The 57,671-nt window shown below is 47.5% G+C and carries 51 protein-coding genes (2 of these 51 only partly in view); 37 read left to right on the top strand and 14 right to left on the bottom strand.

The features are described from left to right. From MKY44_RS02745 to MKY44_RS02760, 4 genes are all read left to right on the top strand, one after another. Positions 1-583, top strand: the 3' end of a protein-coding gene (locus MKY44_RS02745) for a tetratricopeptide repeat protein (RefSeq protein WP_341005951.1). Its footprint begins 884 nt before the window's first position; only the last 583 of its 1,467 coding nucleotides appear in the window; its start codon lies beyond the left edge, outside the window; the stop codon is at positions 581-583. Then, positions 565-2,322, top strand: coding sequence for an alpha/beta hydrolase family protein (locus MKY44_RS02750; protein WP_341005952.1), 1,758 nt, complete (start codon positions 565-567; stop codon positions 2,320-2,322). Before MKY44_RS02745 ends, MKY44_RS02750 begins: the two co-directional genes overlap by 19 nt. A gap of 263 nt (positions 2,323-2,585) precedes the next feature. After that, on the top strand, positions 2,586-3,218 hold the full coding sequence (locus tag MKY44_RS02755; protein WP_149846246.1) for an NAD(P)-dependent oxidoreductase: 633 nt from the start codon (positions 2,586-2,588) through the stop codon (positions 3,216-3,218). A 203-nt stretch (positions 3,219-3,421) separates the two neighbouring features. After that, positions 3,422-5,101: an NAD(P)H-hydrate dehydratase gene (locus tag MKY44_RS02760; protein WP_341005953.1), complete on the top strand. Its 1,680-nt coding sequence runs from the start codon at positions 3,422-3,424 to the stop codon at positions 5,099-5,101. Positions 5,102-6,205: 1,104 nt separating this feature from the next. On the opposite strand, the gene MKY44_RS02765 is transcribed toward MKY44_RS02760, so the two are convergent. The 4 genes from MKY44_RS02765 to MKY44_RS02780 form a co-directional block, all read right to left on the bottom strand. Then, on the bottom strand, positions 6,206-7,858 hold the full coding sequence (locus MKY44_RS02765; protein ID WP_341005954.1) for a methyl-accepting chemotaxis protein: 1,653 nt from the start codon (positions 7,856-7,858) through the stop codon (positions 6,206-6,208). A 26-nt stretch (positions 7,859-7,884) separates the two neighbouring features. After that, the gene (locus tag MKY44_RS02770; protein WP_341005955.1) at positions 7,885-8,892 is read right to left on the bottom strand and encodes a BMP family lipoprotein; all 1,008 of its coding nucleotides are present in this window, start codon (positions 8,890-8,892) and stop codon (positions 7,885-7,887) included. 368 nt (positions 8,893-9,260) lie between these two features. Continuing rightward, entirely contained in the window at positions 9,261-10,871 is a 1,611-nt protein-coding gene (locus MKY44_RS02775; protein ID WP_341009769.1) for a gamma-glutamyltransferase family protein, read from the bottom strand. A gap of 124 nt (positions 10,872-10,995) precedes the next feature. After that, positions 10,996-11,895: a glucose 1-dehydrogenase gene (locus tag MKY44_RS02780; RefSeq protein ID WP_036607429.1), complete on the bottom strand. Its 900-nt coding sequence runs from the start codon at positions 11,893-11,895 to the stop codon at positions 10,996-10,998. Positions 11,896-12,050: 155 nt separating this feature from the next. Here MKY44_RS02780 and fosB point away from each other — a divergent pair, with 155 nt between their 5' ends. Both fosB and MKY44_RS02790 read left to right on the top strand, forming a co-directional pair. After that, positions 12,051-12,470 (top strand): metallothiol transferase FosB, encoded by a 420-nt coding sequence (gene fosB / locus MKY44_RS02785; RefSeq protein WP_341005956.1) that lies wholly within the window; start codon positions 12,051-12,053, stop codon positions 12,468-12,470. 137 nt (positions 12,471-12,607) lie between these two features. Then, positions 12,608-12,802, top strand: coding sequence for a hypothetical protein (locus tag MKY44_RS02790; RefSeq protein WP_143760385.1), 195 nt, complete (start codon positions 12,608-12,610; stop codon positions 12,800-12,802). A gap of 26 nt (positions 12,803-12,828) precedes the next feature. Here the strand turns inward: MKY44_RS02790 and MKY44_RS02795 are convergent, their stop codons facing one another. Then, positions 12,829-14,079, bottom strand: coding sequence for a helix-turn-helix domain-containing protein (locus MKY44_RS02795; protein ID WP_340019070.1), 1,251 nt, complete (start codon positions 14,077-14,079; stop codon positions 12,829-12,831). Positions 14,080-14,267: 188 nt separating this feature from the next. On the opposite strand from MKY44_RS02795, the gene MKY44_RS02800 reads away from it, so the two are divergent. From MKY44_RS02800 to MKY44_RS02880, 17 genes are all read left to right on the top strand, one after another. Continuing rightward, the gene (locus MKY44_RS02800; RefSeq protein ID WP_047840312.1) at positions 14,268-14,489 is read left to right on the top strand and encodes a hypothetical protein; all 222 of its coding nucleotides are present in this window, start codon (positions 14,268-14,270) and stop codon (positions 14,487-14,489) included. Positions 14,490-14,605: 116 nt separating this feature from the next. Continuing rightward, positions 14,606-15,613 (top strand): 3-oxoacyl-[acyl-carrier-protein] synthase III C-terminal domain-containing protein, encoded by a 1,008-nt coding sequence (locus MKY44_RS02805; protein WP_341005957.1) that lies wholly within the window; start codon positions 14,606-14,608, stop codon positions 15,611-15,613. Further along, positions 15,549-16,943: an ATP-grasp domain-containing protein gene (locus MKY44_RS02810; RefSeq protein ID WP_341005958.1), complete on the top strand. Its 1,395-nt coding sequence runs from the start codon at positions 15,549-15,551 to the stop codon at positions 16,941-16,943. Before MKY44_RS02805 ends, MKY44_RS02810 begins: the two co-directional genes overlap by 65 nt. Then, on the top strand, positions 16,944-18,233 hold the full coding sequence (lysA, locus tag MKY44_RS02815) for a diaminopimelate decarboxylase (protein ID WP_341005959.1): 1,290 nt from the start codon (positions 16,944-16,946) through the stop codon (positions 18,231-18,233). 15 nt (positions 18,234-18,248) lie between these two features. Next, entirely contained in the window at positions 18,249-18,509 is a 261-nt protein-coding gene (locus MKY44_RS02820; protein ID WP_253505386.1) for an acyl carrier protein, read from the top strand. Between the two features lie 116 nt (positions 18,510-18,625). Continuing rightward, on the top strand, positions 18,626-19,381 hold the full coding sequence (locus MKY44_RS02825; RefSeq protein ID WP_341005960.1) for a hypothetical protein: 756 nt from the start codon (positions 18,626-18,628) through the stop codon (positions 19,379-19,381). Between the two features lie 19 nt (positions 19,382-19,400). Continuing rightward, positions 19,401-20,348, top strand: a complete 948-nt coding sequence (locus MKY44_RS02830; protein WP_341005961.1) for a ketoacyl-ACP synthase III family protein — start codon at positions 19,401-19,403, stop codon at positions 20,346-20,348. A 24-nt stretch (positions 20,349-20,372) separates the two neighbouring features. Beyond that, entirely contained in the window at positions 20,373-21,107 is a 735-nt protein-coding gene (locus MKY44_RS02835; protein ID WP_341005962.1) for a hypothetical protein, read from the top strand. Next, positions 21,107-22,264, top strand: a complete 1,158-nt coding sequence (locus MKY44_RS02840) for an acyl-CoA dehydrogenase family protein (protein WP_341005963.1) — start codon at positions 21,107-21,109, stop codon at positions 22,262-22,264. Before MKY44_RS02835 ends, MKY44_RS02840 begins: the two co-directional genes overlap by 1 nt. Beyond that, a complete protein-coding gene (locus tag MKY44_RS02845; RefSeq protein WP_341005964.1) occupies positions 22,257-23,210 on the top strand; it encodes a hypothetical protein in 954 nt (317 codons plus the stop codon). Before MKY44_RS02840 ends, MKY44_RS02845 begins: the two co-directional genes overlap by 8 nt. Before the next feature lie 13 nt (positions 23,211-23,223). Further along, positions 23,224-24,609: an MATE family efflux transporter gene (locus MKY44_RS02850; RefSeq protein ID WP_341005965.1), complete on the top strand. Its 1,386-nt coding sequence runs from the start codon at positions 23,224-23,226 to the stop codon at positions 24,607-24,609. A 33-nt stretch (positions 24,610-24,642) separates the two neighbouring features. Next, the gene (locus MKY44_RS02855; RefSeq protein ID WP_341005966.1) at positions 24,643-25,776 is read left to right on the top strand and encodes an arginase family protein; all 1,134 of its coding nucleotides are present in this window, start codon (positions 24,643-24,645) and stop codon (positions 25,774-25,776) included. Next, complete coding sequence (locus MKY44_RS02860) at positions 25,773-26,750, top strand: LpxL/LpxP family acyltransferase (protein ID WP_341005967.1); 978 nt, start codon at positions 25,773-25,775, stop codon at positions 26,748-26,750. Before MKY44_RS02855 ends, MKY44_RS02860 begins: the two co-directional genes overlap by 4 nt. Positions 26,751-26,775: 25 nt before the next feature. Beyond that, on the top strand, positions 26,776-28,134 hold the full coding sequence (locus tag MKY44_RS02865) for an insulinase family protein (protein WP_341005968.1): 1,359 nt from the start codon (positions 26,776-26,778) through the stop codon (positions 28,132-28,134). Between the two features lie 15 nt (positions 28,135-28,149). After that, positions 28,150-29,367, top strand: coding sequence for a M16 family metallopeptidase (locus MKY44_RS02870; protein ID WP_341005969.1), 1,218 nt, complete (start codon positions 28,150-28,152; stop codon positions 29,365-29,367). Between the two features lie 30 nt (positions 29,368-29,397). After that, positions 29,398-30,153, top strand: a complete 756-nt coding sequence (locus tag MKY44_RS02875) for a 4'-phosphopantetheinyl transferase family protein (protein ID WP_341005970.1) — start codon at positions 29,398-29,400, stop codon at positions 30,151-30,153. Between the two features lie 124 nt (positions 30,154-30,277). Next, positions 30,278-32,089, top strand: a complete 1,812-nt coding sequence (locus MKY44_RS02880) for a S9 family peptidase (protein ID WP_341005971.1) — start codon at positions 30,278-30,280, stop codon at positions 32,087-32,089. A 128-nt stretch (positions 32,090-32,217) separates the two neighbouring features. Here MKY44_RS02880 and MKY44_RS02885 read toward each other — a convergent pair whose 3' ends face one another. Beyond that, complete coding sequence (locus MKY44_RS02885) at positions 32,218-33,252, bottom strand: phosphotransferase family protein (protein WP_341005972.1); 1,035 nt, start codon at positions 33,250-33,252, stop codon at positions 32,218-32,220. 21 nt (positions 33,253-33,273) lie between these two features. After that, the gene (locus tag MKY44_RS02890; RefSeq protein ID WP_341005973.1) at positions 33,274-34,248 is read right to left on the bottom strand and encodes an SMI1/KNR4 family protein; all 975 of its coding nucleotides are present in this window, start codon (positions 34,246-34,248) and stop codon (positions 33,274-33,276) included. Positions 34,249-34,460: 212 nt separating this feature from the next. Between MKY44_RS02890 and MKY44_RS02895 the strand changes: the two genes are divergently transcribed. Both MKY44_RS02895 and MKY44_RS02900 read left to right on the top strand, forming a co-directional pair. Beyond that, positions 34,461-35,168, top strand: coding sequence for a hypothetical protein (locus tag MKY44_RS02895; RefSeq protein ID WP_341005974.1), 708 nt, complete (start codon positions 34,461-34,463; stop codon positions 35,166-35,168). Next, positions 35,143-35,523, top strand: coding sequence for a toxin-antitoxin system TumE family protein (locus tag MKY44_RS02900; protein ID WP_341005975.1), 381 nt, complete (start codon positions 35,143-35,145; stop codon positions 35,521-35,523). The genes MKY44_RS02895 and MKY44_RS02900 overlap by 26 nt, the downstream gene beginning before the upstream one ends. A gap of 341 nt (positions 35,524-35,864) precedes the next feature. Here the strand turns inward: MKY44_RS02900 and MKY44_RS02905 are convergent, their stop codons facing one another. Together MKY44_RS02905 and MKY44_RS02910 are read right to left on the bottom strand one after the other, a co-directional pair. After that, entirely contained in the window at positions 35,865-36,896 is a 1,032-nt protein-coding gene (locus MKY44_RS02905) for a ribonucleotide-diphosphate reductase subunit beta (RefSeq protein WP_036607380.1), read from the bottom strand. A 209-nt stretch (positions 36,897-37,105) separates the two neighbouring features. Next, positions 37,106-39,424 carry a ribonucleoside-diphosphate reductase subunit alpha gene (locus tag MKY44_RS02910; RefSeq protein WP_341005976.1) on the bottom strand — a complete coding sequence of 773 codons (2,319 nt, stop codon included), beginning with the start codon at positions 39,422-39,424 and terminating at the stop codon, positions 37,106-37,108. Between the two features lie 773 nt (positions 39,425-40,197). Here MKY44_RS02910 and MKY44_RS02915 point away from each other — a divergent pair. After that, positions 40,198-40,524: an MTH1187 family thiamine-binding protein gene (locus tag MKY44_RS02915; protein WP_339786675.1), complete on the top strand. Its 327-nt coding sequence runs from the start codon at positions 40,198-40,200 to the stop codon at positions 40,522-40,524. A gap of 182 nt (positions 40,525-40,706) precedes the next feature. On the opposite strand, the gene MKY44_RS02920 is transcribed toward MKY44_RS02915, so the two are convergent. Continuing rightward, positions 40,707-41,831, bottom strand: a complete 1,125-nt coding sequence (locus MKY44_RS02920; protein ID WP_341005977.1) for a PsbP-related protein — start codon at positions 41,829-41,831, stop codon at positions 40,707-40,709. Positions 41,832-42,278: 447 nt separating this feature from the next. Between MKY44_RS02920 and MKY44_RS02925 the strand changes: the two genes are divergently transcribed. The 6 genes from MKY44_RS02925 (at position 42,279) to MKY44_RS02950 (ending at position 47,527) form a co-directional block, all read left to right on the top strand. Then, positions 42,279-42,383, top strand: a complete 105-nt coding sequence (locus MKY44_RS02925; RefSeq protein WP_017690880.1) for a hypothetical protein — start codon at positions 42,279-42,281, stop codon at positions 42,381-42,383. Between the two features lie 43 nt (positions 42,384-42,426). Beyond that, positions 42,427-42,534, top strand: a complete 108-nt coding sequence (locus MKY44_RS02930) for a hypothetical protein (protein ID WP_017690879.1) — start codon at positions 42,427-42,429, stop codon at positions 42,532-42,534. A 262-nt stretch (positions 42,535-42,796) separates the two neighbouring features. Continuing rightward, complete coding sequence (locus MKY44_RS02935) at positions 42,797-43,108, top strand: hypothetical protein (protein WP_017690878.1); 312 nt, start codon at positions 42,797-42,799, stop codon at positions 43,106-43,108. Positions 43,109-44,247: 1,139 nt separating this feature from the next. Continuing rightward, positions 44,248-44,844 (top strand): RNA polymerase sigma factor, encoded by a 597-nt coding sequence (locus MKY44_RS02940; protein WP_341005978.1) that lies wholly within the window; start codon positions 44,248-44,250, stop codon positions 44,842-44,844. After that, positions 44,841-45,824, top strand: a complete 984-nt coding sequence (locus tag MKY44_RS02945; RefSeq protein ID WP_341005979.1) for an anti-sigma factor — start codon at positions 44,841-44,843, stop codon at positions 45,822-45,824. Before MKY44_RS02940 ends, MKY44_RS02945 begins: the two co-directional genes overlap by 4 nt. Before the next feature lie 191 nt (positions 45,825-46,015). Beyond that, entirely contained in the window at positions 46,016-47,527 is a 1,512-nt protein-coding gene (locus MKY44_RS02950; RefSeq protein ID WP_341005980.1) for an HD domain-containing phosphohydrolase, read from the top strand. Positions 47,528-47,531: 4 nt separating this feature from the next. Here MKY44_RS02950 and MKY44_RS02955 read toward each other — a convergent pair whose 3' ends face one another. After that, positions 47,532-48,185 (bottom strand): phosphatase PAP2 family protein, encoded by a 654-nt coding sequence (locus MKY44_RS02955; protein ID WP_036607365.1) that lies wholly within the window; start codon positions 48,183-48,185, stop codon positions 47,532-47,534. A 240-nt stretch (positions 48,186-48,425) separates the two neighbouring features. Between MKY44_RS02955 and MKY44_RS02960 the strand changes: the two genes are divergently transcribed. The 4 genes from MKY44_RS02960 (at position 48,426) to MKY44_RS02975 (ending at position 52,548) form a co-directional block, all read left to right on the top strand. After that, entirely contained in the window at positions 48,426-49,841 is a 1,416-nt protein-coding gene (locus MKY44_RS02960; protein WP_341005981.1) for a sensor histidine kinase, read from the top strand. 208 nt (positions 49,842-50,049) lie between these two features. Beyond that, positions 50,050-51,207, top strand: a complete 1,158-nt coding sequence (locus tag MKY44_RS02965; RefSeq protein ID WP_341005982.1) for an MFS transporter — start codon at positions 50,050-50,052, stop codon at positions 51,205-51,207. Positions 51,208-51,368: 161 nt separating this feature from the next. Continuing rightward, the gene (locus tag MKY44_RS02970) at positions 51,369-52,025 is read left to right on the top strand and encodes an oxidoreductase (protein ID WP_445670670.1); all 657 of its coding nucleotides are present in this window, start codon (positions 51,369-51,371) and stop codon (positions 52,023-52,025) included. A gap of 148 nt (positions 52,026-52,173) precedes the next feature. Then, positions 52,174-52,548 carry a RidA family protein gene (locus MKY44_RS02975; RefSeq protein WP_017690870.1) on the top strand — a complete coding sequence of 125 codons (375 nt, stop codon included), beginning with the start codon at positions 52,174-52,176 and terminating at the stop codon, positions 52,546-52,548. A 112-nt stretch (positions 52,549-52,660) separates the two neighbouring features. Here the strand turns inward: MKY44_RS02975 and MKY44_RS02980 are convergent, their stop codons facing one another. Continuing rightward, entirely contained in the window at positions 52,661-53,419 is a 759-nt protein-coding gene (locus MKY44_RS02980; protein WP_341005984.1) for a tryptophan-rich sensory protein, read from the bottom strand. 227 nt (positions 53,420-53,646) lie between these two features. On the opposite strand from MKY44_RS02980, the gene MKY44_RS02985 reads away from it, so the two are divergent. Further along, positions 53,647-54,612 carry an arsenic resistance protein gene (locus MKY44_RS02985; protein ID WP_341005985.1) on the top strand — a complete coding sequence of 322 codons (966 nt, stop codon included), beginning with the start codon at positions 53,647-53,649 and terminating at the stop codon, positions 54,610-54,612. A 359-nt stretch (positions 54,613-54,971) separates the two neighbouring features. Here the strand turns inward: MKY44_RS02985 and MKY44_RS02990 are convergent, their stop codons facing one another. Then, positions 54,972-56,600, bottom strand: coding sequence for a response regulator (locus MKY44_RS02990; protein ID WP_341005986.1), 1,629 nt, complete (start codon positions 56,598-56,600; stop codon positions 54,972-54,974). Positions 56,601-56,605: 5 nt separating this feature from the next. Further along, positions 56,606-57,671: the 3' portion of a cache domain-containing sensor histidine kinase gene (locus MKY44_RS02995; RefSeq protein WP_341005987.1), read on the bottom strand. Its footprint extends 764 nt past the window's final position; 1,066 of the gene's 1,830 nt are visible here — the last part of the coding sequence; its start codon lies beyond the right edge, outside the window — the gene reads right to left on this strand; it ends in the stop codon at positions 56,606-56,608.

Raw genomic sequence — 57,671 nt, forward strand, 5'->3', positions numbered from 1 at the left:
TACGTTGGAGCAACAGGCGGGCCAGCGTATACGCCAGCTTCCTGATGGACCCGATCAGCAGGTTTTTCAGATTCAGACACTACTAAACATTGCGGGCTTGCAGCTCCGAGCGGGTCACTATGCAGAGGCAGGTAAGACGTTGCTGGCTGCGGAGAAGTTATGTGTTGATGCGTATTTAGATTGGCTGGGGCATGTACTGCAATTAAAAATGGTACTGCATCAACAGCTTGGTGAGCAGGAGCAGGAATACGAACTATTGATTCAATTGTTACGCATGAAGACAAACACTATCCATTCGAAACTGCTTGGTCGTGCCGTGGAAATCGCTGGCGCGCTGATTACTCAAGGATTAGAGGAACGGGCATCCCGGGTGTACCGTCTATTGATGATGGGGTTGCCGGTTGCCAGTCTGCCACAGATCAGATTGATTCGGGAAACATTAGGCAGACTGGGGACCCTTACGCCCCTAGATGCATATACGCAGGACCAGTATATTGATAAACTGGAATCGCAATTGGAGGGATGGGAGCAGTTAAAGAGCTGGAATGAGAGGAGGAAATCCGGTTGGGCTATCCATTCCTGACACGAATGAGTGTGAATAAGGAACGAACGAGTATGCTCTTGGGCTATGATGACAATACATGCGAATGGTGCAGTCTTGATGATACAGGCCGCATGGATAGCCGGCAGAGCCTTTCTGAACATGAGACAGGGTCAGATCAGCACACGCAGCATATTCAGTTTATGGGCAGGAACCGTGTTCTGGTGATTACACAGGACAAGTCGGGGAAATGGCTTCATATATACGAGAATGAGAAGCAAGCAATTCTGGTTCAGAGTCTATTTGTGAAGTTTCCATTTCCTGTGATGCAGGCTGCTTGGCAAGAGGAGCAATTAATTCTGCTATTTTCCATTAGACATCGTTCAGGAGCTGTCCGTATAGGTCTCTACGATCCCGAGAAGGATGAGGCGCGATGGGTTACTCCTGATCTGGACAACCCGCAATTTGTATTCTGGTCTGCATCAACACGAGAGGTTGGTGTAAACGTTGGTGGATTCGGAAGAGTGTATTCATATTCCGAAGATACCCTTCCATCATCCGAAATACCCTACACGGAGTATGCCTACCCTGTGATGGATAAGCAGGGGGATCTGATAGCCGTTTCTATTCCTGTGGAAGATGGCTTCCAGCCTGGATGGATCAGGCAGGGAGAGGATTGGGTGCATGAATGTTCAAGCAATAGCCAACCCTTCTCTGAACTGATTAGAATGCAGCTCGATCCACATCAACAGCTAGTTCTCTGCGAAGGGATAACCTGCGGCAGGTGGCAATATGTTCTATATACATTGGACAGAGAGAAGAGGTATGAGCTGTATGATTATCCAGGAATCTTGACACAGGCTGTGCTCAGCAGGGACAGGCAGGGATTGATCGGAAAATATGAATCTATCATACGTCCTCCGGTGCCGGGGATATACCGGTTTTCGGAACAAACGCGTACGATTACCCATTTCCCGGTTGAGCGAGATGAGAGGATTGGCAACCATCCTGACAAGGAACCCGATGTAATCTATGGATGGGTTCGTTATGGACATGACATGATTCCGTACATGGACATACACCCGGAGGGCGCAGAACATGTGATCATCTATCTTCATGGCGGGCCTCATAATTGCCTGTTTGACAGCTTTAGTCCGGTCATCAGCGGATTATACCAGGCAGGAGTGCGGGTCATCGGGCTGAACTATCCCGGTAGTTCAGGGTTCGGCACGGATTACAGGATGTGCATTCAGAATGATTGGGGCGGCGTGGATGCAGATGTCATCCAGTTCATGCGGGAGCAGATGTTATCTTCCTATTCAAACGTATCTCTCTATGGGGTGAGCTATGGGGCTTATCTGGCATTGCTGGTAGCAGGTAAAAGTCCGGCGCTATGGAGTACTGTGGTTGCCTGTGCACCGTTTACGGATCTGGAAGGACTGTACGCAGGCGGAGGAGCGAAGCTGAGATCATTCTTGGAAACTGAAATCGGTGAGCTTTTGCTTGATCAATCTGCCCTGCGGGATAGAAGCCCAATAGCTTATGTATCTGGGCTCAGTGAAGTGGATATCCAACTCATTCACGGTCAGGCTGATCAACTGTGTCCCGTAGAACAGACGGAGAGGTTATATCTGGACATCATGGAAAACAAGCAAATGTCTGGAGCTGTAGGCAGGATTGAACTTCATATTGTACAGGATATGGCGCATGAGGTTTATTCGGAGCGAATCTGGGCGCAGAAGGCTGTTGATTTTCTAACCTGCAGTAGAGTATCCACGTAAGATAAATACGTGATGTTTAAGCCGCAAATGCGGCTTTTTTGGTGATATTTAAGGTAAGGATATGGAAAGGAAAAGCGGTGGGGGAAGTGTTGTTCGTGGTCTGGTGCGTAGCTTGAGAGGTTAAGAGAATGAACATTAACGTTTACAAGATGTCACATCCGGTTTAAGATGGCGTGAGCCGTTTAAGGTATATAACAATAGGATTAAGTATTAAAATAACGGTAAGTTGACAAGATGATATCTACAGAAAAGAGGGAATTCATATGAAAGTAGCCATTTTTGGAGCAACCGGAGCGATTGGCAAGATGATACTGTGGGAGCTGATGGATCGTGGGCATGAAGTGACAGCGGTGGTGCGTGACCCTTCGAAGGTTGAGATGGTTCATGAGCGTTTGCGTGTAGAACAGGGAGATCTGCTTAACCCAGATCAGGTGGCTGATTTTGCAGCGGGTCAAGAAGTGGTTGTGAGTGCATATGGACCGAAGTTCGGTGGAGAAGAAGAGATGCTGGAAGTGACACGTTCGTTAATCGAGGGTGTGCGCCGGGCAAAAGCAGGACGTCTGGTTGTAGTTGGTGGAGCGGGAAGTTTGCTAACCGATTCCGGTGATATGCTGATGGATACGCCGGGATTCCCGGAAGAAGTCAAACCACTGGCGAAAGCACATGCAGATGCATATGAACTGATTGAAGCATCGGGTATTCACTGGACCTACATGAGCCCTGCTGCAACAATCACAACAGGACGTCGGACAGGTCAGTTCCGAGTGGGGATGAACCGTGTGATTACGGATGATATCGGGGAAAGCTCGATTTCGGTTGGCGATTTTGCAGCGGCTTTGGTGGATGAACTGGACGATCCGCAATTTATCCAAGCGCGGTTTACGGTAGGTTATTAAGCGTAGACAGGCTTTGGAATGGATGATTTAATCTGAAGGTCTCGTACACGGGATCGATAGAGTTTTCGATGATGTACCGAGTGGATCGTGGTAACTGGATGAGGTAAGAGGAAAGATAGCGATACACATATAAGATGCAGCATTTAGGTGCAAAGTTGCTACTTTTAAGTGTGAAATGAGCTTGTCACGGGGAGGGATGAACGTTGTTTATCGTAACCGCTGAACAGATGAGAGCTGTGGACGAGTATACCATTCATCAGCTCGGTATTCCTGCTGCCAGTCTAATGGAGAATGCAGGCCGAGCCATTGCTGAGGAAGTCATCAAGCTGTGCCGGGAAGGGCAGGCAGAAGGCCGTCTTGTGGATTCAGGGCAGCTTGGCTATAGCAGCAAGAACGATGCGAGGTGGGCACACACCGGGCCGGGTGATCGGCAAGGTTATGGTGGCGACATCATCGCCGATCCGGCGCTGGTGATGGAGCGCCCGGGAGATCAGCAATGGTACATGCTGATCGGCAAGGGCAATAATGGCGGCGATGGGCTGGTGGCCGCGCGCCATTTGGTTGAAGCAGGGCTTGGCGTGACATTGGTCTACGCCGCTGCCCCTGATGCACTGAGGGGCGAAGCCGCAGTGCAACGGGATGCCGCCGCGAAGCTTGGCATCCCTGCTCTTGTCCACGGGCGCGAAGCCGTGGACTTCAGCCGGTGCACAGGCATCGTGGATGCGCTGCTGGGCACCGGCTCGCGGGGAGCGCCGCGCGGAGCTTACGCGGCGCTGATTGAGGCGGCGAACGACAGCGGCAAGCCGGTCGTGTCCGCCGATGTGCCGAGCGGGCTGGACGCCGATACCGGAGAGGTGTACGAGCCCTGCATTCAAGCCCGGGTGACTGTATGTCTCGCGCTGCTCAAGCGCGGGCTGGTGCAGTACCCGGGCGCTTCCGCCGCGGGGCGCATTGTGGTGCGCGCCATCGGCATTCCCGCGCGGCTTGCGCCAGAGCATGGCCCCTCGGTCCGTCTGCTGACGGACGAGGTGCTGTGCGGTGCGCTGCGCGTGGACACAGGCCGTCTCCGGGCACCGGACGGCCACAAGGGCACCTACGGCCACGTGTTGCTGGCCGCAGGAAGTCTGCCGATGAGCGGCGCGGGCCTGCTCTCGACCAAGGCCGCGCTGCGCGCAGGCTGCGGGCTCGCCACATGGGCGCTGCCCGCGGCACTGCTGCCGCATGTCATCGGCACCGTGCCCGAGATCATGCTCGCTGCCGCCGCCGATGGCGACAGCGGCGAATGGAACGCGGCTTCCGTCGACGCCGTGTTGCGTCTCGCGGAGAGCCGCGACGTGCTCGCGACCGGCCCCGGCCTTGGCCGCTTCAAGGGCGACACAGACTGGCTGCGCCGTCTGTGGCAACATACGGATCGTCCGCTCGTCATCGACGCGGACGCCCTCAACATGCTGGCAGACGCTGGCCCACATGGGCCTCGCGACTGGGGCCAGCGAAGTGCGGCGACAATCCTGACGCCGCACCCTGGCGAGATGGGCCGACTGCTGGGCACGTCGACCCAAGAGGTGCAGCGTGACCGCATTGGACACGCTGCAAAATACGCCCGCGAGCAGGGCGTGACCCTTGTGCTCAAGGGAGCACGAACGGTCATCGCAACGCCAACCGGCGAGGCGTACATCAACACCACCGGGCACGCCGGCATGGCGACTGGCGGTGCCGGAGACGTATTGACCGGCATCATCGCCGGTCTGCTTGCCCAAGGTCTCAGCGCGGAGCAAGCCGCCGCGTTCGGCGTATATCTCCACGGACAGGCCGCCGAACGTGCAGCGCTGCTGCGCGGTGACCCGTCGTCCCTGCTGGCCGGAGACATCATCGACGCATTGTGAGGATGGGGCAGGTCTGGGACAGCTCGCGGTTTTGGGCTACTGTCTATGACTAATCATTTCTAAACTGCAAGTGACCCATCGTCCCTACTGGCCGGAGACATCATCGATGCACTGTGAGGATGGGGCAGGTCTGGGACAGCTCGCGGTTTTGGGCTGCTGCCTATGCCGATTCATTTTCAAACTGCAAGTGATCCAACGAACCAGCGCACCAGCACATCAAAAGTATATAAGTGCCCGATGCCCATTGCTAAATGCCCGATGCCCATTGTTCTTTGCTCAGTACTCAGTACTCAGTGCTCAATGAACAATGATCAGTACTGAGTACTCACTACCCAATGCCCAGTGCCCTAACGAACCTGATACACCTTATACCACGGTTTACATCGAGGAGCAAAAGCTAACGAATCTCACCCACGTTATTTCTGTGTATTTCAGAGAAAACACCTGAAAAACCAGGCTAAATTAGGAAATAGAGTGCCTGAGATTCGTTAGATTTTATAATCTGCAATTAATGGTCCAATAAGGTTTGCACGGTTCGTTAAACTTTTGGATATGAAACGCTGCTGCCTTGTTATCTATATAAGTTGAACTAAAGAATATTTACACTGGACACTCCGGTGACAGAACAACCTTCCGATCGCTGTTATCCCCAGTTTTTTTATAAAAATAGGAAATCCGGGATAGCGTATGCTTCCGAAGCAGCTTTCTTTCAAAAAGCTTTTAGGCGAAGCGTATGCTTCCGAAGCGGCTTTCTTTCAAAAAGCTTTTAGGCGAAGCATATGCTTCCGAGGCAGCTTCTTTCATACAACTTTTAGCTCCGCTTTTTCAGGTTCTTTCTGTCTTCTCCGTTTCGTGTAAATGTTTAGTTCAATTTATATACTTTCATATCTTTGAAACGAATTAATGGCTGGATGAAACAATGATTAGTTACTGAAAAGGGGAGCCCTGTCATGATTCATGACGGAGGCTCCCCTTTGTTTGTATGTTCACGGTACCTGATCCTGGCTCGCCCATAACCTGACCATAACTTGCCTATAATCTGCATCTAACCTGCATCTCAACGACATCCGAACTACGGCCAGTCCGAATTTTCCGACATCCTGCTTACAGCCGGAATCGCAGCAATTCCTGATGCATCTCTGCACTGATATCACGCAATGACTTCACCTTGATACTTGCATCAGCGAAGGAACGTTGTTGTTCCGACGTGGAGGCGGTAATCTCTTCACTGCTGGCAGCCGACTGCTCGGTGATGGCACTGATATTTTCGATGGCCTGTTGCACCTGTGTACTGAGTTCATTGGAGTGTTGCATGTCCTCAGCAAGCTGATGGATGCCCGTACTAATGCGCTCCACACTTTCACGAATAGCAGAGAAGGATTCACGAGTCTGTCCAGTGGCTTGTTCCTGTTCGCCGAATAATTGCATGCTCTGTGCTACAGAGTTCTTCACCTTGTCCATGGAGGTTGTGATCTCGCCCACAGCCGCATAGATATGTTTGACCGATTGCGCAGATTGTTCGGCGAGTTTATTCACCTCGCCCGCAACAACAGCGAAGCCACGTCCGGCTTCTCCAGCGCGAGCAGCCTCTATGGAGGCATTTAACGAGAGCATGGTTGTTTGTTTGGCAATCTCCGATACATATGCCGTCATCGTAGTGATTCGAACCGCGCTTTCTTCCAGTTCCCGCACCGTTTGTTCCACCTCGGCCATCGCCATGCGATTCACTTCGGCCAAGCGGAGTTGCTCCGCTACAGCCTTATTACCTTCCTCAACGGTAGTTAATACTTCACGACCATCGATCACCGATTGGGAAGTGGACTCCAGATTGCTATTGAAGGTAGACTGCATTTTATCCACAACCATCACCGTCTCACTCAGATCCTCGGCAATCTTTTGACTGCCAATCGAGAGTTCCTCCGTGGTACGGGATACTTGCTGCACAATCGCTTGAGCTGTATCATTGCCACGGTCAATGTCTTGGGCCATCAGATCGACACGGTGACCCGCTGCACCAATGGATTGAATAATGCCGCGAATATTATGAGTCATGATACCGAAGGAGCGACTCAGGTCATCGAGTTCATCTTTGCCTCGTGCTTCTGGCAATTGTCCGGTAAGGTCACCGTCTGCAATTTGTCCTGCCGCGACTTTGAGCGTACGAATACGCCGAGCGATTTGGCGTGAAGTATACATATTAAACAGCATCACGGAGACGAGCAATACGATGGCTCCACCGAGAGCGACTTGCCACGTTTGCTGGATATCACGCTCCAAATCAACAGTATATTGATCATATCGATCCCGAGTCATTTCATCCAACGAATAGATATCATTCTGTATACCCCGAACCCGAGTGCTGTAACGTTTCGCTTCCGCACTGTTCATCGCACTCATTGCTTCGGTGGCTCCCTGGTTGAGAGCTTGTAATTTTGTCTCGATGGACTGAATAAGTTGTAACTGCTGATCTGTTTCGAGCAAGCCGTCCGTAAGTTCCTGAATCATCGTTTGACCTTCATCCAGCAAGCGAAGTACGGCGTCCTGGTTTCCTGCTGTCATGGAGAACGAGTAGACATCCAGCGCCTGCTGGGTCTGAATCTGATTGGCGTTCAGTTCACTCACCTTGAGCATGGCTGGTACCAGATTTTGATTTTTGGCATTCATGTTGAGCAATTGCATGATGATATAAGCGACTAGCACAAGGCATAGAAGTAGTGAAATTAGAGCATTAAGTATCAGTTTTCCCTGTAGTTTCATGTGCGTACCTCCTCGTATCCGATGGGTTATTGATCAAGCGTAATTTTGATTTGACCGGAAGAGATCTTTGCCTTCAGATCTTCGAAGGTTTGCTGTTGTTCATCACTGAGCGTGATATTATGTAGAGCAGTCAGACCCACGGCTTTCTCCGCCAGTCCCTCTACGATTTCCTTTTGAGGGAAGGTATGATTGTTTTTAACAAACGTGTTAACGGCATTGTAGATAGAGACATCCACATTTTTCAGCATGGACGTAAGAATGGCTTTTTCCGCCAAAAAGAATTGATCGGTATCTACACCGATGGCGTATTTCCCTAATTTCTGAATCTCCGTCAGTGCGCCTACGCCTGTGAGACCGGCAGCAACGTAGATCACGTCAGCGCCCTTTTCCTGAATCATCTGTGCAGCCAATTGTTCACCCAGATCGGCATTACCGAAGTCCCCTGCGTAGACGACATCAACGGTTGCATTCGGCTTGACAGCCAGAACACCTTGCTTAAAACCCTGCTCAAAATTACGAAGGACCGGTATCTCTATTCCACCAAGGAAGCCAACATGATCTTCCGTTGAAGCCATAGCGGCAATAACACCTGCCAGATAACTTCCTTCTTCCGCCCGGAATGAAATGGAGGCAATGTTAGGCAGTTCGGACTGACTGTCAATCATGAGGAACTGCTGGTCAGGATATTTGGCTGCAACTTTCTCCATATCCGCTTGGACAGCATCACTCAGGCCGATAATTAGATCGAATTTGGCTTCCGCAAACTCTTCAAATGCAGCTTCGGCATTGTCGCCCGGTTCACGATAGTCAAAGACAATGCTTTTCTCATTTCTGGCCTGAACCAGTCCATCAAAAGCAGCATCATTAAAAGAACGGTCACCCAGACCCACTTCCGTAAGCACGATCCCAACCTTTGTTCTTGTGTCTGTTGCCGTTGTTGTATTGTTGGCTGAACATGCCCCCAGGATCAGTACCGTCAGGATCATCATTATGGTGAGACCTAGACCTGCGCGTCTGTTCTTGTTTGTTTTCATGTGTTGGTACCCTCATTTCTGTAGTCGCATTTTTCTGTTTTGCATGGTTCCTTAGCTCCAGGGAATGGCGTGTACATGATGACACATATGGTGAGGATTTCCCTCTATCTATATCGGTTAGAAAGGCACTGTGATTTATGGTATGTAGTGAAAATTTACGAAAAAATAAGTATTTTTCATGAATTACACATTATTTTTACATTTCTCTGGTTAAAAGGGTACATAAATATCTACAGTATGTTGTTTACTGATGTTAGAAGTCGAAAAAAGGCACAAGAGAGATGACATGAATCATCTCTCTTGTGCCATAGAATAGCACCCTATACGGATGATAAGGTGATCATCCTATTATAAAAATGACGTGAGTTTTACCAAGCCGCAATCGAGCCATCCGCTCGGGTTTCCGTACCCCCGCATAATACGCCATTGTCCGGGTTGCGCCAGATGATCTGACCGCGTCCAAACTGGGATGGATCGAGTGCCACTTGAATATCATGTCCTTTGCGGGCGAGTGCCTGTGCAATGTGCTGCGGGAAACCCGGTTCCACGAGAATTGTTTTGCCCTTCGTCCACTGCCAGCGTGGAGAATCCAAGGCGGCCTGTGGGTTCAGGTGATAATCGATCGTATTCATGACCACCTGCACATGACCCTGCGGCTGCATGAAACCGCCCATGACACCGAATGGTCCAACCGCTTCACTGCCACGGGTGAGGAACCCCGGAATGATCGTGTGATAGGTTCGTTTACCCGGCTCCAGGGCGTTCGCATGATTAGGGTCCAGTGAGAAATTATGTCCCCGATTCTGCAAAGCAATGCCTGTCCCCGGAACAACCAATCCAGAGCCGAAGCCCATATAGTTACTCTGGATAAAGGAAACCATGTTGCCTTCACCATCAGCCGTAGCCAGATACACCGTTCCACTTGCTCGTGGATCGCCTGCCTCAGGTGCCCGTGCGGTATCACCAATGAGTTTGCGTCGTTCTTCCGCGTATGCCTCGGACAGCAGTTCCTCCACCGTCACACCCATTTTGCGTTCTTCAGTAATATATTTCTCCCCATCGGCAAATGCCAGCTTCATGGCTTCAAGTTGTTGATGATACGCCAGAACGGATTCTTTCTCGTCGAACTCGTAACCTTTCAACAGATTAAGCGCCGCGAGAGCAATCAATCCTTGTCCATTTGGGGGAATCTCCCATACATCGTAACCACGATAGGAGACGGAGACGGGATCAACCCACTCAGGCTGGAAAGCCTTCAGATCTTCGCGAGTCAGATAACCACCGTGCTCTGCCATAAAGGAATGAATGCGCTCTGCCAGTTCTCCTTCGTAAAAGTCTCGCGCTTCGCTCTCGCCAATCTGGCGCAAAGTCGCCGCATGATCCGGCGAGCGCCACATCTCTCCAGCTGCGGGAACACGCCCGCCTGGAGCAAATGTCTCAAACCACGCACGCCCTGCCTCCGCATCACCCTGGCGTGCATAGATCTCGGCTGCCCTTGCCCAGTGGCGGGCCAGCCCAGGCGCAAGCGGGTAACCTTCCTCCGCATAGCGTATGGCCGGTTCCAGCGCTTCCGCCAGCGTGAGCCGCCCGAAACGGCGGCTCAGCTCAGCCCAACCCGCCGGTGCGCCAGGCACCGTCACCGGAACAACCCCAAGCTTCGGCATCTCCGTATGGCCTGCCGCTTGAAGCGCCTCAATGGATATGCCCTGAGGCGCAGGGCCGCTGGCATTGAGGCCATGCAGTTTGCCCTCGGTCCAGACGAGGGCAAAAGCATCGCCGCCAATGCCATTGGACGTTGGCTCCAGCACCGTGAGTGCTGCCGCAGTTGCAATGGCGGCATCGATGGCATTGCCGCCTTTTTTCAATACATCGAGACCGGCTTGTGCAGCCAGTGGCTGAGACGTGGCGACCATGCCTTGTTTCGCATACACAGGCACGCGGTAAGAGGGGTACGGTTGGTAGAGTGGATCGAAGTTCATCAGGTTGTTCAGCTCCTTGTCGCTAGATGTCAGGCTCCGGCATAACCGGATCATACTCCTAACCCTCTTCGCAACTGGACAACCGATATCCTGCCACACCTGCCAAATCCAACCTGACATCAGCCTATGTCGTTACCATATCGCCGCCATTGACATGAATGCATTCACCTGTGACGTAGGATGAATCGCGGGAAGCGAGATAAACGTAGGCTGCCGCCAGTTCGTAAGGCTGACCAGCTCGACCCATGGGTGTATCTGTTCCAAATACCTGTACATCCTCCGCGGAGAAACTGGCAGGGATGAGCGGTGTCCAGATGGGTCCCGGGGCGACGGAATTCACACGGATTCCCTGTGCAGCGAGCGATTGGGCGAGTACACGAGTCAGTGATACGACGGCTCCTTTGGTAGAAGAGTAGTCGATCAGTTGGGTGTTGCCTTTATATGCTGTAATGGAAGCCGTATTGATAATGGAGGCACCTCTGCACAGATGGGGGAGAGCGGCCTGAATCAGAAAGAAATAAGCGAACACATTGGTCTGAAAGGTGTGATACAGCTGTTCTTCTGTAATATCAACGATGCTTGGCTGCACATACTGTACGCCATGATTGTTGACCAGAATATCGATCTTCCCGTAGGTTTCCATGGTTGTGCGGATGACGGCTTCACAGTTTTTCTTTAAGCGGAGATCAATCTCGATTAAGAGACAGCGCTGTCCCAGTTCTTCGATCCGTTCACGAGTCCTTTCGGCATCTGTCCGTTCATATAGATAAGCAATGACGATATCCGCACCTTCCTTGGCAAAAGCGATGGCGGCCGCCCGGCCGATTCCACTGTCACCACCCGTAATAATGGCAACTTTACCTTGGAGTTTGCAGCTGCCGATATAGGCAGGATCTTCACTGATCGGTTCAGGCACCATCAGGGTTTCCAGACCGGGTTGCTGGTCCTGATGCTGGGGTGGAAATGCCAGCTTTTGCTCCTTGCATACCGTTTTCTCACCATAAAAAGGATAGACAGGATTCATTCGCTTTACATCCTCCTCGAACGTTCATTGATACGGATAACCTATGCATTCGCCCAGAAGAAGGTGCGGGAGGAAACAGCAGAGCGGTTGTTTTTTGCGCAGAATATACCATAATAAGGATAGATCCTTAAATCGATGGAGGTGTCAGGAGCCACATGAATATTCAAGGAATTAATCATTTGTGCTTTTCCGTATCCAATCTGGAGCGGGCCATTACCTTTTATGAGGAGGCTCTCGGTGCCCAGATTCAGGTGAAAGGACGCAAACTGGCGTATTTTGAGCTTGCCGGTCTGTGGATCGCCCTGAATCAGGAGGATGTTATTCGCAACTATACGGAACGAACCTATACCCATATTGCATTTACCGTTACAGAAGAGGAGTTCGATGCGTCTGTGCAGCAGCTGCGAGCAGCGGGGGCTGACATTCTTCCCGGAAGGCCAAGAGATCCGCGGGATGCATTATCCGTTTATTTTACTGATCCGGATGGTCATTTGTTTGAACTGCATACAGGTACGATGAAGCAAAGGCTGGATTATTATCGCGAAGACAAAGATCATATGACCTTTTATCCGTGAGTTTCATGTGCAAGTAGAGGTAAATGGTAATTAACGTATTTAAAGTCATTGCAATTATCCGTACAATACATCTTAGGTTCGCTGAAGTGTACACGGTATGTTCGGCTGCCAAACCATATGCACAAGGAGAGATGGACGTGGATAATAAAAGATTCAAGCTTCGGATTGTTGCGAGCGGGTTGTCTATGGCCATTGTCATGTTGTTTTCATTGTACAATGGACATCTTCAAAATTCAGGGGAAGCTCTTCAGTCCCGTGTATCATTGGGCTATTCGTCAGATAAACAAATAACGGTGCACCCGCTTGATCTGAATGATCCTGTTCCTGAATAGTTGTTAGGAGAAGATGGGGGCCGTATTTATTTGATATAGGATTTATAGTCATCATAGTTCATTTTCTGTTCTTGTCCGCTTAGAATTAAAAGTTTGTGGCTAATATCAGCCTCACGATCTGCATGGATGCGTTTAAGCAGATCGTAACTCATTCGAAGGAAATAATAGCCTTCATTGGTGTTGTCTTTCTCATGAAATACAATGCCGAGAAGACGATATAGTTTTGCACGGAGCATGCCTTCATCTCGTTGATCCAGCAGTTGAAGAGCTTCCTTGATGGCTGTTTCGGCCAGTAAAGGTTGCCGTTCTTCGAGATAGATTTTACTGATTTCCTCTAATATAGAAGCCTTCTTGTGAGGCAGATTGCGTTTGTCGTAGATATCGGCGCATTCTGACAGCAAGGGAAGGGCTTCTTTTTTTTGTCCCATATGAAGTTGAATGACAGCCAGATTGTGAAGAGCAAGTACATAGGATTTACTATTTGCCTGTTTATATGAATCTACCGATTTTTTGGTCCAGTCATAACTTAAGAGCAAGTGTCCGTCCTGTTCGGACATATAATAGGCCTTGCCCAAACCCAGCGTAATTTCGCCATATAACTCCGGTTGCCCGCTCATTTGGGCTTCTTTTTCGGCTTTGAGATAATAATCCAGCCCCTTATCCACGTTACCGAGCCGCAAATGGGTTGTTCCGAGAAAGGTTAACGAACGGATATGTTTATCTTGCAGATGTTTGAGTTTGCTGCTGTACGTATAGGACTGTTCGTAGTATTTACGGGCAGCGTGAAACAGTTCTGCATGAAATGCAGCTCTTCCCATTTCCAGGTAATAGTCGACAATGCGCTCCCGGTCACCTGTTCGGGTGACTGTAAAAGCGGCAGTTTCCCCATCATCCAGAGCTTGGCGGTAATCGCCAAGCCTATTGTGGCTTCGCATGATGAGCAGATAGGCCTCCGTTTGATCCAGTGTATCTTCCGTCAGAGTCAGAACTTTGTGAGCCATACGGATACAGGCAGGATCATTCTGCTCAGCATAGTAGGCTTTGGCTTTGTCCAGGACAGCTTCACCAATATCGGTGTCCGTTGTTGCACTTCCTCCCAAGAAGTACTCCATTGGTGTATTGAGTCTGCGAGCAATGATTTTCAACATACGCTGAGAGGGAACGGCTCTGCCTTTTTCGATGAGGCTGATGTATGAGCGTGTCATATCCTCACCTGCCAGTTGTTTCTGAGACAGTCCAAGTTGCTCCCGGATTTCCCGAATTTTGGGTCCGATCATGATCATTCACCGTCCCTTGAATTAGTTTGTGATTATCTTGTGAAATGTGAGTTGTATATTGAATGCTTGGAATTGGTATTAACAAGGGGTAAGGCGTGCGAGAAATCCATTTACCTCCTTTTACAGTTTAAATCCAAATTGGGAGATTATAGAATGATAGTATCCAAGACGAAAGGAGGAATAAATCAATGATCATTAAAGCGACTCCCATTACATTGGAACAATTGAAGAACAAAGAGTTGGAAGCAGTACAATCGGAAGTGAACGTGCTGGGCGAAACACGTGAAGTTAGTGCTCGTGCAGTCTCTGCTCGTGCAGTATCTGCCCGTGCAGTAGCAGCTCGCGCTGTATCGGCTCGCGCAGTAGCAGCTCGTGCGGTATCTGCTCGTGCAGTAGCGGCTCGTGCATAATCCCTTGTATCTACTATGGCATTATGGTTAGTCCAATAGATGAGAGCTTCGGATGAAGCTCTCTCCCTATATTGAGAGTGCTCCGTACGATGGGTATAACGAGGTGTCCTAAACCGATGCATATCAAGCAAATATGGTCATACATTCCCAAGTTCTTCGTTCCTGTCCGGGAGTTGAACGAACACCTGGGACTCAAACAAGCTCAGACCAAAGTGTTGGAGAAAATTCACGGTCTGAAACAGGTTCCGCAAGACAAAGACGGTGATCTGACTAAGCTGTTAGGACGTGTCCTCGCCCAGGTGGTAAACAGTCCGACAGTTGTTCCATCTTCTATCAAGTATATCATTTATTGCCACACAATTCAGGAAAATTTCCCCTTTCCAATGAAGGTATTGCAAGGTCTGAAGCAGGCTTACGGCATGCATCATGCCATTGCATTTTCACTGACACAGCAGAACTGTGCCTCAGGTTTGATTGCGCTGGATGTTGCTGCAACATTGCTGCCCTCTTTGGAAGAGGATGATCATATTTTAATCGTAACAGGTGAAAAAACATTCAGTCCCATTGTACAGCTCATCCCCAATACAACCGTTATGGGCGAAGCTGCGGCCGCCATACTGGTTGGTAAATCCGGCCCGGGAAGCAGGATGGTGGGGCTTACAAACGTAACCCTTGGACAATTCTGCAACGTGCTGACAGGTGATCCCGAGACGCTCAAGGAATTTCAGGAAATCTATACACCCCAGCTCTGTGATGTCATTCACGAGGCAATAGATGGATCGGGCCTGACGTTGGAGGATATCCGTTATATTGTCCCGCACAATGTGAATCTGTCTTCATGGAAAAAGGTTGCTGCACAATTGTCCTATCCATTGGAGCGGGTGTACACATCCAATGTGGGAGAAATCGGGCACTGCTTCTGTTCCGATCCCTATATTAATCTGAAAGAGATTTCAGATCAGGGGCTTTTGCAGAAGGACGACTACTATTTGCTTGTCACGGTTGGGCTGGGAGCAACATTCAGCGTGGCGGTGATGCAGTTCGCAGAAGAACGAGGTGATGAGATTGACCACACTGTTGACCGGATTTTCGAGAAAGCTGAAGCAGGCGCTTACAGGTCATGATGAAGCTGTTTTTGTTTATATAAACAATTTTGAAGTCGAAGAATACTGGAATGAGCAGGGGGTACTGAAGTTGCCTTCCCTGAGTGTTGGTTCGGCTGCTGACGTTGTAAACCGGATGGAAGAGCTGGGGATTTTCCTGGCAGGTGAACAAGATATCGTATTGCTCAAGGAACTGCCGGATTCCGGATTTATAGCAGATGCGCAGGCCATCGGCTTTGGTCGATCACGTTTAATTGCTACTGAATATAATGAACCAGGATTGAACATTACAGCTAACATCCTGCATTGTCAGCGTACGCTGGACAAGCTGCGGGAACTGACAGATAGACAGGATATACAGGCTTATCTGGTTCCCTTCGGAGCCTCGGATCAGGAAGAAGAACTATCCCAACGCACAGGTATTCCCCTTGCCGTACCACCGGCTGACATTTTCCGCAAAGTCAATGATAAGGGCTACTCCCGAAGGCTTAATGCCGAACTGGGTATCCGTCAGATACCTGGCTGTGAGTGTTACTCCCTGGAGGAACTTACGTCCGGATTTGAAGATATGAAATCCGTGTTGGAACAGGGCGGGCGTATTGTCATGAAGGATTCGATGGGCGTCTCGGGCAAGGGAATCACCGTTATTGCAGATGAAGCCCGTTTCCACAAATGCATGAAATTACTGGAGAAACAGGCAAGCAAGAATGGGACAAGAGCTGTGAATTATGTGCTGGAGCAGTGGATAAACAAAACATGTGATCTGAATTACCAGATTTTAATTCATCGGAGTGGTGAGGTTGAATTTCTTGGTGTGAAGGAATCATTGGTCGAACAGGGTGTTCATCAGGGGCATCTCATGCCACCACGTCTCAGCGTTGCGCAGATTGAGGTGATTCGGGATGCGGCATTGCAGATTGGGGCTGCGCTCCATCGGGACGGATATTACGGTGTAGCCGGTATCGATGCCATTCTGGATGAGGACGGAAGTGTGTGGCCTAATCTGGAGATCAATGCAAGGTTTAACATGTCGACGTATCAGACTGAGATCCAGAACCAGTGGATTCCTGAGGGGATGTTAGCTTTGGCCAAAAAATATACACTTCGTTTGAATCACCGCCTGGATTATGGAAAGTTAAGGTCAACACTTGGTCCTCTGTTATTTGATCCGCTGAAGGGCGAGGGGATACTTATCAACAATTTTGCAACGGTCAATGCGGCCTTCAAAGGTAAAGATCGTGTGTTCTCTGGTCGTCTCTATGGTGTCATTATTGCTCATTCGGCTGAGCAGCTACGGGCGACCGATGCTGCGGTTGAAGCCAAGTTATCATTCATAAACGAGGTGAAGTAGATGTCTGGAGATTATCAGATTCAAGGGCTTGCGATTTCGGCCATCGCTGCACAATTCGGTACACCATTATACGTCTATGACGCTGAGGTATTAGAGCGAGTATATGAAGAACTTCGCAGCCTGCTGACTCCAAAGGTGGAATTGTTCTACTCATTAAAGGCTAATCCCAATATTTCAATTGTTCACCTGCTTCAGGGGCTTGGAGCCCAGGCAGAGGTCTGTTCCATGGCCGAATTACATACCGCACTACAGGCGGGTACAAATCCGGAGCGTATAATCTTCCTCGGACCAGGCAAGACCGACGCGGAGATAACCGCTTGCATTCGTCATGGCATCTACGCAATCGTCTGTGAATCGTTTCAGGAGCTTAACCGCATTGAAGCCATTGCAGCTGAAGAGGGACGGATTGTCCCCGTGGCACTGAGAATCAATCCTTCTTTTACCGTGAAGGGATCACGGCTCACGATGGGTGGCAAACCACGCCAGTTTGGCATGGATGAGGATACTGTGATGCAGGGACGACAGCAATTGGAACGATGCTCACATGTGGATATTATCGGTCTGCATGTATACATGGGAACCCGTATGCTTGACGTGGAACCTATTGTGGAGAACACACGCCACATTCTGGAGCTTGCCGAACGGTTGGAGGAGCAACTGGGCATTCGGCTGCAGATGGTAGATGTGGGCGGTGGTCTCGGAGTTCCGTATTACGAGGGAGAACAGCCGCTGTCTGTGACTGCCCTGTCTGCACAATTGAACCCTTTGTTCGAACAATTCAAGGAAAAACATCCTGACATCAGACTGTTCATGGAACTGGGAAGGTATCTGGTGGGAACCAGTGGGATGCTGGTTAGCCGAGCCTTATATGTCAAGGAGTCGTATGGAGAGATGTTTGTTGTAACCGATGGTGGTACCAATTGTCATATGGCAGCGGTCGGAATCGGCTCTTATGTGAAGCGCAATTTCCCGATTGCATCTTTGTCACGTTACGGTGAATCCCCGGTTGCAGAGTTTAATATTACCGGCCCTTTGTGTACACCGAATGATGTTATTGGCAAAAAAGTAAACCTGCCTCCCGTTGAACAAGGGGATTTAATTGGTGTATTTCATTCCGGTGCCTACGGCCCTACTGCTTCACCGACCCATTTTCTCAGTCATGGAAGTCCGGCTGAAGTGATGATTAGTGGTGGAGAAGCCCATCTGATTCGGGAAAGGGATACTCCCGAAGATCTACTGGGCAAACAGCGTTTGATCCCTGTTTCACATTCCGCAGTAACCAACAGATAAGGAGAGATGATGATCATGACAACCGCAGTATTGCTTGAAGAAATCAAAGGTGCCCTTGCCGAAGTGCTGAATATGGAAGAGAACCACGCTGTTACATGGGATACATCTTTATTTGATGAACTTCATCTGGATTCAACGTCTGTTCTGGAACTATTGATGACGTTGGAAGACCGTATTGAGGGGCTGGAGATCGACCCGGATGAACTGGAGCCAGATGTATTTAACACAGTGGGTTCGCTAGCCGTATATATCGAAAAGCAACTCGTTGCTGCCTGATGGCGGCGCCTGTTACCATCCGGGACATGAAGGTCAGGCTGTTTACGGACAAGCAGCCTCCGTTCGAACATCCGGAGTTGTTAAGATTTCACAGTGATTTGTTGGCGGGGTCCCCCGTGGTACCCCGGTTTCATCTGCTGGAGGGTCGTTATAACAATGCCTATCATGATATGAGTGTACTACTGCTCGAAGAGTCGGGGCTGGATCAGATCATGGGAGACGTGGATGTTCTCCTGCTGGCCTATCATTTTCCCAATATTCGTCCAGATATCTCCATTGTCAACTACCTGATGGACCGTTATCAGGCACGGTTCCTGAGTTTTGCCGTGAACGATATGGGTTTCGGTGCACCGTTCGCTGCACTTCATATGCTCCAGCATTATCTGAACAGCGGCAATTACGATCGGGGAATGCTGCTTGTGCTTGATCAGACGTCTCTTCCCTACGAGACGGAAGGAGTGGGCGAGGTTGTAGAACCCGACACGGGAGCTGTTCTGGTTCTGGATCGGTTGGCAGAAGGCGGTTCGTCCCTTGTTGGTGTGGAAATACAATATGCCGAGAGTTCGATTGCCGAGACAGCAGAATTGCTGCTGGACAGGCTTTGCGTTCAGGTATCCGTTAATCTGGCTCAGATCAGGCTTCTTGTCCATCCGCTGTTGGAGCAGGAAGTGTCCGGTACCGAATGGTTTCATGCTACAGGCTGGCAAGGGAGTTACGATCCTGCCCACTGGAGCGCTGCACCATTCTTTGGTCTGAAGCAACTTCTTGAAGATCGGTGCACAGATGAATACATATGTCTGATGCACCTGGAGCCAGATGACAAGTTTATCTATGCACTTCTCATTCATGCAGGTGGATACGAAGAGCTGTAATCAGGAGGAGGGAATCGTGATGGGACTGGGTATAGTGGATATCGGTGTGTATTTGCCTGATCAGATCGAAGAGCCCGAGGTTATCCTCGAATCCTTGGGACTGGGTAAAGGAGAGCTTCAATTACTGCGCAAATATCATCGTCTGAACGGTGTTCCCGTTACCCCTCCGGGTCAGCATCTGGATAATTCTATCGTTCGCGCGATTGGACAGCTTGTTGACAGACAACCTTTGCCTGCCATTGACCTTGTGCTCTATGCCCATTCTGCACATGTACAAGCACCAGGGGATTATAGGCCCTTGCAGCGGGCTCTGAGTGAATATGGGCTCGAGCATATCCCCTTTTATAGTATTTCACAGATGAACTGTGCGTCCTCGATAGCCGCTCTTCAATGGCTTGAACGAATCTCCCGTACACAGCCTGATATTCGTAATGTTTTATTGGTATGTGCCGATCAGTTTAACTTCATGCCACCCGACTGGAGATATATTCGAAAGTCTACGATTCTGGGTGACTCGGCTGTTGCCATGCTTCTATCCAGAAACCATGGTCAGCACGTATTACAGGCTGCTCATGTTCTTCGGGATACGAGGTTCCATACCGGATATTATGCGGAAGTGGAAGAGATGACGTCATTTAACAAGCTGTACGTGGATCATATCATTCGAGGCATGGAAGAGCTGCTGTCAGCAGAGGGCCTGACACTTCATGATGTAGATCATATCTTTCCCCACAACGTCAATTGGACTACATGGAAGGAGTTTTCAAAGCGTACAGGCGTGGATCAAAAACAAATTTACCTGGATAATATCCCGCGGATTGGACATACCTTCTCCACGGATGCGTTCATCAATCTAAGCTCCGGGCTGGAGAATGAATGGGTGCATAAGGGGGAGAGGTCCGTACTGGTCAGCATTGGGCTGGGCAGTTTTTTTGGTTTTGCGTTAATTGAGCATGGAGATTGTTGATCATGAGTAATAGGAGGAGTGCATATGTCAGTCTTGAATTCTGATGAGGTAGGTACTGTGCCGGTTGGTACAGAGGCCGCAGGTCGTCCGGTACCCACTGTAACAGATCTGCTGGAAGCAACAATGTTGCGTTTGGATACACGTCCCGTGTTGTTATGCCAAGGGGGGATAATAGTGGCGACACCTGAACTCGTGAAAAGTGGGCCATGGATATGTCATGCAGAGACAGGCCATATCTACGAATGGAAGCAGGTACGTGCGGATCGGGTGGAAGATCGGATGTTGGAGCCTTCAGGTCTTTTACTCTACCGAATATCGGAACTTCGGAATGAAGGTGTGGCATTTTTTGAAAGACAAGATGATGTCACAGGTGATATAGCTGATCTTCGAAAACGTATGCTTTATTTCCGTACTGAACTGTGCAGCGCTGGATTGGAGCAAGTGCGTAATCATCTATCCAGTCGCAACTCAGGGGGGCAATCCACACTTCAGCATCAACTGGTCAAGGGCATGATTGCTGATGTTTTGACTGTACTATATATGGCTGAGACTATTCAGTCGGATGAATTCGTATTAGAGCAATCAGACATTACGGAGGCTCGTACAAGTACATGGGTTCATCAAGAACTGGATGAGGCCTTCCGTCAATTGCAGCGTCTTGGAGGAGGATTTGGCTATTTGCGACATGCGATCTCGGCTTACGTGTATGCAGGTCAAATGGTCAAAAATATGCTGCTCATTCCGAAGGAGGCCTTCTGATGATTACACGATCTACCATTGCTGTTTTTGAGCAGGAAATGAAACAATATGCCACGGAATTACGTGATATTGGCCTGGTCATTGACCGTGAACCTGAGCGTATAGCTGAGTTCACACATCTGGCATCTCTGCGAACCATCAATCGCATGATGATCCCGCCGGAATATGGCGGTGAACCGATCGTCACTTTAGGTCAGGAACGATATTATGGTCTTTCCTGTCTGGAAAGAGTTATCGCGATTGAGGAACTGTCAGCAGGTGATGCCGGTGTATTTCTCGGGAGCCCGGGTCCATCAATGTCCAGTGTAATCATATCAGCTCTGGCTGACTCACAACAGAAGGAGCGGTACTATTCTCATTTTCTCAAGGGACCCACGTGGTCATTCTTCGCTCTTACTGAACCGGAAAAGGGCTCGGATGCTACGGGTATTGGCACACGAATTTCGCGGAACAAGGAAGGCAGACTGAACCTTGACGGACAGAAGTTCTATATCGGTAATGGTAGTCGTGCTAGCATCGGACTGGTATTTGCTCAGACCAATCGTACGCCTCTCGGCATCCAGATCGCGCTGGTAGACACGTCTGTGCAGGGATTCAGCGCCACACCTCTGGATACGATGGGGGTTAGAGGTGTGCAATTGAGTCACCTCACGTTGGATGGTTTTCCGCTGGCTGAGGAAGATATCATCGGGCGTCATCTCAGTCCAACCAAGCGTGGATTATGGGGCGCGCTTCAGACCTTTCATCGTATGCGCCCTGGTGTCGCTGCACTTGCGCTTGGAGTCGCACGGGCAGCATATGATTATGTGAAGGAGCAGAGGTCTGTTTTCTCGGAGAGGGAGAAGGTGGAGTTAGAGCGACTGGAGATGCGCCTGCATTCACTCCGTAGCATGATTCGTAGCGCAGCGGCGGAGATTGATGCGGATGTGCAGAAAGGGTATCTGGCTTCCCTGAGCAAAATTCGTGCTGGAGCACTGGCTGAGGAGGCCACGGAACTGGCGCTTGACCTGATGGGACCTGGTTCCATGATTGACCATCCTTTATTGAATAAATGGTATCGGGATGCGCGTGCCTTCGAATTCATGGAAGGAACTACCTCCATTCAGAAGATCAACGTTTTCCAAGCCTATGCCAACGGAAAAATGAAGCATGCCTGATACGCTGAATAACCCTCGTGCGATGTCTGTCTATGTTAATCATATCTGTTGGGTTACGGCCGAAGATCACTTGTATACCACGGACACGCTCGATGTGGAAGATTACTATTACTTATCCCCACACATATATATGGAAGAGAACTATTATGACAGGTCTACTGTGCGAACCCGTTCTTTGCGATCCGATGATCAACGGGTAACTGCCGGTGATCTTGCGCTAGTTGTCATGGAATCTTTGGCTTCTGGTACAAGTGAGCGCTGGGATCTGCTGATTTTGGCCCAGACCTATCCTGAACGTTACGCCATGAATCCACCTTTGGCCCGAATCCTGGAGTCTACCTCCTGGAAGGTGGACTATCCACTGGCACTTTCCCATATGGGACCACTCGCTGCTACGGAAGGAATGCAGGCTGCAGCATGGACACTAGGGAGAGAGGAACGGGGGATGTTTGTTCTGGCGGAACAACGTGTGATTGAAGAGCACGATTCTCCCGGAGATCTGTCTGATATGGCTGTTGCCTTGGAGTTAAACAGACAGTCCGGTGCTCTTGCCGTGAATTATATAGGAAAGAGAACGGTTGACGATATCGAAGGGAGTGTTATGGCTTCAGAGATTATATCCATTATAGATGAGTTCATGGATGCTGGTCAGACGGAGAATATTCTTCTTCAATCCCGTTTACGTAGACACATAATCCCTTATTCGAAGCCAGACATGTCCCTGATCAAGTCAGTCTACCACGTACCTGAAACCATCGATTACCAAAGTGGGGACGTGTGGATACAGCTCGCTGAACAATTACAGAGCGGAAACATAAAGGTAGATGATCGTGTTCTGTTGATATCCTGGGATGGCGAACGGCTGTTATCAGCCTGCTGTGTACATGTAGTACATATGCCTGTCCTGAGTCGTCTCACACTACATCAGGAAGTGAAGACATCATGAATGGAGGAGGGGATTGAATTTGAAAGGTCTGGATTACACTTCGGGATCGGTGAACCGGCTGTTAATCCGCACTGCAATACCGATGCTGCTCGCTTCTTTGGTTAACGTAACAACGCAGCTGGTCAATGTTTTTTTTATGGGTCATACCAGTCAGACCGTGTTATATGTGCTATCACTGTATATTCCCATTTCCTTTATCATGATTGCGCTTGTGGAAGCCATGCAATTATCGGTTCAGGTTGCTGTCTCACGGAGCAGAGCGGAGGGTTCGCGGGCTTTTACATCGCTACTTGGGCATATGCTTGGCAGCGCAGCTATTTTTTCAATTGTTGCTGGTGGTGTGGTTATGCTGGTGTCGCCACTTCTCTCCTGGTTTTATGCCGTCCCTATGGATGTAAGGCCTATGTTTACCATTTATGTGGCAGGCATGATGGCAGCAGGTGTGCCCGCTGTGCTCGCAGCGGTGGGTGGTGCCGCATTGCGTGGGTTGGGCCGGGCTCAAGCGGCAGCGTGGAATTCCGTAGGCACGGCATCGCTCAACATTATGCTGGTGTACTGGTTCGTTTCGGTGGCTGGAATGGAATTGAAAGGAATTGTATACGCCAATCTTATTTCTTCAACACTCTCTTTGCTCATAAGCCTTCTGATTCTGATATTGAGGAAGGAATTTGTGTATGAACGGATAACATTTGTGTGGAAACATCTCATTGCACTTCAGCAGGTAGGCATTCCCGTATTTATTTCGTACTGTCTTATCTTTTTGAGTACTTTCTTTTTCAACAAAATCGTCAGTCGATTTGGGGAAGGGGTAGTTGCTGGATTCGGAGTTGGATACCGAATTCAGACGATGGCTATACTGCCCGGAATCGTTATTGGATCGGCTATCGGGATTATGATTAATCATAATCTCAAAGAGGCTCATCGACCACGTGCATACGAGAGCTATCGCAGAGGCCTGGTACAGTCATTCATTCTTTATGCCGTAATTGCCGTATCCATCTGGGTATGGCGGGAACCGTTGACAGCTTTTCTGATTGCGGACCCCGTATCCCGTGCAGAAGCGGCCCGATATCTGGCAGTGGTTTCCCTTTCCTATCTCACCATGGGTCCTATGATGACAACGCTGCTTACCATGGAACAGAGCGGACGCGGCTATCAGGCCCTGCTTATGAATGCTGTATATTTTCTGCTTATTATTGTTGCAGGGTGGGGGCTGACACGAATCTTTGATCATGTGGGATATTTCTATGGCGTCATTGCTTTTGTTAATACAGCGAGTTTATTATGCATTTTACCCGTGATCAGGCTGTTCAAAAAGGACTATGCAGATTCATCCGGGCATAAGCCAACTGACGTGGATGAGCAGGAGGGTCTAGCTGCTCAGAGTTATTCGACCTAGATATAACCAATATCCAATAGAGGAGGTCTCTTTATGAAAGCTCCGGAACCTGCATACCTGGTACGCCGCATCGGCGATACGTTGATTGCAGCCGATGAGACGTTCAGCCAGTTCTATCAGATTGAACCCGCTGAAGAATTGGAGACACGTCCTATCCCCCAGCTAGAGGGCATTGATCCTCCAGATGAGCCTTATTTTTCACTGAACCCTCTCGTAGGTCAAGATTCACCGCATCTCTATATGCTGGGTATTCCCTATTCGGGAGGTTCAGGTATGGAGGGATCAAAAGTCGCGGGATTTGAGCAATCTCTTCGGGCCGAATCATGGAAAAAGGTAATGTATCCAGCTCTGACGCAATCCCGTATATCAGGACTATATGACATTGGCAGTGGCCAGAGATTGCTTGAATCAGTAATGATGCAGGATTTGGGTACTTGCCAAACAGATGATACGGATTCTTCCTACTCGAAGGGTCTGAACTCAGCTCTGGTATATACGGAAAGGGAAGAGGCGCTACTGTGCTGCATTGGTGGGGATCATTCCATTACGTATTCCATCCTGAAATCCATACTGAGTCGATCTAATGCAAGAATCATACTCGTCCAGTTTGATGCCCACCATGATTGCGGGGTGGATGCTATTCATCAGAATGAGATGCATCATGCCAATTTTGTGAGGCATCTACTGACGGAGGACGGTATCGTCGCAGTCGTGCAGATTGGTCTGCGCGGCCTTCGTTCTGTAGATCAGATGTACAAACATCCCAAATTGGTTCAGATTCCTGCAGAACAGATGACCCCGGAACGAGTGCGGACAACCCTGCTTGATATACAGCACAAGTTTCAGGCGGAAGCGGCCTATTTATCGTTTGACTTAGATTGTCTTGATCCTGGAAGTTTTCCTTATGTTGATTTCCCTATCAGTGGAGGCCCGTCATGGTTTAACACCCGAAACTGTGTGGTCGCAGCGCTGGAATCCTCCTTGCCTTATGTGGGCTTTGATATGGTGGAAGGGCAGGAAGCAGAATCGGATGAACGCATTCCGGGGCAATATGAGATGGCCCTCAGAATGCTTACGTATATGATGGATGGCATGCATCGAAATTACCTGCGACATGGAAAGGATGCTCTTAGAGTTTCTCAAGCCTTGGAGGGGACACGTAGATGATGAACTTTAGATCTTTATATGATATGTACCGTGAACAGGTCAGAGATGAACTTCATAAGGAGCGACAGGATGGCATTCATTTGGGGTCCTTTTATGCACTGATGAACATTATCAAGGAGATGGCTCCGCTTAAGCCGAAGCAGTCTGCTGAGTCCATCTGGATGGACTATCTCGCATTTCTTCGTACAATTAATGAGCACAAGAAAAGCCCCTATTCGTTTATGGAGTGGGATGAGGTAGAGGGGCGGGAACATCTGCAGGCAACGTTGCGTGAAGGTGGTGCATTATTAACCTGGCATTATGGTTTTGTGAGGCACAATATGATTACGATTGGACAGGAAATACGTGCAGGCCATATGTCTGCCAAGCTTCCATTCTATCTGATCGCCGAGCAGGAAACAGTGGAACAGGAGAAGAAGCTATCCGGTTGGGAGGCCATCCGTAAGTATGCAGGTGCGGAATTGCTCAATGCGGAGGATGAGATGATTGGCATCAGACTGTATTCCCATTTGCGGAAAGGTGGATCATTCAGTCTTTTTGTAGATGGACAGACCGGATTCAATACGGATAACCATGCTGTTGAACTACCTTTTCTAAGTTCGAAAATTAGCACTCGAAGTGGTATTTTTCGTATTTTGGCCAAAACACAAAAGCCAGTATGTGTATACTTTATGACTCTTACAGAGGACTTTCGTTCCAAGATCGTTTTTCTGCCACCGGTTGTATTGGATCAGGATATTCAGGCTTCTGCTGATAGGATATACGAGCCATTTCGCGAGCAACTGTTAAGCCAGCCAGCATTGTGGCGTTTCTGGGACAGGCATCACCAGCAGGTCATTCACTGGCGAGATGATGAAACGTCAATTACTGATGAAACAGTCAGCCGTGTGGACTGGATTTCCAAGCCACTTGATGGTTTTGGACAGCTCGGTCTGAACACGGACAGTGGAGCAATCTATAATATCAGTTCGTAGATGGAAGTGAGAGGAGGGGCGAAAGATGCGGTCCTTTACTACTGAGAGGCGTAACAATCTGTCGGTGCATGTGCTGCCAACACAACAATATGCCAATTATTACGTACAGATTAATCTGATCAATGCACAGCAAAACATACCCTCAGCTATATTTGTCATGATAGTCCGTTTGTTAATGAACAGCTGTCGTCGCTTTCCATCGAACAGGCTACTCCAGCAACAGTTATGGTCCCTGTATGGTGCAGACCTGACCTGTCGTTTTGATTACAAAGGCGATACTCAGATTGCCTCAATCACGATGCGCATACCTCGTATAACAGAAGATAAGTTAATAACTGGAACGCAGATGGAAGCCATACATAGCGCTGTGCAATTACTCGCAGGCTTGTTATATGACCCAGCGGTTGATGATCATGGCATGTTCGATGAGATGCAAGTACAGGATGAAATGGCTTGGACTGAACATCATATCGCGCATGATGGAACGGATTGGGACAAGGTGGTGCAGAGCCGTTGTCTGGAATGGATGGGATATGAAGGGCAGAACCGTCAATTGGCTCTGGATGAACTACGGCATTGTGTCATATCTCATGAGTTGTGTCGGCACTATCAGGCATTGATCCAAATTCCGATCCATGTTCATGTTCTTGGCGATATCCATCCTGGGCGAATTATGGATATGATCTGGGAACAATTTGAATGTGGGAACAGGGAAGTGTTCAAACGCTGTTGTTCGGAGAGGGAATCAGAACTACACCCAATCAACACACAATATCCAGGAGAGGAAGAAGTAGAGGGGCGACAAGGTAATCCTGCCGAGCAGCGGGAGGCTGAAGCCATGATGATGGAACTGTTGGACATTCAACAGTGCAAGATCAATGTTACTTATAGTACAGGTATTCGATATGGCTCTGCTTTATATCCGGCTTTGTTTGTATTCCATACCTTATTTGGAGCGACACCCGCGTCCCGGTTGCAGGTTGAATTACGTGAACGTTCCCAGTTGGTATATCAAGTTACCAGCACATTGGATGATTTTCGGGAAAAGCTTCACATTACAACGGGCACCAGCAGTGCTAACGTGACGGATGTTCTCGAAGGAATCGATATGGAATGGAAGAGAATCTGTGATGGAGATGTATCCGAGAGGGAGTTATATACCGCTGTGCAGAATGTGATGCATTATGTTCAGGTCGGATTCGATCTGCCACATCAGGTCATTACAAATCATATGGATCAGGTGTTGAGCGAAAGTCAGATGACGACTGTACAATTCCTTGAAGAAATAGCAGAAGTAACTCCTGAAAAGGTGGCTTCCGTTGCTACCGAGTTGAGGAAAGAAGTCACATGGATTCTGTACCCTGAGAGTGAATATTCCGCATAGTACAGGAGGGAAATCATGAGTAGTACCACATTAAATTCATGTGTCTGCAAGCGTTTATCCAACGGCCTGAACGTGAGTATACTGCCACAACCCAAATATAGTCATACATTTGTATCCTGTTCTGTACCCTATGGGTCCATTCACGATATTACGCTTGCGGGTACGGCACATTTCCTCGAACACATGATGTTTTATAATCCCGATGGTCAGTCCGTCAAATCACTTCTTCATGCCGAAGGGGCCTCAACGTCAGCGTTGACGCGTTATGATGTAACGACGTACCAACTTGCTTGTACAGGCAATCTAAGGAACAGCATTCAACTTTTTATGAATATGATTGCAACCCCCTACTTCACGAAAAGAAACATTGAGCGTGAGCGGGCGGCGATTCATCAGGAACTGGAAATGTACAAGGATCAACCCTCCTGGCTGGCTCTTCAGCAATTGTTGCAGATGATGTATGGTAACGACCATCCAATCACACAGGATGTTGCGGGTACACCGGAGAGTATTGCCGATATTACCGTAGAATGGTTAAGCAATGCCTATACAAGTCATTATACGGCTTCTCGAATGTCTGTGGCAGTAGTGGGTCCTGTTGAACCGACGGAGATATTCGAATGGTTAGAGAACTTTTCGATGGATCAACCCAAGGTCATATCCCATACTCCATTCATTCAGCCGTTGCAGGAACAGGACGAGACTTATAAGGAAATGAATGGTGGATCTTCAATACCTCTTGTCCGGTTTGGCTTTCAGGAAGAGAGGCCGGTTACGCAATTGGAGACTCAAGTTGCAACCATGATTGGTATCGAAGCCCTTCTAGGAGAGACTTCAACATTCTTCACAGAGAGTGTGAAGTCAGGTTTGCTCGGGAAGGGGAGTCATTGGGATCACTATTACAGGCAGGAATTTGCTTTCTCCAATGTCTGTGGGTATTCCGTTGATCCCGTTGAATTACATCAACGAGTTAAGGAAGAATGCAGTCGCATTCAGGACCGTATGCTCTCTTCCGAAGATATACGCTATGCTCGGATGAAGTGGATCAGTAATCACTATGCAGATATGGATTCATTGAAAAAACGTTGCATGCACATCTCTGAATATGGCGTAATCGGGCTGGATTACATGCAAATGAGCGAATGTGCTATGAAACTGACGGATGAGGAGATCGGAATCCACCTAAAACGTATAGCGAAACCGAGTCATCTGAGGATGTCCGTTGTTCGTTGAGCAAGAAGAGTAGGGAGAGGGGGTGACCTTGTGAGACCTGCAGTTACAGGATGGAAGGAATCCGCTGCGGTTCATTTTGTGGCAAATGAAGTACATATCTGGACGCAGCCTCTTCCGCACAAGGGAGAGGATTTTTTGTCAAGGTTGGATATAGACACCTGTGTACTGAGCCAGGATGAAATTGAACGTGTACAGAGAAAACAGAAACAATCCATGCATGATGCTCAAAAGTTGGTTATGTCGCGTACATTTCTGAGAGAAGTATTGGCAATGTACACGGGTCAATTAGCGTCAGATATTTATATTGAATATGGGGCTTCAGGCAAACCCTATGTTCAGAGCGGACCACAGTTTAACCTTTCTCATACCGAAGGATGTTGTGTACTGGCATTAGCGGATCATACAGAACTGGGAATCGATCTTGAGTATGTACGTCCTTTGCTGCAGATGAGCGCGGTGATCAGGCGATTTTTGACGGAAGATGAGAAGTGTTATGTACTGGATCACAGGGAGGAGGAACAGGTAATGATCCGGCGTGTTTGGCAAGTACTCACACAAAAAGAGGCTTGGATTAAGGCGTGTGGTCAATCTCTGTCCGGACAGTGGCGAAAACTGAATACGATGGGAGAAGGGTTAGATGGGCATCACGTTGTGGAACGGGAAGGGCAACATTATAATTTGCAGTCTTTGAACGTAGGTCCGAATTACTCCGCCACCTTATGCACTACAGGGAAGACAAGACCACTTGTACGCTGGATGAATGTTGCTGATGATAAACAAAGCTAGGGATAATTTTAATTTATAACTCACATATCTATTGTCTAAACATTGGCATTACCTATAATATGGACAAATGGTACCTTAATTTACCAATGTTAAATTCATTGGTTCAATTCCAAGGAGGTTTGTCATGATTCAGTTCCCTAAACCGGATGTCGAGCAATATTTTCAGACGTACCGTATTTCGCATTTTGCCGTATCGGCAGACGAGAAACGTTTGTTCATGGACAGCAATCTGAACGGTCAGCCGAATATTTGGGCGATGGATTTGCCTGGAGGATACCCGTATCCTTTAACGTACTTGAATCAGAGCAGTCAATTTATCAAAGCAGACCCGCAGGGGCGTCATCTTCTTACCGCGTTTGATCGGGATGGAGATGAGAACTATCATCTATATGCACTCCCACCCGAGGGTGGTGTTCCACTGCCTGTGGTTCCGGCGGAACCGAATGATCGCTGTTATTTCGCTGAGTTGTCCGAGGATGGACAGCGTCTCTATTATGTTACCAGCGCGGGTAATCCGAATTATCTGAATTCACGCCGCATCGATCTGGAGACAGGGGAAGATGAACTGTTATACAGTGGAGAAGAGGTTACGAGCAGCCTGTTTGCTGTAAGTCCTGACGAGAAGAGTTATGTCATTTTAAAAATGTACTCCAATACGTATCAGACGGCGCATCTGTATCGTAACAATGAAGAAATGGTGATTCTGCCAGCTTCAGAACGTTATAGTCAGGTATCTGATCTGATTTTTGCAGATGATAATCGTCTTCTGTTCATAACCAATGATGACTCCGCATACGCCTATGTGGCTGAATACCGTATCGATACCCGTGAATTCCGCTTATTGTGCAGAATCGAAGGGGAAGATGTGGAGTTCATCCGCTGGCATCAGGCTTCCGAGACCTTATATTTCTGGACACTTACAGGGCCAGAGAATCGTATGTACGTATTGGGCAAAAATGCCGATGAGCCTCGGCGCATAGAGATGCCGCTGGATACGATAGAGCAGGTGAACGTTACGAAGGCTGGCAATGTGTATATCCTCGGACGTGGAGCGATCCAACCGCATAATATTTATCGTAAAATAGCAGGTGCTGAGTCCTGGGAGCCGCTGACTGCCAATCGGGTAACCGGACTGGACCCAAGTGATCTCGTGTACCCTGACGTTATTCAGTATAACTCCTACGACGGACTGGAGATTGAAGCTCTCTTGTTCAAAGCAAAACCAGAGCAGGCCAATGGCTACACCGTATTTTGGCCTCATGGTGGGCCGCAAGCATCCGAAGCAAAGTTTTTTCGGCCGATGTTTCAGATGATGCTCGCTCAGGGCTATCATATTTTTGCACCGAATTTTCGGGGCAGTACCGGGTATGGTGCGGAATTCGTCAAATTGGTTGAACGTGATTGGGGTGAGGGCCCAAGGCTGGACTGTGTTGCCGGGATCAACTGGCTGTTTGATCAGGGAATTACCTCGCCGGAGCGGTTGTTTGTGGTAGGTGGAAGTTATGGGGGATATATGACCCTGTTATTGGCAGGGCGCCATCCGGAGCTGTTCCGGGCAGCGGTCGATATTTTTGGGCCAAGTAACCTGTTCACATTCCTGGAATCCGTACCGGAAGACTGGAAGCCGATGATGGATAACTGGCTGGGTGATCCGGTCCGTGACCGCGAACGTTTAACGAAGGATTCACCGATTACGTATCTCGATCAGATGGTTAACCCAATGCTGGTCATCCAGGGTGCTAATGATCCAAGAGTCGTGAAGGCCGAATCCGATCAGATCGTGGCCGCGCTCCAGTCCAAGGGAATTGATGTGGAATACATCGTTCTGGATGATGAGGGTCATGGCTTCTCCAGGAAAACAAACGAGATTCTTGTGTACCGCCGGATGCTGGAGTTTTTGCAGAAACATCAGGAATCACCCGTTGCACAAACTTAAGTTGAGAGATTCCATCGTTGACTGAAATATAGTGAGATGAGGAAAACCGCCAAAGATCAAGGATGATCTCTGGCGGTTTTATGCGTGCGCCCGCATGTTGGGCGATATATATGGAACGATACATTCTACTAATCTAACAATGCGACAATCGAATTGATGGACTGCTGCGCCCACTGTGCAAAAGGCAGGTCGGCTGCCCACGTCACTTGTCCTGTCGCTTTGGCTTCCCCCCACCACAAGATACGTTGATAGAGCAGATGCATGCGGAGACGTGTGCGGAAGTGTTGGCATTTCTCCTCATCTGCTGCACAGACCAGATCCCGGTAGCAGCGAAGGAACTGTGCGGCCAGTTCTGGTTGACCCTCATGAACATACCTGGTGGATATTTTGGTGAGGTCGGCTGTTCCGTCTCCGAAATAGGCCGTTGTAAAATCGAACAAACCACTAATCTGCCACCCTGAAGAACGGTCATTCGGATTTTGAATCAGAATATTCTCGACCTTGAAGTCTCCCATGACAAAACACGGAACAGCTTTGGACCGAAATGCCGGTTCAGCATTCTTGAATTGCTCGTCCACCCACTGAACATCTTCATCCGTAATCACCGAGTACTGTTCAGCATCATGTAACCAGTGACGAATGGTTCCGTACAACCAGTCCAGATAATCGCCTGCAAAGGAAACAATCTGCTGCGCTACAGGATCATATTCCCCGGCATCAGGCACCTTCCAGCGGTGCAGTTCAGCCAAAGTATGGGCAAACATACAGGCAATCTCTTCCTGATCTTGCTGTGACAGCGAAGCCTGGAATGCTGGATCATACAGGTGATTCCCGGGCAGGCGTGGCATTATGGCATAACTCCAGCCTAGCAGATGGGTATCTTCGTGTAATAAATATGGATCAGGGACAGGAATGGACGTATGTTTTGCCAGTTGTTCTACAAAGAACTTTTCTTCCTGTAACTGTCCTGCATATAAAGGATTGCCTTTCAGAATATACTCTCCACGGGAAGAGCGAATGAGCAGTGTCTGACCCATAACACCTTTATCTGTTCGTCGATAATCTTTAAGAGTTCCCAGATCAAGCTCATTCAGCGCATCCTGCAATGAAACTGCGGCCACTTCGCCAAGTTGATTGGAACCAAAATATATACGGGTTGTCATATGGCCGGACCCTCCTGGGTTTTAGTCCTCATTCTCTTCGTCAGACAGGTCATACGTATCCTCATCGACCAATCCACGGATGAAAGCTTCAAAATTCGGCGCAAGATATGTAATCTCATAATCATTTTCCTGATCCACATGAACTACACAGGGTTCACCTTCAGGGCCGCAGAAGCGATAATCCAGCATAACAACATCATGACCAGCGGATGGACAATCACAGATCACAATCCCTAGGTCGGGGTATCCCCAATCTTCGATCATGAACCGACTTCCCAGCTCACCAGCGAGTGCGTATATTTTATCGTGTCCGATCCCCATAATGCTTGAAATGGCAATGTGATCCTCAGCCCAGGAAGTCGCTTCTTTGGTGGGAAATACAGTGAGCGCAGGGATACCGCCGTTTTGCGTATTCATCAGTTGGATATAGGATGCGGGTAGCTTGTAACCCAATTCTTTCTCAATAGTCACAATCTCTTCTTCATCAAAAGGTTCTGATACATGATTGTCCTGTGCATAATCACTCTGCACCCAGAACGTTGCAGGATCATAAGTCCCTGAAGCGGCTCTTAGATGGTTCTGTGTACCGCTCTGCTCGAATGCGGCAAGCTCCTCTTCATGACGCTGGCGATCTCGACGCATCTTGTCCGCTTCGGGACGAACCTGACGAAGGAATTCCAAGGTAGATTCATCGTGCGGCAAGAGTTCGTCCGCTCTCTCAAAAGCCAGTAGTGCCTGTTCATAACTCGCTATATGACAGTATGCATAACCCAGACGGTATTGCCAGAGCGGGTCGCTTACCCCTTGCTCCTGGACAGACAACAGATGTTGAACGGCTTCGCGGTAGCGTGCGTCATTGTTATAGGCTCTGGCGAGTTGACCAATCAGATCATAATCCCGCTCTGAGACGGGGATTCGTTCAATATGTTCAATAATGAGACTGAATTGGTCCTGCTCATGCCACAAGTTGATTTGTTCCAGCAGTTCTCTTTCCATGAATAGGCCTCACTTCCGTAGGAGGGGTATGAATCTCTTTCATTATATAATAAGTGTGTGTTGGTTGGAGAATGTATAAATCAAGCTCTTCGTAGCATACTGTTTAAGTATACTTTAAGTTTAATCTATAAAGTTTAAGTTATGTTTAACTTTGTTTAAGTATTATGTTGAAAGTTAAACTTTACTATCCTATACTAGGAGTGTGAGGTGAGATGGATATGGGAATCACAAGAGTTGAGAAGAATATATTTAGTCAGAACACGGATGAGATTGCTTCTGAGTTAGTTCAGAGCTTGAGTAATTCGGATAATAGTATTTTACTGTTCAAAGTGCTGGCACTTGCAGTCAAAAATAATGCTGAATTTGTCCGTAGCCTGGATGAATCTATCTTTGAAGATGCTGATATTTTTAGAGAGAAGTATGTTGCTCTTCTCAAACACGCGTTAAGTCAAGCAGTGGATGTACCGACAGGAATTACAGACAGTGGTGTTCCTTTTATTGGAGCTGTACGTTCTTATACTCCTAAAGAATTATCTGTATTTTTTGGAGTGAGTATTACGACGATTTTCAACTGGATTGATCAAGGCCGTTTTATGGGGATTCAAAGAGCCGGGTCCAACAAACATAATCTCATCCCAGATGATACTACATATGTGTATGGATTAGGTAAGAGAACGACGATTAAAGAGATTGTGACTATGTGGAAAAAGGAAGAGGCAGAACATCAATCCACAATAGAAGCCAGTGACCTGGATTACCATACAGGGCAAATTGCTCTATATGAAGATAAATACAAAGGGGAATTCGAACGGACACTCGGAACTAAATTGAACTTAACACCTGAAGAAGAAACCGATGCACAAGTTTGGAAACACCATTTGGGGAGGCAGCGTCTTGGCTTTAAAGATACCGAAAAGTAATTTTCGTTTTATTGAGAATGATTTTTCAGATATTATTATGGAGATTCGAGATGGTGCCCAAGGTCTTCCAAGCAGTGCTAGAACTATTCGTAAAACAATTGTCTTTAATGATTTATCGAAGATGTACTGTGTAGAGGAGATAGATCGAAACGGGGGATTCATCGAGTTATATTGGTATGATTGGTATGATGATCAAAAAGAGTTGATTATGAAATTCCATGCTCATTATCATCCTGATGAAACACCTGCTAATATCACGATGTATGACCCGGTTCATATTCATACGGCAAATGAAAGAAGATTAAATAATGAAAAATTTCAAGAATTATATACGTTTCTTGAATTTTTAGATTAAGAAATATCTCTATTAAATTATAATAGTTCAACGCTGATAGGATGTTTGTACATACGAATTAAACAACACTCCCTGATCTTAGGCATTATAGCCACAGTTCAGGGAGTGTTGTTTTTATTTATAGTTTATGTGATTAAAACGATATGAATTGAACTAATCATTTACACAAAACGGAGAGGACAGAAAGAACTTGAAAAAGCGCAGCGTTCGCCTTTATCACCGGATTTTCCCTTGAGAAAGGGAATCAAAAAATCTGGGGATAACAGCGATTGGAAAGTTGTTCTGTCATCGTAGTATCAGTGTAAATAATTTTCAGTTTAATTCGATATGGAGAATCTTTATTACAAATCGTCAAATCCGTTATCGTCGCCAACTTTACCGTAGTTACGGGATTTAGCTTCGAAGAAGTCGGTTTTGGTTGCATTTAGTGCTTCATCGGAGAATGGCTTAATCCAAGGCATGCAGTTTACATCCACACCTTCATATGCTTTCTCCATACCCATCAGACGCAGACGTTTGTTGGCGATGTACTTGATGTAATCTTCCAACTCGTTCAGGTCAATGCCGCGCACGTTGCTGAGTGTGTAATGTGCCCAGTTGGTTTCAAGCTCAACGGCACGATGGATTGTTGTGTATACGTAGTCCATGTTCTCAGGTGTGTTCAGTTCAGGGAAGTCCACCAGCAACTGTTTGTACACTTCAGCGAAGAAGTAACAATGTTGGTTTTCATCCCGCTGGATATACGAGATCATCTGGCTGGTTGCCATCATTTTCTGGTCACGGGCCAGGTTGTAGAAGAAGGCAAACGTACTATAGAAGAAGATACCTTCGAGTACCAGATCGGCTACCATGGCCTGGAAGAACGTCTGTGGAGACGGCTCGTCCCGGAATGTTTGGTAAATGTCTGCGATGAAACGGTTACGGTCAAGCAGGACAGGATCATGTTTCCAGTATTCAAAAATTTCCTTTTGCTCCCGATCAGATACGATCGAAGACAGGACGTAGGAGTACGATTGGTTATGAACGACTTCCTGTTGTCCGATAATGGCCGAGATCGCTTCGAGTGAAGAATCAGTAAAGTAACGTTTTACGTCACCAACAAACATCGTCTGCATGGAATCAAGTACCGCGAGCAGAGAGATGTTGATTTTAAACGTACGTTGCTCTTCCTCGTCCAGTTGAGCAAACTGGGAAGCATCTTTGGACATTGGAATCTCGTCTGCGATCCAGTGGTTGAGCAATAGTACTTTGTACAATTTGTACATATGTGGCATGCGAATGTCGTTCCAGTTCAGGATACCGGAGCATTCACCTTCAATAATACGGGTTGATTGGTTAGGGGCTTCGGTGTTAAAAATTTTCTGTACTTGCATTGTTCCGTTCACTCCTTGAAATTTCATAATGTTCTGACGACAGAACTTTGGGAAATCATCTATATCAACATCTTGCGATGCTGTGATCGTGTTTTAGGCAAAAAAGAACCAGGGCAACGCCATTTTGCAATCAAAACAGGATGCCCTGGTGGTCACCTCGAATCTAGTAAATCTTCTCTACCATGGATAAAGCGTAACTTGCGCAAAAATCAAGATTCTTCAATCGTTAATGCACGGCTACGAACATAATAAGTTGATTTCATGCCGGCTCTCCAGGCGTGCAGATGCAATTCCAGGAATTCTGTTGCTTTAATATCTGGTCGAACGTAGAAGTTGAAACTTTGTCCCTGATCGACGTGGCGCTGACGGGCAGCCGCCATATTAATAGAAGCATGTTGGTCCACCTGGAACGCCGTTTGGTAATAAGGGCTTGTTTTTTCGGACAGATCCGGAGCCGGATTGGCAATTTTGTAAGTTGTTTTCTCTTCATAAGATAACAGCTCATAGAGCGGATCAATACTAGCCGTTGAACCGGCAATAATGGACGTGGAACCGTTAGGTGCAATGGCGAACAACCAGGCATTACGTACACCGTTTTGTCGTACTTCGGCTTGCAGTTCTTTCCACTGTTCGGTTGTCACGAACTCGCCTACGCGCTCACCTGATGTGTACTCGCGTTGGTCAAAGTAATGACCACTTTCCCAATCGGAACCTTTGAATTTAGGATAATGCCCTTTTTCTTTGGACAGCTCCATACTGGATTTCACGAGCAGGTAGTTAATTTTTTCATACAGATTATCGTTATACGTTACAGCTTCGTCAGACTCCCAATGAATGCCTTCGAGAGCAAGCAAGTGGTGAAGTCCAAACGTTCCCAGACCGACTGCGCGATATTGGCTGTTGGTATATTGGGCTTGCAACACTTCAATGTTGTTAATGTCGATAACGTTGTCCAGCATGCGCACCTGAATCGGAACGAGACGCTCCAATACATTATGAGGAATAGCACGTGCCAGATGGATGGAGTTCAGGTTGCAGACAACAAAGTCGCCAGGCACTTTGGAAATCACGATGCGAGTTTGTCCATCCTTGGTTACGAGTTCTTCCTTTTCAATTACAGTGGCAGACTGGTTCTGCATAATTTCGGTACACAGGTTGGAGGAGTATACCATACCGTGTGCACGGTTAGGATTCGAGCGGTTAACCGTATCCCGGTAGAACATGTATGGCGTACCTGTCTCCAGTTGGGATTTAAGTACACGCTTCATGATGTCAATCGCCTGTACTGTAATCCGGGACAGCAGTGGGTGATTCACCGCTTCTTCGTATTTATCACGGAACGCACCTTCACCAAAGGACTCATCATAGAAATCTTCCAGTCCGAGTGCACGACCATTCTCGTCCTTCCAGCCCATCACTTTCTTTGTTTCGTGCGGACAGAACAGGCTCCATTCGCCACGGGTGGATACCCGCTCCATGAACAAGTCAGGCAGACAGATGCCGTGGAATACGTCATGCGCACGCATACGCTCGTCACCGTTGTTCAGCTTCAGATCGAGGAAGGCCAGAATGTCTTTGTGGAAAACGTCCAGGTACACGGCAATGGCACCTTTCCGCGTACCGAGCTGGTCTACGCTGACCGCTGTATTGTTCAGTTGGCGAATCCAAGGGATTACACCGGAACTTGTATTTTGATGACCACGGATATCCGAACCACGAGCTCTGACTTTGCCGAGGTAAACGCCGATGCCGCCACCCATTTTGCTCAGACGAGCTACATCCGTGTTGGAATCAAAGATACCTTCGAGTGAGTCGTCTACCGTATCAATGAAGCAGCTGGAGAGTTGACCGGCTACTTTTTTACCTGCATTGGACATCGTAGGAGTAGCTGCGGTCATGTACATGTTGCTCATTGCCCAGTATGCTTCCTTGACGAGATCCATACGTTTCTCGGCAGGCTCTTGGTGCATTAGGAACATGGCGATAACCATATAACGCTCTTGCGGCAATTCCATTACTTTTCCATCAAAATCGTGAGCGAGGTAACGTTCTGCCAGTGTGAGCAAGCCGATGTAATCGAAGAGCAGATCGTTGCGGTAGTCAATGCACTCAGCAAGTTCGTCGATCTGTTCTTTGGTGTAACATTCCAGCAATTCTTCGCGGTAGATACCTTTCTTCACGAGATCTACAAGAAGAGGATGGAATGCGCCATAAGGTTCGTCCGGGTAAGACTTGTATCTGCGGTTGGTAGCCGCTTTTTTGTACAGGGAAGTGAGCAGGGAGCGTGCCGCTGCAAATTTCCAATTAGGCTCCTCTTTAGTTACCAGTTCCAGTGCGCTCATGATAAAAGCGTTGCTGATTTCGTCTCCGGTAACTTCATCACGGCGGAGCTTGCTGTTTACCCCACGTACCAGACGTTCCTTGTCCAGCATTTCCAGTCCTTCCAGAGTACGGTCGGCATATACCGAGATGCGCATATTATCAAAGGCAAGCTGGCGGTTGTTCGGCTTGGTCACAACTTGTGGCATGAATATTCCTCGCTTTCGCATGTTTAAGAGATAAATTGGAGAAATTCTTTATATAAAGAATTGAGTGTTGTCTTACGGTGAGAAAAAGGTAAAGGTTGCTTTTGGCAGACTGAAACGGCGTTGACAAGTTCATGTCTTAAATCGCTCAACTTGAGGAGCACAAAACAGCACAATGCAGAACATGCTCATATAAAAAGCATTCTCCCGCCTCGCGGCTGAAAATGCCCATGGATGCTCTGGCTTCCTTACTGTCTTAGAGGTTCAGGATATCGACAGAAAAGGGTGCTTATGTAAGCTTTGGTCTATTGCAGATGTGCCTGTAGTTTGAGGATACCGGATGCAGTCCAAACAGCCCCGTTAACCTCCATGTCAACTCTGTTTCGAGAAAGCGATTTACACCTACAGGGACGTGCCTTTGGAGGTGATTTCATCCTGTTTTTCGCGAGAATGCAGAAGGTGACTAATAGAAGCGGAGAAATCTAGTGTTACTACATTTTGTAGCTGTCAACATACTGTAACCCAACATATTGTGTTTGTAAAGTGGGCCGATACAGTAAAACGTAATTCCGAGTATACCATTTAAGCCAGGAATCCGCAAAGGAAAAGGACTGGAAGATTTGAAGATTTATCAAAAAAAATTTTTGACCAATTTGAATGACGTCTTCACGTCAGTTTGAATTGTAACGCATTCAACTGGTAGAATAAAAATAGTCAAAAATCGACTAAAATTAGCGGCAGCGGTTGTTCACGGGGCCCAGAGGAGGCGGAGCAAAATGGCAATAGCAGAAGTGACTGTAATTCCAATCGGAACGGGTACAACCAGTCTAAGCAGTTATGTGGCGGACATGCAAAAGGTATTGGAACATCAACGGGGCATTACATATCAGTTAACTTCCATGAGCACCATTATTGAGGGACCGCTTAACGAGATCTTTACAGCAATTGCGGCTCTGCATGAAGCACCGTTTTTGTCAGGAGCTCAGCGTGTTTCCACATCCGTCAAAATTGACGACCGTCGTGATAAACCGGATGCCTCAAGTATACAGAAGTTACAATCGGTTCAGGATAAACTTTCGTCACTTCAGGCAAGACCTAATTAATGGTTTAGTATAAACATCCGTATATACGGTTATTCGGTATGTTATAAGTCATTAATTAAAGGTTAAATTGTGTCTGTATGTGTAGTTAACGTGAATTTCTGACATCTATAAACAGAAAGACAAAAAAGACCAGCTTAACGTTCGTTAAGCTGGTCTTTTTGTATACTCATTTAACATTTTAATTAATCTGCAACTACCAATGAGGCTCCAATCAAAGTGGCGTTGGTGTAACCACCGCCAACATTTTCAAAAGAGAAGTTGGTAATTGGCGCACCGATAACCGTGGCATAATCACCATCAAGCAAATCTCCGGTCGTTGCAGGATATAGCGCTATAATATCGTTTCCGTTCTCATCCATGACATGAACGATAGAGAAAGTTGCTCCGAGAGAGCTATCTTCTTCAACGGAAATGACTTCCCCGTTAACTTGTACGAAAGTATTGTAATAGTTGGCTACATTTTTATTCAGATGACGGGTCGTTACATTGGAGTCAACGAGCCCTTGTACCTTTTTGCTTAGTTCTGCCGTAATGGCCGGGAATACATCGTTATGTTTACCAAAGAAATCATAAGATGCCTGCTCCATAAAGGCTGTGTCTTCTGTAATGTACGGAGTTAACTCATTAAAGAAATCGGCAGCTGATGCCGTAACAGATGAATTTCCAGTCGTTGCAGTTGGTGCTGTTTGCTCCAGAGAAGCAGTAATGCTTAGGGAATCAAGGATATCTTTGATCTCATCCTGATTGTAAGTATCCTTGGCGTAGGTTAACGTCATGGTGTAGAGTTCTGTATTGGTCGGAATCAGATACTGCACAAGGATAACATCTGTACCCGAGGAATGCTTATAGGCTCCTTCCAAGACACCAGCGCTATATTCTTTATAAGGCTTGTTTGTGTAGCTGGTTTTTTTATAATCGGAAATGCCGATGCTTGAACCGCTTTGTGTGTAATAATCCACTATATTATTGGCGTATTCTTCAGGATTAATTGAACCGGTTGAGCTGGCCTCAATCGTCAGATTCATATTATCTGCAAATGTGACTGATGAAGATTGGTCTGAAAAAGCAGCTTTAATGGATGGAGCATTCATTTGACTTGTATCTACGCTTTTCCAGGATTCAGGATATGCAAAAGAAAATCCTTCTCCACTATATGTAGTGTATTTCGTAGCTTTTGCTTCTGTTGAGACAGTTTCAGTTGCTTTGGATGCTTCGGACGTTTGGCTATTGGTTGTTGTGTTTGTTTCTGAATTACCACAAGCAGTAAGCAATGTGGCTAATGCCAAAATCGTAATAAGTTTCTTCATTATGTCTAATTTCTCCTAATGTGCTTCCCATCGGTTGGGATTTTTTCTAAGGTCATCATTTCGTTTGGGATAATCTAGTTTAGGTGGCGGGGATGGAAACTCCTTTCTATTTTATTAGTAAAATAATAACATAAATAAAGATTTCAGTATTCATAATTACTAAAAAGGTAATTTATCTGTATTTAACAAGTTAAAAGCTAATAATATACCGTATGGGTATCCATTTTGAACGATAATACATACATTTGGTTGATATAACCGTGGGATTTATTTATGAATTAAACATATATATGAACATAACATGCCGACTTAAGAACTAACCCTTTATGTAGGGGCAATTAACGAATAGTCGGTGGGAAAAAAACAGCCCATTTTCGACCTGAGCCCGGTCCCATGTGTGATTGGTGCATATAGTGAACTGTACCTCAAATCAAAGGAGGGGTTTACATGAGTGGAGTAGTAGGTGGATACGGTGGCGCATGGACATCGACTGGCGCGATCTTGGTTCTCTTTATCTTGTTGGTCATCATCTCTAAAGCATTCTTGATCTAATAAACCGCTTGGACCCTAATATATTTGTAAAGGAGGGTTCTGCATGAGCAACGTAGTTGAAGGCGTAGGATACGGCGGCTGGACATCGACTGGAGCAATCCTGGTTCTGTTCATTCTTCTCGTAATCATCACTAAATCTTTCTGGGTATAATATGGCGAGCTCTGCCGGGCAACCGGTGGGGTTTTTTTCTAGAGGACAAGCATGGTGGAGAGCCAGGAAGATAAGATAGCTTGTGGTTGAACGGAAGAATTGGTGGAATTCAAGTAATGGAAGGATGGAGTATGCTTCGAAAATGGGGAAGGTACCTCATGGCTAAACGCCCATTTTGTCAAAATGAGGGCGATAGCCCGGTCCAGAGGTAGGCTGAATACATAGCTTAGGGGTGTAGGCAAATGTTAAGGAGGAATGAACAATGAGCGAAGTAAAACCGAATTCACCGAACGGACAGGGACACGTATACGGACATATGGGAGGTTATGAGCATATGCAAGGATACCAATACACAGGTCATGAAATGCATGGGTATGGATATGGTTGTGGAACAATGCCAATGGGATATGGCTATGGATACGGACACCATGCCAATCAGGCTCCAATGATGCACGGTTATCAACAGGGTTGTGGAGTATCCTATGGTCATGGCGGCGGAAGCTGGGGTTCCATGGGTACGATCCTCGTACTGTTCATCTTGCTGGTCATCATCTCCAAAACGATGTTTATCTAAGTATTTGTGAGTGCAAAGAGACTTTGCTGATCGTGGATCTTTACAGGAGGTGCTCCAAATAAACTCCGAGTTTGAGTTCCATGTTGGGGCATAACGTACCTATGATTCAGAAAGGGACAGCGTAGGACTTCATCCTGCGGTGTCCCTTTTTTATTAGAAGTGAAGGAGCGTTGGGATTACTTTCTATAACGAACTCCACAGACGCTATTCCATGCATTTTTGCCATTTCACAAGTTTAACGAATCGTAGACGTCTTATTATCTGAATCTGGGCATGTTTAGAGCCTATATTTATGAAGTGACATGGATTAACGTGGCTGAGATTCGTTAGATTTTACATAACATAGAAATCCTCAATATAAGGTGTGCAGGATTCGTTAGCGTCTGGTGAGCGTAAACATTTGTTTTATAAGCCGGGGTTATTTGCACAATTAGAAAAGTAAGAAGTAAGAAGTAAGAAGTAAGAAGTAAGAAGTAAGGAAGTATCGAGGAGTGCAGTCAGTGGGAGAATGGAAAAGTTTTAAAAGTAGAGCCGAATTTATCTGGTTAGTCTGAAAAGTGGAATGAAGACTTTCTTTAATGATGGGGAGGCCGATGGTTCTGTAGGTGTAGCTAAATTGGATATGTAGACATGGATAAACACCCGGAACCCAATTCCGGGTGCTTTGTGTATGTTTTCAATCTTCTCAAGAATAAGTGATATCCAAAACAACAAAAGCCCTACCTCTCTTTTGTCCTTGCGGCTCCGATGACCGCGCCAGTGTGAATGGGAACATCTTGTGAAACTCTGTACTACCGGGTTATTGTGATTCAGGTTCTTCAATCTTCATAGGTTAAATGTGCTTAAAATTCGCTGCGGTCGCAGCATGAAGAAAATATTCCGGGGTTTAAAGAAGACAGAAATCATATGAGGTTGTTTAATACAACTCTTATAGTATACCACAGGTTGTAATTTTCTGCAATAAAAAGGAAAGCGCGACCAGAGCAACATGGTTTCGGACTGTTTTTATGTTAGAAAGTGAAAGGTTAGTTTGAAAAGATACAGAAAATTTTTCAGAGTATTTCTTCATAGGGGTAATCCTCTTCAAAAGATTCTGCGTAGGTTATAATAAGAGGGAAGAAACAGAAAGGGGCCCTCGCATGACTGAATCGATGGAGGACAGCAGGTTAATGCGGCAGATCGCGGAACGTGATGCCTCCGCACTGGAGCTTTTATATGACCGTTATGAGCGAGCGGTGTATTCTTTTGCCTACAGGATCGTTGGTGATCCCATGACGGCAGAAGAGACCGTTCAGGAACTTTTTATGCGGGTCTGGAATAATGCTGAACGTTACGATGCCTCACAGGGGAAGCTGACCACATGGATGTTTGCGATTACGCGTAACATTGCAGTGGACATGCTGAGGCGGAAATCAAAAGGGGCAGCGACTACTTCAGTTGAACACGAGACACTGGCGGCCTATGCCGATGAAGATACAAACACGGAAGAAGAAGTGCAGCGTAAATGGGAAGGTACCCGGATTAAAGAGGCGTTGTCCCAATTGAACGGTGATCAGCAACAAGTTATAGAATCGATTTATTATGCGGGATTAACCCAGCAGGAAGTATCCAGCCGATTCGGGATTCCGCTGGGTACAGTAAAGAGCCGTGTCAGGCTTGCCATGCGACAGCTCCAAAAGTTGCTGGCCGATGCTGAATTGCATCCGGACGCGGGAAGGGAGGGCATACATCCATGATAGAACGACATGAGGAGTGGTCTGATCTGGCACCGATGTATGTGCTGGGCGGACTGGAAGCAGAGGAAGTGGCGGCGTTTGAAGCGCATATGGCAACTTGCGAACCTTGCCGCCAGGAGGTAAGGGAATTGCAGGAAGTGACTGGCTTCCTGCCACTTGCGGCGGAACCTGTAGCACCGCCGCAAGGCATGCGAGCACGTGTGCTGGGCAACGTGCTCGGACATGCGCAGGAGAGCGCCGAGGCGAAGCCAGCGGCTGCTCCTGCAGAGCCTGAAGCACCCGTGGTGCTTCAGGAGGACCTTGCGCCGCAGCACAAACGTGCGGCGCAGCCCGGGCCAGGCCTGCCGCCGGTAACGGCGGTGCCTGCGGCCCGGGTGGAAGAGGCTGCCCAGGCACAGCCATGGCAGCCACAAGCGCGCGCGCGTGCGCGCAGCAGCAGCGCCTGGCGCATAGCCAGTGCCGGCCTTGCGGCCGCGGCACTGTTACTGGGCGTGTACACGGCGCAGCTGCGGAGCCAGATCGACTCGCTGACGCAGCAAGCGGCGGGCTCGTCGGCTACGCAAGAGCAACTGGTGCAGGCACAGGCGCAGAATGCACAGCTGCAAGAGCAGCTGGCATCAGCTCTGAAGCCCGCACAGGGCATGCAGACTGGCGAGGCAGTGAAGCTGAATCCTGCAACGCAGGACATTGTAGCTCAGGGTCTCGCAACCATCGTTATTGACAGCAAAGGCACTCACCTGGTTGTGCAGGCTGAGAACCTGCCGAACCTGGAAGGCAAAGAGGCTTTTCAGGTCTGGTTGATCAAAGGAGATACCCCTCAGAATGCGGGTACTTTCCTTAGTCGTGACGGAACGGGAGCAGTATACTACACATTGGATTCGGCCAACGACTATGATACGGTTGCCATCACGCTTGAACCGGATGCAATGGGAGATGAGCCGCGCGGTACAATGATTCTGGCTGCCAAGATTAAAGGATAAATATAGGATATATCACCAAAGGCTGCTCCGTCGTGGAGCAGCCTTTTTGTGTTTTCCAGTTCTGGTGCCCACCCATTGGATTTTATTAATTTTTTTAGTCGGAGCAACCGATAAACAAATAGAAGGCAATACCCTTAATCTCCCTGTGTCTCAAGGGAGAACTGGTTGCACATAGAGAGTGAGGGGTTCAGTTGGAAGCATACCGTTCATTTATCTTTCGCCTGATACGCAATTATCTGATCGGTTCACTGGCAGCTGTTTTTGTTGTCGGTACAGTAGTTATGGTATCTACTCTGCAAATACCCAATATTCAATTTGTTCGACTCATCTTCATTGTACTGATTTCACTCTTGTTCATGCTGGTTGCAGAATTAATTACGCTGTGGGTACAGCTTGGCCCCATAAGACAATTTTTCACTTCCGAGCATCACGAGAGAGACGAATTGAACCACATGTATGAGAAAATTCATCGTTTCCCGGGACAGACCATATATCGGATCATGGGTCCGCACATGCTTGGTTTCTCAATCCCGGCAGCCGGATTAACAATATGGATGATATCCACAGGGTGGCTTGAATTTCCTTACTTCTATACTGTCGTGGCCGCTGCTTGTGCCTTTCTGATTGCCATCATGCATGCGCTGATTGAGTATTACCTAACGGTGCGGGCGATTAGACCCCTGTTACTTGAGATTCGACATCGAGGCAAAGTCCAATACGGGATGGAACCTTCACTGGGAGGGCGCATCCTGGTATCGATCCAGCGTAAATTTCAGCTAAGTACGGCACTGATTGGCTTATTTCCTCTATTTCTATTTTTCCTGGCTACATATATCCGACTTCAGTATATGGACAGTGAATTTGCGAAAGAGTACATACTGTGGGGAATTCTCATCGTTGTTCTGGGCGCGGGGTTTGCGCTGGTGGGAAGCTGGCTGTTGATTCGTGATGTTCGTGATCCAGTTGCTGAACTGACGCATGAGATGAACCGAATTCAGGGGGGAGATCTTGGCAGACGAGCTCCGGATCTATATGCGGATGAGTTTTCGGCACTGATCTCCGGCTTTAATATGATGATTAATCGGTTGGAGATGAGACAGGAACGCAATCGACAGCTGTTGCAAAGTTATTTTTCTACACTGGCTGCTGCTTTAGACGCCCGAGATAAGTACACGGCAGGGCATTCCATGCGTGTGGCAGAGTATTCGCTGATGATTGGCAAGTTGAGCGGAATGAATGAGGAACAGGCGGATTTATTGTACAAATCAGCCCTGCTTCATGATATCGGGAAAATCGGCATACCTGATGAGGTACTGCTGAAGGATGGAAAACTAAGCGATGAGGAATTCGCCATTATTCGCACACATCCCGTGCAGGGAGAGAGTATTTTGTTACAGATAGAGCCTATTGATGCCATGGCCGATTTTCTGCCAGGTGTACGATCTCACCATGAGAGATATGATGGCAAAGGATACCCGGATGGGATGGCTGGTGATGATATTCCCCTTTTTGGCCGCATCATTGCGGTAGCGGATGCCTTTGATGCCATGACGTCTGATCGACCCTATCGGAATGGGATGAGTCACGAGAAAGCGCTAACGATTTTGGAAGAAGGAAAAGGGACCCAATGGGACCCCTATTTTGCAGGTTTGTTTATTGATGAATGGAGACGACAACATCATCTTCAGAAACCATCGAAGTGAGGGATCAGCTGATCCCCTCTGTCCACTTCGATTCTTTTCTGCGTCTCCGGTGAAGAGCGAGGCCTGTTATGATGGTGAGAACACATTCGCCGAGTATGACTGCACCCAAGGCGTCATAGATCACATGTTGTTTGATCATTAGCGTGGATACTATAATAGTTGCTGCCCCGGCGGCCACCAAAATCTTGATGGGTTTGCGGATGCTTGGAACCGAGAGAACAGCACGCATAACCAGATAAGAGTGAAGAGAATGAATGCTTGGAAAACAATTATAAGGACGATCCTGGCTATAGAGCCATCCGAGAACAGATGCTCCCAGGCCTGTACCCGTCAGTTCCGGGCGCGGTACCATGGTCTGAAAGTTGAAGTATATCAGATAACATATCCAGACACAGATATTCATGGATAACAAGACACGGTAATACGTCAGGCGATCCTTGGCACATAGGTAAGCGAGCACACCGAATACAAACGGGTACCAGCCCAAATATGGAATGGACATGCCAGGCACGTAGGGAATGATCCGGTCGAGCGGTGAATCAAGAACTACGAACCCGCGTTCCGGACTATTAAGAATATCATAGAAGAGCCCCATGACGGCCAAAGACAGCATTAAACTCAATGACAGCCAATAGGATTTGCTTTTTAACAATTGCACAACATCTTTCTCCTTTCATTCATGCTCCCTAGGAGCATGACCCCAGCAAATAACTAATTCAAATTTAAACAACAATATATTCTACTACGACCAGCGCACAAATTGAATCCTGATTTGTGTATTTTTGTGTATTTTTTTGACGAAGAAGGAATGCCGAAGTTTCAATGGGCATGATATGATAGAGACACATACGGACGAAGGCACTTTGGCCAGTAAAGTCGGTACAACAGGAGTGAGTGAATGCAATTTTCAAAAATGTTCGTATTGAATATGGGGATGCTTATTACCATTGCATATCTTGCTAGTGTGTTCTATAAATATGTCGTAATACGTACCTCTTCCCGAGTGAAGCAGATCAGCTCTGTGCTTGTCCTTATATTTGCAGGTTGGATCAGTACGGTTTTTGGGTTTCAACTCACCGATGAAGTGGTCTTTGATCTTCGTTATGTTCCTTTAATTGTTGCCGTTCTAACGTATAGACAACCCTATAGCGTAATTATCGTGGGTATTGGAATTGGGCTGTCGAGGCTGACTTTTGGCATCACGGATGCTACATTGGCGGCAGTACTTAACATGTCTGTTTTGGGCGTGATATGTGCAGGTCTGAATATATGGATGAGACGCAGCAACTACAGGCTGATTATTAAAGGAATCCTTGTTACAGTTATCGTCAATGTGGTCAATAGTGTAAACATTGCTATCGTTGGTGTGATCCCGGCTACATACTTCTTTTCACATATTATGCCTTATACACTCCCTACAGGCATTTTGCTGAGCCTTATTTTTGCATTTATTTTACGTGATTTTCAGAATGAACAGAATCGTATTTTGCTGATCCAGAGTACAAACCGGCTTTTATCTGTGCAAAAGGAAGAGTTACAGAAAGCTCAGATTGTACTGGAGGATCGAGCGAAACAATTGATGATTGCCTCACAGTACAAATCCGAATTTCTCGCCAATATGTCCCATGAACTGCGTACACCACTGAACAGTGTCATTAACTTTGCCCAGATGATCAGCGAGAATGCCGACACGATGGATCAGGAGGATATTATACGTTTTGCCAATATGATCGACCACTCCGGGCAGGAACTGCTCACGCTCATTAACGATATTCTGGATCTTTCCAAAGTAGAAGCGGGGCGGCTGGATATTGTACTGGAGGATATCAGTGTCGCACAACTTACAGAAGATGCCATGAGCCACTTTCAGCTTGTTGCCGAGAAAAAAGGTATTCAGTTGGTTCTGGACAAAAAACAGGGACTGCCCGAGACGCTCTGGTCTGATCCCCAGCGGGTTCAACAGATTTTGCGGAATCTGATGTCCAATGCCATCAAGTTCACTCACCGGGGGAAGGTCACGCTGACCGTAAGCACCAAGCAGATTAAGAATGCAGGTATTCAGAATCGATGGCTTATTTTCTCCGTTCAGGACACAGGCATTGGCATTGCTGAGGACAAGCATCATTCCATATTTGAAGCATTTCAGCAGGCTGACGGGTCGATTAGTCGAAAATTTGGCGGTACCGGACTAGGCCTGTCGATCAGTCGGGATTTAGCGAGATTACTGGGGGGATCGATTGAACTTGAGAGCACTGAAGGTAAAGGAAGCACCTTCCATCTCTATCTCCCGTTGGACCGTGAAAAAATGAGTTGACAACCTTCGCGCCGTGAGTAGAATTTGGGATGACAACTAGCATCGACCGGCTTTTGAGACCCGGTCTAAGGAGTGTATCCCCATACAGAAGACGGTCAACGTTAACCCTCCCCCGTTAGCAAGCAAACCACGGCGCAAGGGTTCGACACAACGCACGAATTTATCGATTGCAACATGGGAGGGTGTACCGGCAATTATTTTACAGACATTGCTGGGAGGCCCATTTTTAACCGGATTTCTGTTGTATCTTGGGGCCGGGTCGAGACATATCGGCTTTGTGCTTGCGATTACGACGTTTGTAAACATTGCCCAGATCGGAGCAGCTTACTGGATGCAGCGTATTCGCAGCCGTAAACGCATGCTGCTGTTATTTGTGGGCACACATCGCATCTTGTGGAGTGCAACGGGACTGATCCCGTTTATATTCCCCAAAGAGTGGTGGGTAAGTGTATATATTGGCGTGTATACGGTTGCTTTTATATCAAATACCATCGGCGGTATGATCTGGACTTCACTGATTGGCGATATCGTACCTGCTAAGGTGAGAGGGCGTTATTTTGGAATTCGAAATACGATTCTGAATGCTCTTGGAAGCGTATGCTTATTCGCAGGCGGTATAGTTTTGGACCGTTACCCCGGAGAAATGGGCTTTCTGATCCTGTTTATTCCGGTGTGGATCTGTGCCATTGCCAATACAGTCATTTATTTCTTCTATCCGGACGTTCCCTTTGAACGTTCTACCGAAAAGGTTTTCTGGCGCATGTTTATCAAGCCGTTCCAGGATCGTTCTTTCCTGAAAGCAACGCTGTTCCTGGCTTCATGGTTATTGATCCAGACCTTGATTGTTCCGCTTTATTCCTATGTTATGCTCGATCTATTGAACATCAATTATCAGACGGTATCCCTGATTACGGTAGTCCAGACGCTGGTTATGATGGCCGGTTTTTATGTCTGGGGCAATCTGAATGCCAGATTCAGCAACAAAACCCTCCTATTTTGGACATTGCCAGTCATTGCACTCTCCTGTCTGTCGTGGGGTTTAATGTCGTTCATGCCCGTATTGATCGCACTATTTTTATCTCATATCTTCCTTGGGATCGGTGTAGGTGGATTCAATCAGCTGGCATTTAACTTTACAATTGGAGACACGCCCAAAAGTGAAAGACCGATGTTTGTCGCGGTGTATTCGGCTCTGACCGGAGTCACTTCGTTTCTTGGGCCGTTGTTGGGTGGCTGGTTGTATGAAAAGATGGAAACCTGGTCCGATGCGCTGGCCTGGATCTCAGCCTATGGATTTCAGGTGGGGGTTGGTGTCGTGATGCTGATTCTGACATTTACCCTTGGACGTCGTGTACTGTTAAAATAGAAACGATATAATTTCAACTAATGAATATTTACACGGGCACTTCGATGACAGAACAACCTTGTACCTTGTAAATGTTTAGATTGATCATATGTATCTGGTATGACTTCAAAAAAAGATGGCGAAGTGGAGGGATGTAATTGAATCGTCTCGAACGGAAAGCCATGGTGATTGGAGCCACGGGGCTTGTAGGCGAATTACTGGTTCATAATCTGCTGGAGCACCCGGCATACAGCCTGGTTCGTGTTCTGGTTAGACGTCCGCTTGAGTTGCAACATCCCAAACTGGAACAGCATGTAGTGGACTGGGAACAGTTGGAGAGCCAAGACCACTTATTCGATGGAATCGATGACCTGTACTGTTGTTTGGGTACAACGATCAAAAAAGCAGGCAGTCAGGACAATTTCCGTCAGGTGGATTATCATTACCCGGTTCGTGCAGCTACGATTGCGAAGCAACATGGTGTAGTACAGATGCTTGTGATCTCCTCCATGGGAGCGAGCGCAGGTTCCCGAGTCTTTTACAGTCGGACCAAGGGGGAAATGGAGGATGCATTGTCCGATATCGGTTTTCCGTCATTGCATATCTTCCGCCCGTCCTTAATTCTGGGAGATCGAAACGAGAAGCGGTTTGGTGAGCAGATGGCTGCCCATGCCATGAAGTTTCTGGATCGCTGGATGAAAGGCAGAGCGGACAAATACCGGGCGGTCCACGCCGCAACCATTGCACAGGCCATGACCAATATTGCGATGGTGCAAGCCAAGGGAAACCATGTGTATCCGAATGATGTCATTCATGTCCTTGGTGTGGACGGGGGCTAAGAAACCTTTGAACGAGCTGTTTACTTTATGTGGCTAGTTAGGAGCGTTTCTCGCTTGAGGTAGATCGTGGTATAATAGGCAACAAAAATGAGTTCGAACCCTGACTCCATGCGGCAGCAGGATAACGAACATGAAGGAGAACTCGTCCATGAAAAAACCAATCTCTACCGATCAGGCGCCAGGCGCCATTGGTCCATACAGTCAAGCCGTTGATGCAGGCGATTTCATCTACACTTCCGGACAGCTTGGTCTGAATCCCCAAACAGGAGAGTTCGGCGCAGATGTACAGGAGCAGACACGTCTGTCTTTGAGCAATGTGAAGGCTATCCTTGAAGCAGCAGGTACAAGTATGGATAAAATCGTGAAAACGACGGTGTTCCTAAAAGACATGAACGATTTTGTTCCTGTGAATGAAGTGTATAGCACGTTCTTCGAACAGCCCTATCCTGCACGCAGTGCAGTAGAAGTTGCTCGTTTGCCAAAAGATGCACTGGTAGAGATTGAAGTCATTGCCCTGAAATAGGACAACCTTCATTCGCTAAGGTATACATAAAAAGCCGATTTCAGGTCGAATGACCAGAATCGGCTTTTTGCATTTTTGCGTTACATTTAAGCGCTATATAGAAGGGGGAATTTCAATCACGATCCTGATTACGGGCGAAGAACAACCATACCGCGTAGATGGCCAGTAAGATCGCAATGATGATTGCCGTATAATATACGGAAGTGACATCCTTTTGTTTAAGTGCAATGGCGATATACGCCCATGTGAATACAAGTGGGTATATGCTATCGCGATAACGGAAGCTAACGAGTACAGCCAGCACCATACCCACAATCAGCATAATGATCGTCCAGGTTGGTTCGCTGATACCAAAACCATCCCAGCCTATTTTATATAACAGCACCGCTGCATTGACAATGGTTGCCACGCTAATCCATCCAAGATAAATGCTGAATGGCAGCTTCACAAGCCAGATCTCAGCAGTGGTCGGAACCGTAATGGTACGTGTTTTTACATATAGAACGATCAGAGACAACAGAAGCAGTACAATGATTAGTAAAGCGAGACCGGTCTGCAAGTTTTGAAAAGCAAAAATCCAGGCTACATTGAAGGCACAGCTTGCCAGAAACCAGTACCCTAGACGGGTAATCGAATCCCTTTTCCAAGAAACTGGCACGAACTGATAGATCACGAACCCTGCTAATAGCAGGTAGATCAGACCCCATATAGAGAAGGCATAGCCTGAAGGTGTGAGCAGCACAGGGTACATATCCGATACTTCTTTGTTGGTCTTGCCTCCGATTGGCAGAGCGTTGGAAAGGTAGTTCACGATAATTACAGCGATAAAACCAATGGCGTTTAACCACTTGTACGGATTGTTACGTGACATTGTGTTTCCTCCTTGGTTTAACGAAATGAATGAACCACGGGTCAGTCTACAATGAATATACCCAGTTCTTGCACATTCTAATAACAGCCGCAAAAAATTCACAAGTTGATCTTTCAGATCATTGCGCTCAGCCGCTATGTTGGAACGGTACTCTGTCCCAATGTACGCGAAACGATGCAGAAATATGTCCATGCCCATGATGTCTCACTAACGAGAGGAGGCAGAGAATGCTTACAAGAGAAACGATGGAGCAACAGCAGACTTGGTTCTATGTAGTTGCATTGTTCTTAGGAGCAGTGATCGGGCTGAGTAATCCGGTATGGGGGAATGCTTTACACTACACCGTGTCCCCGGTTCTTGCCGTTCTGTTATATAGCATGTTTGTACAGATTCCCTTTTTACAGTTAAAAGAGTCCTGGTCGAATCTTCGATTTATGGGGGCGCTACTGGTGGCTAATTTTATCGTTGTACCTGTAGTCGTATGGTTGCTTACACTGGTCTTTCCACAATCACCAGGCGTTCTGATTGGAGTCTATCTGGTACTGTTAACGCCCTGTATTGATTACGTCATTGTGTTCACACAGCTCGGCAGGGGCAATGAGAAACTGATGCTCGCCGCAACACCCCTTTTATTTGTTATACAAATGATCCTGTTGCCGTTTTATTTATGGGTATTGATGGGGGCTGAGGTGGCGCAGGTCATGCAGGTAGGGCCGTTTGTGGGGGCTTTTCTGTTCCTGATCGTTATTCCACTGCTGCTCGCTGTTGTTACACAAGTTCTCTCCAGAGGTAAAGTGAGCGGCGAACGGGTCATGAATGCGACGGCATGGCTCCCGGTTCCGATGATGGCACTTGCGCTGATCGTGGTTGTCGCTTCCCAGATTGGCAAAGTTTACAATGATATGGCGATCATCGTGAACGTGATTCCGATCTATGTTGCTTTTCTAATCCTTATGCCTTGGATATCTCGGCTCATTGCTACTTGGTTTGGATTAAATCCAGGCGCTGGGCGGGCGTTGATATTCAGTTCAGCCACACGGAATTCGCTGGTCGTTCTGCCACTGGCGCTGGCACTCCCTCCACAATGGGCAAACATAGCCGCAGCTGTTATTGTTACACAGACGATGGTGGAGCTTGCAGGGGAGCTAATCTACATTCGACTTGTACCTGCGGTGATTTTGCGGGATCGGTGAGCGGAGTAGGATATATCTATGTTATGATCTAATATAATTAATAAAACCATTTTTGGTAAATAAAAGGGGGGTGAGAATCCCTATTTATCGGAAGATTATGTTCTACCTGGATATTGTCCTATTACTGTTCAGCCTCATCTATTTCCCCGTAGTAGCTCATAAGACAGGAAATAATATGGCTTATGGATTTATGGCTGTAATTTTATTAGGTACAATCTCTCGGATCGTATCCTATCTTAGAAAAGAAAGAGTCAACAAATCGTCATGATATAGGCTATTTTCTGTAAAAGTAAAATTAAAAAGAGTACTTCCGATGGGTCATGCCGGGAGTACTCTTTTTAATTCGGATCAAATACTCGTTACGTACCCGCCTCCAATAATGTTTTACGATATTCCGCTGGCGTGATGCCTTCCATCTTTTTGAACACTTTGCTGAAATACTTTTCGTCCTGGAATCCAACCATCTCCGAAATTTTAGCGACTCGCAGGGAAGGATTTTGCAGTAACAGCTTGGCGTTGTTGATCCGCAGTTTAGCCAGATATTCTGACCAGTTCAGACCAAATTGCTGTTTGAATTTGCGTGAAATATACTCCCGGCTCAGGTAGAAACGCGCGGCAATCTGCTGTAAGGACAGGTCCTCCTGATAATGGGCGTCCATATAACGTGCAATCTCACTCATGGGATCAGGATTGGCGTGGTGATGAGCGGTGAGCGCCTTTCCTGCGGCAAGCAGTCGTTGTTCCAATAATGAACGAAGCAGGGGGAAGGATAACAGTCCTTCAGCGTCCAAAGGTAACTCGGCAAAGGGAATAGACTGTTCCTCCGTCACTTCTTCCTCATGGAATGACAAACCTACCGTATCATCAAGCCAGCGGCTCAGCATCCATTCCAGCTCATCGATCCATTGCTGGATCTGCTCAGCACTGACAACCTCAAGATCAGTAATCGGGTCAAGCCACTCGGCGACCGCAGCAGCTACACTGGAAGCTCGGCAACTCATGGCTGCCATACGCAGGGGTTCTTCATGGGCGGTTAAACGCCTGATTTTATTTCCATTTGATGATTCCACTGAGGCATGGATTCGCTGTTTAATTTGCACAGCATTACGTCGCCACAGCCTTGAACTTGCTTCCAGATAGGCTGCTGAGATTCCGCCAGGGTAAGACTCACAGGTGGAGATGCCGAAATGAAGCCGGCGCTGAATCGTCTGCTCCAATCCATGATTGACCTTGTCCAGAATATGTTCCAATGAAGTGGATGGACCCCAATGCAGCAGAACAATCTCGTCCGGTTGATCCAACTGACGAAACATTACGCCTTCATCTGGTGTGGATAACATCTCGGCACAGATATTGAGTACCGAGAACACAAGCAGGTCCGGTTGACTGCGGTATTTTGCCAGACAATCTGCATCCAGATGGGACAGGCTGGAGACAGCGACACTACAGACAGGGATTAGACAGGGGAGATTTAACTCATCCTGTAATCGCTGCATGTGTGATGGGCTGCTGCCTCTTCCGACGGCAAGTTCGGTGAGCAGACGATCCTGGTAGTGGGGGCGCATTCGATTAACGACAATGGATTGCCTGGTGGATTGTATTCGAATGGCGTCTTCCTCTTCCCAAGCGGTAACGGCCTTTAATAGAGAGGCATTCAGCTCATCTGCTTCCACAGGTTTCAGGAGGTAGTCCATGCCACCATGCCTGATTGCATGCCTCACAAGTTCAAAATCATCATATCCGCTGATAACCAGCACCTTGCTATGTGGGGCATGAGCCGATATCCATTCAAGCAATGCCATACCGTCCTTGCCCGGCATACGCATGTCACTGAGTATGATTTGAGGTTGATGTGCCGTGATGGCGGCGATGGCTTCATCCCCGTCTGCTGCTTCAAGTAATGTATCAATACCAAACTCTTCCCAATGACCAAGCAACCTTATGGCATCGCGGACATGTTTTTCATCATCTACAAGCAGTGCCTTCATGTTGTTCACTCTCCCGCGTATAGTTTAACCGTGATCTTCACACCATTGGGTTCCTGATTGTTGATCTCAAGCCTGGCTGAGTGACCGGGATGTGAGTTCAATTGAAGTCGGCGTATTACATTTCGTAGACCGATGGATTCAGACTCGTCGGATTCTTGTGTGGATAACCCGGTTGTTGTATGACTTTGATGCAGCCATCCGCGGATCTCCAGTAATTTATCTTCTGGTATGGAGGGGCCGTTATTATTCAGTTCTATTTCAATCCAATGATCATTGATCCGGCGGCTGGATAGGGATATGTGACCTTTGCCAGGCTGAATATCTGCTCCATGTTTGAAATAGTTCTCAATTAAAGGTTGTAACGTCATTCTTGGCATTTCGACAGACAGGGTATCTTCGGCAAAATCCAAATCCACCTCAAGGCGGTCACCAAACCGCTCCTGCTGCAGTTCCAGATATAACCGGGCATGCTCCGCCTCTTCGCGTAAGGTCACGCAGGTCTGATCCCGCATGCTGTAGCGCAGCATTTTGGACAGGCTAGAGAGTAGTGTATATGCCCGTTGTCCTTGCTGTTGAAGGGCAAGTGTACCGATCGATTGCAGTGTGTTATATAGAAAATGCGGATGGATCTGCGCTTGCAATGCTTTGAGTTGATTTGTCTTATTGGCGATTTCGAGTCGATATTCCCGCAAAATAAGATTATTTACCGTATCCATCATATCTCGGAAATGACGAGCGAGCACCCCAAATTCATCTCGGCTGGATAGATGGATATCCACATGCAGACGCCCGGCTTGAATCTGGTTCATATACCGCATGAGTTGCTTGAGCGGACCGGTGATTCGGATGGAGATGAATAAGGTTGCAACAATGACCAATACAAGTGCTGCGATGGCAATCATCGCGTTATTCCACGTAAGCGTGGTGGCTCTGGCATATAACGTCTCATTCGGAATCTGTTTGACAATGGTCCAGTCGGCGTACGTGCTGCCAAGTTGCTGGTATACATACATGGAACGATCCTGTTCAAAATGCCCTGCGACATTCTGGGTTGTACCTTCGCCAGATCGT

It is taken from the genome of Paenibacillus sp. FSL R7-0026 (genome assembly GCF_038004485.1).
In the GTDB taxonomy this organism is placed as follows: Bacteria; Bacillota; Bacilli; order Paenibacillales; family Paenibacillaceae; genus Paenibacillus; species Paenibacillus xylanexedens_A.

Coding starts and splice junctions, on each gene's coding strand:
- MKY44_RS02755 (WP_149846246.1), top strand. CDS start 2,586: ATGAAAGTAGCCATTTTTGGAGCAACCGGAGCGATTGGCAAGATGATA.
- MKY44_RS02765 (WP_341005954.1), bottom strand. CDS start 7,858: ATGAAACTACAGGGAAAACTGATACTTAATGCTCTAATTTCACTACTT.
- MKY44_RS02770 (WP_341005955.1), bottom strand. CDS start 8,892: ATGAAAACAAACAAGAACAGACGCGCAGGTCTAGGTCTCACCATAATG.
- MKY44_RS02775 (WP_341009769.1), bottom strand. CDS start 10,871: ATGAACTTCGATCCACTCTACCAACCGTACCCCTCTTACCGCGTGCCT.
- MKY44_RS02780 (WP_036607429.1), bottom strand. CDS start 11,895: ATGAATCCTGTCTATCCTTTTTATGGTGAGAAAACGGTATGCAAGGAG.
- fosB (WP_341005956.1), top strand. CDS start 12,051: ATGAATATTCAAGGAATTAATCATTTGTGCTTTTCCGTATCCAATCTG.
- MKY44_RS02795 (WP_340019070.1), bottom strand. CDS start 14,079: ATGATCGGACCCAAAATTCGGGAAATCCGGGAGCAACTTGGACTGTCT.
- MKY44_RS02800 (WP_047840312.1), top strand. CDS start 14,268: ATGATCATTAAAGCGACTCCCATTACATTGGAACAATTGAAGAACAAA.
- MKY44_RS02805 (WP_341005957.1), top strand. CDS start 14,606: ATGCATATCAAGCAAATATGGTCATACATTCCCAAGTTCTTCGTTCCT.
- MKY44_RS02810 (WP_341005958.1), top strand. CDS start 15,549: ATGAGATTGACCACACTGTTGACCGGATTTTCGAGAAAGCTGAAGCAG.
- lysA (WP_341005959.1), top strand. CDS start 16,944: ATGTCTGGAGATTATCAGATTCAAGGGCTTGCGATTTCGGCCATCGCT.
- MKY44_RS02820 (WP_253505386.1), top strand. CDS start 18,249: ATGACAACCGCAGTATTGCTTGAAGAAATCAAAGGTGCCCTTGCCGAA.
- MKY44_RS02830 (WP_341005961.1), top strand. CDS start 19,401: ATGGGACTGGGTATAGTGGATATCGGTGTGTATTTGCCTGATCAGATC.
- MKY44_RS02835 (WP_341005962.1), top strand. CDS start 20,373: ATGTCAGTCTTGAATTCTGATGAGGTAGGTACTGTGCCGGTTGGTACA.
- MKY44_RS02840 (WP_341005963.1), top strand. CDS start 21,107: ATGATTACACGATCTACCATTGCTGTTTTTGAGCAGGAAATGAAACAA.
- MKY44_RS02845 (WP_341005964.1), top strand. CDS start 22,257: ATGCCTGATACGCTGAATAACCCTCGTGCGATGTCTGTCTATGTTAAT.
- MKY44_RS02855 (WP_341005966.1), top strand. CDS start 24,643: ATGAAAGCTCCGGAACCTGCATACCTGGTACGCCGCATCGGCGATACG.
- MKY44_RS02860 (WP_341005967.1), top strand. CDS start 25,773: ATGATGAACTTTAGATCTTTATATGATATGTACCGTGAACAGGTCAGA.
- MKY44_RS02865 (WP_341005968.1), top strand. CDS start 26,776: ATGCGGTCCTTTACTACTGAGAGGCGTAACAATCTGTCGGTGCATGTG.
- MKY44_RS02870 (WP_341005969.1), top strand. CDS start 28,150: ATGAGTAGTACCACATTAAATTCATGTGTCTGCAAGCGTTTATCCAAC.
- MKY44_RS02880 (WP_341005971.1), top strand. CDS start 30,278: ATGATTCAGTTCCCTAAACCGGATGTCGAGCAATATTTTCAGACGTAC.
- MKY44_RS02885 (WP_341005972.1), bottom strand. CDS start 33,252: ATGACAACCCGTATATATTTTGGTTCCAATCAACTTGGCGAAGTGGCC.
- MKY44_RS02890 (WP_341005973.1), bottom strand. CDS start 34,248: ATGGAAAGAGAACTGCTGGAACAAATCAACTTGTGGCATGAGCAGGAC.
- MKY44_RS02895 (WP_341005974.1), top strand. CDS start 34,461: ATGGATATGGGAATCACAAGAGTTGAGAAGAATATATTTAGTCAGAAC.
- MKY44_RS02905 (WP_036607380.1), bottom strand. CDS start 36,896: ATGCAAGTACAGAAAATTTTTAACACCGAAGCCCCTAACCAATCAACC.
- MKY44_RS02910 (WP_341005976.1), bottom strand. CDS start 39,424: ATGCCACAAGTTGTGACCAAGCCGAACAACCGCCAGCTTGCCTTTGAT.
- MKY44_RS02915 (WP_339786675.1), top strand. CDS start 40,198: ATGGCAATAGCAGAAGTGACTGTAATTCCAATCGGAACGGGTACAACC.
- MKY44_RS02920 (WP_341005977.1), bottom strand. CDS start 41,831: ATGAAGAAACTTATTACGATTTTGGCATTAGCCACATTGCTTACTGCT.
- MKY44_RS02925 (WP_017690880.1), top strand. CDS start 42,279: ATGAGTGGAGTAGTAGGTGGATACGGTGGCGCATGGACATCGACTGGC.
- MKY44_RS02930 (WP_017690879.1), top strand. CDS start 42,427: ATGAGCAACGTAGTTGAAGGCGTAGGATACGGCGGCTGGACATCGACT.
- MKY44_RS02935 (WP_017690878.1), top strand. CDS start 42,797: ATGAGCGAAGTAAAACCGAATTCACCGAACGGACAGGGACACGTATAC.
- MKY44_RS02940 (WP_341005978.1), top strand. CDS start 44,248: ATGACTGAATCGATGGAGGACAGCAGGTTAATGCGGCAGATCGCGGAA.
- MKY44_RS02945 (WP_341005979.1), top strand. CDS start 44,841: ATGATAGAACGACATGAGGAGTGGTCTGATCTGGCACCGATGTATGTG.
- MKY44_RS02960 (WP_341005981.1), top strand. CDS start 48,426: ATGCAATTTTCAAAAATGTTCGTATTGAATATGGGGATGCTTATTACC.
- MKY44_RS02970 (WP_445670670.1), top strand. CDS start 51,369: ATGGTGATTGGAGCCACGGGGCTTGTAGGCGAATTACTGGTTCATAAT.
- MKY44_RS02975 (WP_017690870.1), top strand. CDS start 52,174: ATGAAAAAACCAATCTCTACCGATCAGGCGCCAGGCGCCATTGGTCCA.
- MKY44_RS02980 (WP_341005984.1), bottom strand. CDS start 53,419: ATGTCACGTAACAATCCGTACAAGTGGTTAAACGCCATTGGTTTTATC.
- MKY44_RS02985 (WP_341005985.1), top strand. CDS start 53,647: ATGCTTACAAGAGAAACGATGGAGCAACAGCAGACTTGGTTCTATGTA.
- MKY44_RS02990 (WP_341005986.1), bottom strand. CDS start 56,600: ATGAAGGCACTGCTTGTAGATGATGAAAAACATGTCCGCGATGCCATA.